Below are 57,671 nucleotides of genomic sequence, written 5' to 3' on the forward strand. Positions count from 1 at the left end.
TCTAAGCTTACGATGCTTAGAGATTTTTTTATAACTATATTGTCAGCTTTTCCCTGGCAAAAAGGAGGTAGCTTCACTAAATGAAACAGATATCAGGTAATAAGCTGCTGGTAAAAGCACTGAAAGAAGAAGGTGTGGAGTACGTTTTCGGTTATCCCGGAGCATGTACCATTGATATCAGCGATGAATTATACAAACAGGACGACATCACCGTAATCCTTCCCCGCCACGAGCAGGCACTGGTCCACGCAGCCGATGCTTATGCACGTACCACAGGCAAGGTTGGCGTATGTCTTGTTACAAGCGGTCCTGGTGCCACTAACCTGGTCACAGGTCTTGCCACAGCCAACTACGACAGTGTTCCCCTTGTATGTTTTACCGGACAGGTAGCACGTCATCTCATTGGAAATGATGCCTTCCAGGAGGTTGATATTGTAGGGATCACCCGCAGCATCACCAAATATGGCGTCACCGTACGCAACCGCGAGGAGCTTGGACGTATTATTAAAGAAGCCTTCTATATCGCACGCACCGGCCGCCCAGGTCCGGTTCTGATTGACCTGCCCAAAGACGTTATGGCAGAGTTTGGAAGCCCGGAATATCCGAAGAGCGTAAACATCCGCGGCTATAAGCCGAACACCAGCGTCCATATTGGTCAGCTGAAACGCGCCATCAAAACACTTTCCAAGGCAAAGAAACCTCTTTTTCTTGCCGGCGGCGGAATCAATATTTCCCGTGCCAATAAGTTTTTCCAGGAAGTAGTAGAAAAGACCGGAGTTCCGGTAGTAACTACTATTATGGGACGTGGCGCAATTCCCACCAACCATCCTCTTTTTATCGGCAACCTTGGTATGCATGGCGCTTACGCAGCAAATATGGCGGTAAGCAACTGTGATGTACTTTTCTCTATCGGTACCCGTTTTAATGACCGCATCACAGGTAAGCTTCATGAGTTCGCCCCACATGCCCAGATCATCCACATTGACATTGATACTGCTTCCATTTCCCGAAATATCCAGGTGGATATTCCCATTGTTGCAGATGCGAAAGAAGCACTCACGAAAATGTCCGAATATGTATCTGACTACACCAATAAAAAATGGATCAATGAAATCAATGGCTGGAAGCAGGAGCATCCTCTTGCGATGCGTCCTAATGACCGATTAAGCCCTGTTGACATCATCAATGAGATCAATCACCAGTTTGACGAAGCGATTATTGTCACAGACGTTGGCCAGCACCAGATGCTGGTTTCCCAGTACGCTGAGATCACCCCTGGCAAACAGCTTGTCATGTCCGGCGGACTTGGCACTATGGGATACGGTTTTCCTGGCGGTGTGGGTGCCAGGATTGGCAACCCGGACAAGCCGGTTATCGTGATCTCCGGTGACGGCGGCATGCAGATGAACATCCAGGAATTTGCTACAGCGGTTCTGGAAGAGCTGCCTCTGATCCTTTGCGTATTTAACAACGAATATCTTGGCATGGTGCGCCAGTGGCAGAAGCTTTTCTACGGCAAACGCTACAGCATGACCAATCTTCGCTCCGGTGCCCTTTCCCGCCGTACAAATGGGGAAGAATATCCGAAATATACACCAGATTTCGTAAAACTGGCAGAAAGCTACGGTGCCAAGGGAATCCGCGTCTTCAATAAAGACCAGGTTGCAGCAGCATTTGAAGAAGCCAAAAAAAATACCAAGGTTCCTACTCTGATCGAGTTTATCATCGATCCGGAGGAAATGGTGTATCCTATGGTAAAACCAGGCGGAACACTGGAAGATTTAATTATGGATTGTTAATTAACAGGAGGTTTATCCCATGGCAGATAAAGGCATGAAAAAAAGATGGATTTCCCTCTATGTAGAGAACCAGGTAGGTGTTCTGTCCAAGATTTCCGGACTTTTTTCCGGCAAAAGCTATAACCTGGACAGCCTTACCGTAGGTACCACAGAGGATCCTACCGTTTCCCGAATGACCATCGGTACTGTAAGCGACGATGAGACTTTCGAACAGATCAAGAAACAGCTGAACCGCATGGTGGAAGTGATCAAGGTCATCGATTTCACCAACAGGTTTGTTCGTATGAAAGAAATTCTTTACATCAAAGTATTTAACTGCTCTTCCGAAGATAAAGTGGAGCTGTTCCAGATTGCAGAGACATTTAAGGCCAGAGTCATTGATTATGGCAAAGACAGCCTGCTTCTGGAGTTCGTCCAGACTGCAACCAAGAACGACGCAGTAGTCAAACTGATCAAAGAAGAATTCGGCCGCATCGAGGTGGTCCGTGGCGGAAGTGTAGGAATTGAATCCATCAGTATGATGGAACGCTAATTCAGACAACGATGTCCCTCCTGTTAAAGGAGGGCATTTTTGTAAATTTTATGAGGGGATACTTTATTATGAAAAAACAACAGATACCACTGAAAAATTCGCTGATCCTGCTTTTGACCGCAACTATCTGGGGAATCGCCTTTGTCGCCCAAAGCGAAGGCGGCGACGCAGTTGGACCGTTCACCTTCAACGCTACCAGGAATATCATTGGCTCCCTGGTGCTGATCCCGGTTATTTTTCTGCTGAATAAAATCAATCCGCAGAATAGCTCCGCAGCTCCCGCAGCATCCTCCCGTTCAAATGCATCATCCCAAGCTCAAAACTCTGCGGGCAAAAATGCCGCAGCTGTTCCTTCCGGGAATATCTTCACCCGCAACAAAACCTTAATTCTCGGCGGCATCGCCTGCGGCATCTGCCTCTGCCTTGCCTCCAACTTCCAGCAGCTGGGCATCCAGTACACCTCCGTTGGCAAAGCCGGATTTCTCACCGCCTGCTACATCATCATTGTCCCAATCCTTGGGCTTTTTATGAAAAAAAGATGCAGCCCCTTTATCTGGGTTGCCGTTGTGATGGCGCTGATCGGTCTCTACCTGCTTTGCATCACCGACGGCTTCTCCATCGGCAAAGGAGACATTCTGGTCCTGATCTGTGCATTCCTGTTTTCCCTGCATATTCTGGTCATTGACCACTTTTCTCCTAAAGTAGATGGAGTAAAAATGTCCTGCATCCAGTTCCTGGTCTGCGGCATCCTCACCGCCATCCCAGCAATCGTCCTGGAACACCCTCAGCTTTCCGCCTTTCACGGTGCCCTGGGTGCCATCCTCTACGCAGGTATCATGTCCTGCGGCGTGGCCTACACTCTTCAAATCATAGGACAGAAAAACATGAACCCAACTGTAGCCTCCCTAATTCTCAGCCTGGAGTCCTGCATCTCTGTCCTCGCAGGCTGGATCATCCTTGGCCAGAAACTAAGCCACCGCGAGATCATCGGCTGCGTAATAATGTTCGGAGCCATCATCCTCGCACAATTACCGCAAAAAGAAGCAGCCTGACTAGCTACGTCAACTGAGTTCGGGTGAAATATACCGCAAAGTGGAGCTTGCAGTTTGCAGGAATGACTTTTCAAACAGGCTCTGGCTCTGAAGCTATAACCAGCCCACACTATTGGGAAACCAAAACAAAAAGAAAGAGGTAAAGTTGAACTTCCTCCAACTTTACCTCTTTCTTTTTGTGTTACGCCTATCATCCATTATACAGCTGATAATATTTTCCCTTCTGCGCAATCAACTCATCATGAGAACCTCTCTCAATCACTCGTCCCTGCTCCAGAACCATAATACAATCACTGTTTCTAACCGTAGAAAGCCGATGTGCAATGGCAAATGTAGTTCTGCCCTCCATCAGCTTATCCATACCGTCCTGAACCAGCTTCTCAGTACGGGTATCAATGGAACTGGTTGCCTCATCCAGGATCAGTACCGGCGGATCTGCCACCGCAGCCCTTGCAATGGCCAGCAGCTGTCTTTGCCCCTGACTCAGATTGGCACCATTGTTGCGGAGCATGGTATTATACCCATTTGGTAGTCTTCGGATAAAACCATCCGCATTCGCCAGCTTCGCAGCTGCGATCACTTCTTCATCTGTGGCATCCAGCTTTCCATAACGGATATTTTCCATAACCGTAGTGGTAAACAAATTGGTATCCTGAAGTACGATCCCCATAGAACGCCTCAGATCGCCCTTCTTAATCTTATTCACATTGATTCCATCATAACGGATCTTGCCGTCCTGAATGTCATAAAAACGATTCAGAAGGTTGGTAATGGTAGTCTTACCAGCACCAGTAGAACCAACAAACGCGATCTTCTGTCCTGGCTTTGCATACATCTTCACATCGTGAAGCACGATCTTGTCATCCCGATAGCCGAAGTCAACTCCATCCAGAACAATATCGCCTTTCAGAGGAGTATAATCCGTCTCACCAGTCGCCTTGTGGAAATGCTTCCATGCCCAATGCCCGGTACGCTTCTGTGACTCCACCAGCTCCCCATTCTCTTCCTTCACATTTACCAGTGTTACGTAGCCCTCATCCACCTCGGGCTTCTCATCCAGAAGCTCGAAGATTCGCTTCGCACCGGCAAGTGCCATAACAATACTGTTAAACTGCTGACTCACCTGGTTGATTGGCTGGCTGAAGCTTTTATTAAAGGTAAGAAAGCTTGCCAGGCCGCCAAGAGTAAATCCACCCACGCTGTTTACAGCTAGTACACCGCCTACAATGGCACACAGCACATAACTGATATTTCCAATCTGTGCACAGGTAGGCATCAGCACGTTTGCAAATTTATTGGCATTATTCGCGCTCTCAAACAGCTGGTCATTCAGCTCATTAAATTTCTCAAGGCTTTCTTCCTCATGACAGAATACCTTTACAACCTTCTGGCCTTCCATCATTTCCTCGATGTAACCATTTACAATACCAAGATTCTTCTGCTGCTCCATGAAATACTTACCGCTGAGACCAGCAAGATTCTTGCTTGCAAAAAGCATAACCCCTACCATGAACAGAGTTACAAGAGTAAGAGGGATATTCAGAATGATCATACTTACCAGAACACTGACAATGGTGATCACACTGGAAATCAGCTGAGGGATACTCTGACTGATCATCTGACGCAGGGTATCAATGTCATTGGTATAAATGGACATGATATCTCCATGCGCATGTGTATCAAAATATTTGACAGGCAAAGTCTCCATGCGCTCAAACATCTCATTTCGAAGGTTGCGCAGGGTTCCCTGACTCACGTAAATCATCAGACGATTGTAGGTATAGGTACATGCCACACCTATGGCATAAAAACAGGCTACCCTGAGAATTGCCATTGCCAGAGGATGGAAATCCGGAGTTTCTGCTTTCAGAAGAGGCATGATATACTGATCAATAAGCGTCTTCATAAACATGGTTCCCTGCACATTCGCAAGAACACTGACTACAATTCCGATCACAACTACAATAATGTGGATCCTGTAATTTTTATAAATATATCCCATCAGTCTTCCAAGCATTTTACCCGGATTCTCAACCATTGGGCCTGTACGAAAAGCAGCACCGCCACGCCCCGGACCTTTTATGGGTTTGTTGTTACTCATACCTGATCACCTCCTCTGTTCTCATCGAAATCTCCTCCACCCTTTATCTGGGAATTATAAACATCCTGATAAATCGTATTGGTCCGCATCAGTTCCTCATGTGTTCCAAATCCGCTGATCCGGCCTTCATCCATAACAATAATACGGTCAGCGCTCTGAATACTGGAAATACGCTGTGCAATGATCAGTTTGGTAGTCTCCGGGATTTCCTCTGCAAATGCCTTGCGGATACGGGCATCCGTGGCAGTATCTACTGCACTTGTGGAATCATCCAGAATCAGCACCTTTGGCTTCTTAAGAAGAGCTCTTGCAATACAGAGACGCTGTTTCTGACCGCCCGAAACATTGGTTCCCCCCTGTTCAATATATGTATTATATTTATCCGGCATTTTTTCAATAAAGTCATCTGCACAGGCAAGCTTACATGCTCGACGGCACTCTTCCTCTGATGCTTCTTTATTTCCCCAGCGCAGATTCTCCAGAATGGTACCGGAAAACAGCACATTTTTCTGAAGAACAACTGCCACCTGATTTCGCAGACTTTCCATATGATACTCACGAACGTCCACACCGCCAACCTTTACTGAACCACTGCTCACATCATAAAGACGGCTGATCAGATTTACCAGACTGGATTTTGCACTTCCGGTTCCACCGATAATGCCGATTGTCTCTCCGGCACGAATAGAAAGATCAATATCCTTCAGCACCGGTTCCTTGCTGTCCTTCTTATAGCTGAAATCAACATGGTCAAATACAATACTTCCATCCGCAACTTCCATTACCGGATTCTGCGGATCGCAAAGATCTGCTGTCTCACTGATAACCTCAGCTACACGCTCTGCACTGGCGGCACTCATGGTAATCATGACAAATACCATTGAGAGCATCATAAGGCTCATGAGAATATTCATACAATATGTAAGAAGACTCATCAGCTCACCGGTAGTCAGACTTCCGCCAACGATCATATTAGCGCCCAGCCAGCTGATTCCAAGAATACATGCATAGACTGTAAACTGCATGACCGGCATGTTCATAACAACCAGCTTCTCAGCTCTTACAAACATTTCGTAAACCTTATTGCAGGCCTTCTGAAACTTCGTAGTCTCGTATTCTTCACGTACATAAGCCTTCACAACACGAACTGCATTGATATTTTCCTGTACACTGGCATTTAAGTCATCATATTTTTTAAATACCTCCTGGAAATATCTGGTAGCCTTCTTCATAATAAATACCAGAAAAGCTCCAAGGAAAATAACAGCAATAAGATAAATACTCGCAACCCTTGCATTGATCATAAACGCCATCGCCATGGCACAAATCAGACTGGCCGGGGCACGGGTACACATACGCAGGATCATCTGGTATGCATTCTGCAGGTTGGTCACGTCTGTAGTCAGACGTGTGATCAGACTTGCAGTACTGAACTTGTCAATGTTTGAAAATGAAAATGTCTGAATGTTAGTATACATTGCTTTACGAAGATTACGGGCAAAACCGGAGGATGCGTATGCTCCGTATTTTCCTCCAAGAATACCGGTAACAAGTCCTGCAACAGCAAGAAGCGCCATAATGGCACCTTTTCTGTAAAGATAACTGATATTACCGGCTTCCACACCGTTGTCGATCATATCTGCCATTACAAGAGGAATCATTGTCTCCACCACAACCTCCAGTATCATAAATACCGGTGTGAGGAAGGAGGCCTTCTTAAACTCCTTTACCTGGGCAAGTAATGTCTTTATCATCAGGTTCTCCCCTTTCTTTTTTTGTTAGTTTTCATCCCGCAGACAGCACTCTCTTTGGGCATTTTCCCGGATTATGTCCAGAACTTCCATAAAGCATTCCAGTTTTTCCTGGGGAATATCAGACTTTAACACATTCTGGATCCTGCCAAAATTCTCCATAATTTCCATCTGAAATTCCATCCCCTTTTCCGTAAGCACCAGACGCTTCAGTCTGGCATCTCTTGGAATAGATTCTCTGGTAATAAGCCCTTTCTTCTCCATTGCCTGAAGGATTCCTGACGCAGTAGAACGCGCCATCTGAAATTCTGCTTCCAGGTCTTTCTGGAAAACAGCTTCTTCTGAATGCCGGTACAGATAACCAATGATCCACCCCTGCATGCGGTTAATTCCGGCTTTCTCATCCACCTTGGACTGATATGAATTCACCAGACGTCCAATTACCTGATTGAGAGTACGAACCTCATACCCTATATGCCGTTCCGCCCGGCAGCGCTCATCAGGACCCATTTTTCTCTTTTTTTCCATATTTCCCTTCTTTCATATACTTCCAGGCAAAAATAGTTCGCCTATGAACAGTTCGGGTTCGAACTGTTCGTGTGCGAACTAATTATAAAAGCCAATACTGTAATTGTCAATCCTATTTTTTAATATCTGATTTGCTATTTGCTCACAAAGCGGACAAGTCCGCTTCAAGCTCCCTAAATTTCTCAATCTTTGAGGGACTTGTTGCGCTTTGTGCGCCAGATGCCGTCTGCTTTAGCAGACATATTCCTCATTACTCCTGGCATTCCCTTTCATTTCGAATAAAAGCTCCACTCACTTTCATCCACAGGCAAGTCTTCCATCTGATAATTCTCAATCTGGATGAAACTTCCCATCTCGATTTCCTGAATCATGCGCTCAATTCCGGAAAGCTCTCCCTGGACTTCCATTTCTACTCTGCCATCCCACAGATTGTCCACCCAACCGGTAAGGTTATTGGCTCTCGCCGCATTTTTTGCACGGTAACGAAATCCAACGCCCTGCACCTGACCGGAAAAATATATGTGTTTTCTTACTATCGCCATCCTTTGTCACTCCTTATGTTCCTTATGATATACGTCAATGCCGGCAGATGCAAGAATTTTTATTATTTTCCCTCAAAGATCTGAGCAATCGGGGAATCAGATGACAAAATAACGGTCTTGTTTTCTCCTTGCATAGAAGTTTTCAGGGCTTCAAGGCTTCTTACGAAGGAATAAAATTCTCTTCTCTCATCTTCCCCATAAGCCTGGGAAAGAATTTTCATATATTCCTGTTCCCCTTCTGCCTTCAAAATCTCAGCCTGCTTCTTCGCATCTGAGATCTGAATAGTCACTTCCTTATCTGTTTTGTTCTGGATTACCTTTGCTTCTGAATCACCTTCTGCTTTATATGTAGCAGCAATATTATCACGCTCTGAGATCATTCTCTCATACACAGCTGCCTTATTATCGTCCGGCAGATCCAGTTGCTTTGTTTCAAATTTCATCAGCTCTATTCCATATTGTTCCATATTATCTCCAATGGCTTCCATTACCATATCCGATAATTCTCCGTCCCGGCTTGTGATCACTTTGTCCTGTGAAAGACTGCTGATCACATTTTTTGTGGCATTATATACGGCCGTATTAATTCGGCTCTCGCTGTTTTCCAAAGAAGAGTTCAGGGTCTGCGCAAATTTAAGAGGATCTGTAATCTTCCACAAAACATAGCTGTCGCTGATCATGGTTTTCTTGTCCTTGGTAATCACATCAGATGCTTCCAAATCATATAGCAACGTTTCCTTCGGTAAAGACTGTGTCCTTTCTATCAATGGAATTTTAAAGCTGATTCCCGGTTCGCAGATTACTCTGTCAACTTTACCAAACTGACGGATCAGCTTGTATTCATTTTGCTGGGTTATGGTTATGGAAGAGCCGATTATTACTGCTCCGAGAATGCCTGTTATAAGTGCAGCTTTTTTCATTTTCATATTTTTTTATCCTTTCTATCAGATACTTATCTTAACTTCACTTAGTTTCTTCATTTGTATCTTCTGCCGTTTTCCAGTCTCCGGCAAAAGAATCCAGCGGCAATATCTTTTCCACGCCGCTTCCGTTGTCGATCACAATCTTCATACCAGGCAGCACATCTTCCATGGTTTCATAGAACATTCGCATTTTTGTAGTCTCAGGATTCTTCACATATTCCTCATACATTGCATTAAATCTTGCCACCTCAGCTTCTGCCTCATTGATCCTCACCTGTTTTTGTGCCTCCGCATCCTGAATAATCTGGTCTGCCTGGGCCTGCGCTTCTGGAAGCTTTTCGTTCCTGTATTTATTGGCATTGTTAAGCGCCGTTTCCTTTCCCTGTTTCGCAGTTTCCACCTCTTTAAATGCTTTCATCACTTCTTCAGTAGGCGGCTCAGAATCCTGTATTGTTATGTTAACCAATTGAATTCCCAGATCCTGTTCCTCCATCTGATTCAAAATCATCTCTTTGATCCTGCTCTGGATTTCTCCTTTTCCGGTGGTCAGAACCTCATCCACATTATAGCTTGCTATCACAGTTCGGATACAGCTTTGCGCAATATTTTTCAAAATCTCTTCCGGCTGCTCAGATGTGTAAAGATATTTTACAGGTTCTGAAATTCGATATTCTACAAAGAAATCCACATCAATAAAATTGTAATCCGAAGTGATCATGATTCCTTCATTTTCCACTACCGCATTATTTCCCATACTGTATCCGATTGGAAATCCCTGGATCGTGGTATTTACCTTCTGCACCTGCTGTACAAAAGGGACTTTGAAATGTAAGCCCGTTTCAGTCACTGCCTTTGGCACTCCAAAGGTTGTGAGTACTGCCTGTTCCTGCTCCTGAATCTGGTAAGTTGCATCCAGCGCTAATCCCCCTGCTACTATAAGCCCGGCAGCACCGATTGCCAGATATTTCATTTTTCCATTTCGCTTACTCATTTTTCTCCTCCATCTCTTTTACCAACAATAGTTTTCAAAAAGGGAGAATAAAAAAAGACTTTTATCCCAGGCACTGTCATAATGCCTGAAATAAAAGTCTCGCTGATTATCTCATAATGCGGGTAGTTTCATCTACCGTTCTGACGCATTTATGCACCATTCAGAAAAAATGGAATTCCATTTATCTCTTCATGGCCGCTACTCCCTTTTCTTTGAGCAGTATCATATCATAAGTATTCATGAAAATCAAGATGCTTTTTACTTATAAAAACTTCCACGCTTCCACATCAAAAACACCTCTCGGTGTAATTCGGATCTGAGGAATAACCGGCAAAGCCATAAAGGACAGCGTAATAAACGGATCATGACCGTCTTTTACACCCATTTCATGAGCTTTATGGATCATTCGCCCAAGAGTTTCATTGTCTTTCTCAAAACCATTGTCGCTCATCAGTCCCATTACAGGAAGGGCAAGGGTGTCAAATACTTTATGATTCTCTACGATCGTGTAGCCTCCCTGAGTACGCATCAGCTCCCGCACAGCAAGCTCCATGTCCTCATCATTATCTCCGATCACAATAATATTGTGGGAATCATGGGATACACTGGACGCAATTGCTCCATCGCGGATACCAAAACCTCCGATCACGCCGCAGCCGATTTTCCCCGTCATCTTATGACGTTCTACAACTGCAATCTTCTGATAATCGTCATCGGACTGGAATTTGCAGGGACCATCCCCTGCTTTCAGAGTTCCCTTTCTGGTAGTAATCTGCCCTTCTTCCGCCAGAATCACCGGAAAGATTCCATCTGCAGACTCCAGCTGAAATGCCGCTCTGGAAAATTCAGCCACATGCACTGTATTTTTCAGTTCAGGGGCACACGGTTTTATAACAATTTTTGCATTTTTATCCACTAATTGCCCTTTAAAGTACACATCTTCTATAGCTACACTGACAAGATCCGAAAGGATCAGCAAATCTGCCTGTCTGCCGGGTGCCACTGCTCCCTTGTCTTTCAGTCCATAACAGTCAGCTGCATTGATGGTTGCCATCTTAATAGCGGAAACCGGATTCATGCCAAGACGGATAGCTTTTCGCACGTTATGGTCAATATGCCCTTCACGCTGGATATCCTCAATATGCTTGTCATCTGTGCAGAAGCAGAATCCGTCACCATTCATATGTCTCTGCACCAGACCGCCAACAAGCGCCTCCAGATTTCGGGCAGCGCTGCCTTCCCTTACAAGAATGGTAAGACCGTTCCGCCGTTCTCGCATGGCATAATCAAAGAAGCTGCACTCATGGTCTGTAGCAATCCCTGCCATGGCATATGCCTGAAGATCTCCCTCTTCCAGAAACGGAGCGTGACCATCACGGATTCTGCCCTCAAACAGCTCCAGCTTGTCATGCATGGTCTTATCTCCCTGTACCACAGAAATGCTGTCCATTACTTCTCCAAGTCCAAGAATCCGGCTGTTATGAAGGTAAGGAGCCATATCTTCAGCAGAAAGAGTACATCCATTATCATCAATGGAAGTAGCCGGAACACAGGAAGGCATCATTACATATACATTTGCTTTCACATCTTCGGTTTGATCCAGAATATAATCAATTCCTGCCAGACCGGACACATTGGCTGATTCATGGGGATCCACAATAAAAGTGGTAGTTCCATGTCTGGAAGCAACTGTTACCAGTTCTGCTGGTGTCACCAGTGTAGATTCCAGATGAAGATGGCTGTCAATAAATCCCGGACATACATATTTGCCAGCCAGATCACGTTCTTCTTTTCCATGGAAGCTTCCAATTCCTGCTATAATCCCATCCTGTATGGCAATGTCTCCGCGGATGATCTCTTCTGTAAAAACATTCACAATCCTCGCATCCTTCAATACCAGGTCTGCCTTTTCCAAACCTCTTGCAATTCTGGAATACTGCTGATATTTTTCCAAATCCATATATATCCTCCTTTCATTTGTCAAATAATATTTATTATTCGCAAAAATATTTTGATTATTATTTATGATAGTAACACTTGTACAGTGAAATTTCAATGTAAATTTCAAAACATCCGGAAAAGTAAAAAACACCAGAGATGATTTTACTTTTAAATCACCTCTGGTGTTTCCATCAATTCTACAGCATTCTTTTCATTTCCGATAGAATAGCCTTATCTCCATAATTTTCCCGGGATTTCACTTGCCATAATTATTTATCATCTCCTGTAAGACGCAGAATATCCCGAATCTCATCCACATTCATATCGAGAATAACCGCCAGCTCATCAATGGTAAAGCGGTTCTCCCCATCATCATCTGTCAGATCCTTTACAGCTGATTCCAGCTTCTCTACCTTGGCTACCAGGCAGTCATCCTGGAATTTCTGCTGTGTCTGATCCTCAATTGCTGCAATGATTCCCTTGCGCAGCTGAAGACGCAGCCAGGCGTCATCCTTGTGCTCTGTCTCCGGGTCAGAAAGAGCTGTGAGAAGCACCACGTTTGCCTCCTGGATCAGGTCTGCAAGATGAATCTCTGCGCAGTTCATATCTGCCGCCATATTAGCTGCTACCGGCAGATAAATGCTGGTAAGAGCTGCCTCTGCAATGGCATCCCCGTCAGCCAGATTTTCAAACAGCGTATTGATCATCTCCTGGCTTAGTTCCTTACCATTACTTACCTCTGCCAGGTAATCCTTCAGATATGCTTCTTCCTCTGGAGTAAGCGGTGTGCTGGTTCCATTGGACTGGGGCTCTGCCTCTTTCTCTTCCTTTGCTTCTGCCTGCGCCGCAGCATCTTCTCCTTCTATCACGATTCCCTGCAGCTTCAGATACTGCAGTACCTTTATCATCTGGCTTGTCTCAAGGTCTGTATCCGCAAAATGCTCCCGGATCTGCTCATGTGTCAGCATATTCCCATTCTGCTTTCCAAGGTCACAAATCTCTCTTAATTTCTCCTGAAACTGAACAACGTCCATATTTTTCCTCCATATTTCTTCATTGTGTAAACTATATCAAATCCGCTTTGCAAAATCAAGGTGTTACTGTCCACGGTCCCGCCAGCAACCTCAAGACATATTTCCATTATAAAAAAATGATCCAAATCTGATTCTCCTTGCGAAAATCCAATCCAGATCATTTCTCATCTCCTGCGGATGACAGGACTTGAACCTGCACGTCATAAACACCAGAACCTAAATCTGGCGCGTCTGCCAATTCCGCCACATCCGCATATATATTATTTAAAAAACCGGAATGCCCTAATCATAAGGCTTCCGGTTATCATTTACAAGTGAAGCATCGGGGATTCGAACCCCGGACAACTTGATTAAAAGTCAAGTGCTCTACCAACTGAGCTAATGCTCCATATAGGACTGGGCTAGCTGGATTCGAACCAGCGAATGCAGCAGTCAAAGTGCTGTGCCTTACCGCTTGGCGATAGCCCAAAGGCAAAGGGTGGATACAGGGATTCGAACCCTGGGCCTCCAGAGCCACAATCTGGCGCGCTAACCAACTGCGCTATATCCACCACAGCGTGTCAGAAGGGATTCGAACCCCCGACCCACGGCTTAGAAGGCCGTTGCTCTATCCAGCTGAGCTACTGACACATATTTCTCTTCATCAGAGAAGCGGGTGATGGGAATCGAACCCACGTATCTAGCTTGGAAGGCTAGTGTTCTACCATTGAACTACACCCGCATTTACGCTGAAACGGTAATGTTGTTACAGCAGTCGGGGTGACAAGATTCGAACTTGCGGCCTCCTGGTCCCAAACCAGGCGCTCTAGCCAAACTGAGCCACACCCCGATGTCTTACAACATCATTTCTATGAAGTTGTCGTTCCTTGTTCTCTCAAGAATTTCTTTTCTCTCGCTCAAGGCAAGTGTTATTATATTATATGGCCTACTATTTGTCAACACCTTTTTTCATATTTTTTTATATTTTTTTCAAAAAAAGATACAATTCCCGAAAACCCGCTAAAAATGCGGGTTTCCGGTATCTTAGTCACTCCTGTTCTGGGCTTTTTTAATTATTTTTTTCAAAATTCCCATAAAAATTTTTTTCTTTTTTCAATGCACAAAGATCATAAATATTCAATTTCCGCCATCGGCTCTTCCCCTTTTTCCAAATCCATGACCACATAGCTTGGTCTGCGGCCTTCCTGCCTTGGGAAAGAAAGGCTTCCCGGATTGATCACCAGCACACCGTTTTTCTTCTCGATTACCGGCTTATGTGTATGACCGAAAAATACGATTTCACAGCCTCTGGCGGCTGCCTCCTCTGAAACGCCGTAAAGATCCATGGACACCCCATAATTATGACCATGTGTCACCATGATCTTATGCCCTTCCAGCACAATTTCCTCTTCTCTTGGCAGATCACTGAAGAAATCATTGTTTCCAGCCACAATGGTGCAGGGACATTCTGCAAGAGCTTCAATAAAGAACTCCCGTCCTTCCACATCCCCACAATGGATCAGATAATCAAATGGCTGTTCCTGCTCCACAATGATTTCCAGCCTCTCGTCTCTTCCGTGGGTATCACTGACTACCAGAATTTTCATCTTAGTTCTTCCTTTATCATCTGCAGCGCTTTTCCTCTGTGGCTGATCTTATTTTTCTCTTCCATGGACAGTTCAGCTGAGGTGCAGCCGTATTCTGGCAGGAAAAAGATAGGATCATAGCCAAAGCCATTGGCTCCTTTTTCCCCGTAACCAATTCGCCCTTCCATAGTTCCGCGCACAGTTTCCACCTTTCCATCTGGGAAAACAGCTGCAATGGCACATACAAAACGGGCAGTACGTTTCTCATCCGGCACCCCCTCCAGCCTCTGGATCAGATTGCCGTTCTTGGTATGATAATCAGTGTGTTCCCCCATATAGCGTGCGGAATAAACGCCTGGCTCTTTGTTCAGATAATCGATTTCAAGTCCGGAATCGTCTGCAAGAACGATTTCTCCATTCTTTGTCAGCTTGCTAATGGCAGTTGCCTTAATCACTGCATTTTCTTCAAATGTTTTGCCATCTTCCACAATATCTGACTGGATTCCGGCTTCCTTCATGGACAGCACTTCAGCGTCCAGGTCAGCCAGGATTTCCCGAATTTCTTTCATCTTGTCCGCATTTCCTGTTGCAAAAATAATCTTCTTCATTATTTTATGTCCTCTTTCTTTTCCTGTGCCAGACCTCTTCTTGGCGGTTTCGGTCCCAGGAACTGGTAGAAATATGTTTTCAGCATTCCATTATAGATCTTACGGTTCTTATCTGCCTTACGGCCAATGTCATTCTCCGCTTTGTCATAGGAAGTGATCAGATACATAGACCACTTATCAAGCCCACGGTAGCTTTCCCCGATCTCACGGTAAAGCTGCGGCAGGGCTGCTTTCTCATCCAGACGCTCACCGTATGGCGGATTTGTGATGATAAAACCATATGGCTTTGGATGGTGAAGCTCTTTCACCGGACGCTGCTGGAAATGAATCAGGCTGTCCACCCCTGCCATCTTTGCATTTGCCCGGGCCGCCTTCAGCGCCTCAGCGTCAATATCATAGCCCTGGATGTCTGTCTCGATTTTCAGGTTTACCCGGTCCTGAGCCTCTTCTACAGCCTCATACCAGCATCTTCTTGGCACTACATGCTTCCAGTCTTCTGCCAGGAAGGAACGGTTCATTCCTGGTGCAATATCCGCAGCCATCATAGCTGCCTCGATTGGAAAAGTACCACTTCCGCAGAATGGATCTACAAGGCTTCGGTCTTTTTTCCAAGGGGTTAACATAATCAGTGCGCTGGCAAGTGTCTCGGTAATAGGCGCCTTTACTGTCATCTGGCGATACCCTCTCTTATGAAGAGAAACACCGGAAGTATCGATTCCAATAGTTGCCACATCCTTCATAAACGCCACACGGATAGGAAAATCTGCGCCGTCTTCTGGGAACCAGGACACGTTGTACACGCCCTTCAGACGCTCTACAATGGCTTTTTTCATAATGGATTGGATATCTGACGGGCTGAACAGCTTACTCTTTACAGAATTGGCTTTTGCCACCCAGAATTTGCCGTCTGCCGGAATGTAGCGCTCCCATGGCAGGGCCTTGGTTGCTTCAAAAAGCTCGTCAAAGGTTTCCGCCTTTACCTCTGCTACCTTCAGAAGAATACGCTCTGTAGTGCGAAGGAAAACGTTGGCGTCTGCAATTCCCTGGGCATCAGCCAGGAAGGTAACCTTTCCGTCTTCCACCTTGCTGATCTCATATCCCAGATCCAGGATCTCTCTTTTTAAAACCGCTTCCAGACCAAAATGGCAGGGTGCGATCAGTTCAAATCTTTCTGTACTCATTCCTTTTTCCCTTCTTATAATGCTATGCTTTTTACAACGTTTCCGTCAAAATCCCGGATGGAAAAAACACCGTCTTCCAGCACTGCGTATGTAGGTGGATTTCCTTCCTTCGGGATGGATACGGAGCCAGGGTTCAGAAGGATGTAACCGTCCATCTGCTCGGCTTTCAGCACATGGGTATGTCCATGGATCAGGATATCTCCTTCACATAACGGTGGCAGATTGTTCTGATTATAAACATGTCCATGGGTTGCATAAAAGGTTTTGCCGTCAATGGCAAGGATGCAGTAGTCTGCCATCACTGGAAACTCCAGAACCATCTGGTCTACCTCTGCCTCGCAGTTTCCACGTACCGCATAGATTTTATCCTTCATGGCATTCAGCATAGGGATCACCTGCTTGGGTGCGTATTCCTTTGGCAGATCGTTTCTCGGGCCATGATAAAGCAGATCGCCCAGCAGAACCAGGCGCTCTGCCCCTTCTTTTTCAAAGACATCCAGCATTTTTCTGCAGTAGTAGGCAGAACCGTGGATGTCAGAAGCAAACATATATTTCATAAACTTAGTTTCTCCTCTGTTTTTAGTGTTCGAATTGTCTCTCTCCTTTTCGGTTTACATAACCTCATGAAAAGGACATTTTTTTCTTCTTTACATTATCATGCCTTGATGGAAATTACAAGATAGTACTCTTTTGAAATTTTCTCATATATCGCATATCAGATTTCTCCCTCTGTACTCCTTCATTCCCCCGATCACCGTTTTTGTCTTATATCCATTTCGCGCCAGAATCCTGGCTGCCTGAAGACTTGCCCCGCCTCTGTCGCAATACAACACCAGTATTTTACCTGTAGGAAAATCATATCTCTCCATTTCTTCAAACTTCTCATATGGCACATTTACCGCTCCCTTTATATGTCCGTTATGATACTCTTTTGCATCTCTTAAATCTATGATAAAGGAATCCTTCCGTCCAACATAATAATCCAGCATTTTTCCGGAAATCGGCTCTACAGGAAACATGGAAAATCCCCTTTTTTATCAGTATATCCACAAATACAAAAAAGGTGCCAAAATGCACCTTTTTTAATCAGCTATGAAACAAAATCAGAAATCCGTTGTACATCTGCGGACTATCTCGCACGGAATACACACATTCTTTTCAATTTGTATTTCTCTCTCAAGAAGGTCAATCATCCGTTCCACTGTCTTTTTGCACATTACGCCCAGCTTACTGTCCACCGACGTAAGCTCAGGATCACTGCTGATTGCAAGAATTGAGTTATTATATCCGGCAACAGCCAGTTCCTCAGGAATCGCCAGTCCCTTAATCTTTGCATACTTTACTGCTCCGATTGCAATTCCATCCTCTGTTGCAAGAACGCTGTCAAAATCAAGGGTCCGGTTGTATTCAAGCAGCATATCCCGCGTATATTCAATGTCATTTCTGGTTTTGAATTTCAGATGTCCACAAATTGGATATCCGGCGTCCTGCAATGCAGCTTCGTATCCCGCCATTTTCTGTCTGGCACTGTAGGATTCTGAATCATACATGAAAAGAATTTTCTCTTTTCCTCTCCGGATAAAGGCTTTCGTCACTTCATAAGTAGCCTGAAAATCATCCGCATAGGTGCAGTAAATATTATCGCCTGAAACCTTTGCGTTAATCATAAATACGGAAACCTGTTCCGCTGCCTCCCGAATATAATCTGTGTCAGATTCATCTTTACCATTTCCTGCATATGTAGAACCAACCAGTATCAGCGTGTCTATTTTCTTAGACAAAAGGAGTCTGACATAATCCTCCTTTTCTTCCTGTTTAAATCCACTGCAGCCAAGAATACAGTCATATCCATGAGCATGAAGATTTCGTTCCAGATAGGATACTGCTTTGGCCATATAGATATCGTCAATGTTTGGACAGATGATTCCTACTGTTTTCATCGATCCAAGACCGAGGCCTCTGGCAAACGCATTCGGCGTGTATTCATTTTCTTTCATAACCGCAAGAACCTTTTCTTTTGTCTTCGGGCTGACTTTCGGACTGTTATTAACCACTCTGGATACTGTTGCGATAGAAACATTTGCCAGCTTTGCAATATCATATATATTCACTATAGTTCTCCTGTTCGTTCTGATAATAATATAAAATAAGCATTCACTTTATCCGTTCTATACTGAAAAAGCATATCAGACAGCTTCATATCTGATATGCTTTTATCAAGCAGCTTATTTATTTTAACATCAATAATTTTACAGGTCAAACCCAAAATAGTCTACTGCATTATTGTACGAAATTCCGCACACAATTTCCTTTAAAGTCTTATAATCAGCTGGATATTCCCCATTTTCCACCCAGCCGCCAATAAGCTCGCAAAGAATTCTGCGGAAATACTCATGTCTGGTATAGGACAAAAAGCTTCTTGAATCAGTAAGCATGCCAACAAAGTTTGCAAGCAGTCCCAGATTTGCAAGTGATGTCATCTGTGCGATCATACCTGTTTTGTGATCGTTGAACCACCATGCACTTCCCTGCTGAATTTTGCCTGCTGCCTCTGTTCCCTGGAAGCAGCCAAGGATTGTTCCGATTGCTTCATTGTCATTGGGATTCAGGGAGTACAGGATTGTCTTTGGAAGTTCATTTGATGCGATCAGAGAATTCAAAAAATCTGCTGTCTGAGCACTTGGTGCATAGTTATTGATGCAGTCATATCCTGTATCCGGTCCGAGCTGCTCATACATAAATGCATTGTTGTCTCTCTTGCATCCATAATGGATCTGCATTACCCAGTTCTTTTTATGATATTCTTTTCCAACAAACTGCATAAAAGCTGTCTTGAAGATCATTTCTTCTTCTCTTGAGATGCTTTCGCCATTCAGTCTCTTTTTAAAGATTTCATTTACTTTTTCTTCTGCTGCAGGCGCATACATAACATATTCCAGTGCATGGTCAGATACACTGCATCCCATCTGGGCAAAGAATTCCATTCTCTTAAGAAGGGCTTCTTTCAGATCTGCAAATTCTGCAATTCTAATTCCACTTACTTCAGAAAGCTTTTTCATGTATTCCGGATATTCCGATTTTTCCAGATTCATTGCCTTGTCCGGACGCCATGCAGGAAGCACTTTTACCTCAAAGCTTTCATCCTCTGCAAGAACCTTGTGCCATTTCAGATCATCTACCGGATCATCTGTTGTGCAGATTAATTTTACATTGGACTTGCGGATAATGTTTCTTACAGACATATCATCTTCCTGAAGCTTTTTGTTGCAGAGATTCCATACTTTTTCTGCTGTATCTCCGTTCAGATACCCTGTATATCCAAAATATCTCTGCAATTCCAGATGACTCCAGTGATAAAGAGGATTTCCAATCGCTTTGCCAAGAGTTTCTGCCCATTTCTGGAATTTTTCACGGTCACTGGCGCCACCAGTAATGTAGTACTCATCTACTCCATTTGATCTCATCTGACGCCATTTATAATGATCACCGCCAAGCCACACCTGGGTAATATTCTCAAACTTACGGTCCTCTGCAATTTCCTGGGGATTGATATGGCAATGGTAATCTACAATTGGCATTGTCTCTGCATATTCATGAAATAACTTTTTTGATGTTTCTGTTGAAAGTAAAAAATCTTTGTCCATAAATGCTTTCATAAAATAATTCTCCTCTTCCTTCTATCCGTTCCAGCAAAAAATGTAAGGTCTTACACTCCAATCACAGTATACGATAAATAAGTGTCATTTTCAATTCATACAGCATTTGAAGAACAGCCAAATTTACGCATGACATATTGTGTATTTTTACCATTTTTAGCTTTTTTCCCATTTTCTATTGACGTTCCTGTTTTGTTGATGTAATTTGGATGTAAGCTCTTACATATATTATTTTCACATAAAGGAGGTTGTTGATTTCTTGAAATCTTTTATTAAAATTAATCCTTCAGATAATGTAGCCGTTGCGCTTCAGCCTCTGGCGAAAGGCACTGTGATCGAACTTGATAGCTCCACACTCACTCTTACAGAAAACATCATGCAGGGACACAAGTTTGCATTAAAAAATCTCAAGCCTGGTGATTCCATTATTAAATATGGTAATCCCATTGGACGTGCAACCACAGAAATTTCTGCAGGTTCCTGGATTCATACTCACAATTTAAAAACAGGGCTGGGAGATCTTCTTACTTATACATATAACAAAAATATCACAGAGCTTCCACACCGGGAGCCAAAATTCTTCCAGGGCTATCGCAGAAAAAACGGTGGTGTTGGCGTACGTAATGAAATCTGGATCATTCCTACAGTAGGCTGCGTTAACAATGTCGCATCTGCTATTGAGCGGGCCTCGCAGAAGTACATGACAGACCAGATTGATGGTGTCTGTGCATTTCCACATCCTTACGGATGTTCCCAGATGGGTGATGATCAGAATAACACACGTCAGATCCTTGCTGATTTAGTGAACCATCCTAATGCAGGCGGTGTTCTGGTTCTTGGACTTGGCTGCGAAAACAGCAGCATCGATGAATTAAAGAAATTTATCGGGGACTATGATCCTGAGCGTGTACGTTTTCTCGTTGCCCAGGAATGCGAAGATGAGATCAGTGATGGTGTTGAAGCCGTCAAAGAACTGATTTCCTATGCATCCTCATTTAAACGTGAACCAATCAGTGCATCTGAACTGACAATCGGTATGAAATGCGGCGGCTCTGACGGTTTGTCTGGAATCACGGCAAACCCTACTGTTGGTGCATTTTCTGATAAACTGATTTCTATGGGCGGATCTACAATTCTTACAGAAGTTCCTGAAATGTTCGGCGCTGAAGAATCACTTATGAACCGCTGCGAGACAGAATATCTGTTCAACCAGACAGTTGCCCTTGTCAACGATTTCAAGAATTATTTTAAAAGTCACAACCAGACCATTTATGAAAATCCTTCTCCAGGAAACAAAAAAGGCGGTATTTCCAGTCTGGAAGACAAATCTCTCGGATGTACGCAGAAATCCGGAAGTGCACCTGTTATGGGAGTTCTTTCTTATGGAGAACCTGTAAAGGAAAAAGGATTAAACCTGCTGAGCGCACCTGGCAATGATCTGGTTGCCTCTACTGCTCTTGCAGCATCCGGGGCACACATTGTACTTTTTACTACCGGACGAGGAACACCTTTTGCAAGTCCTGTACCTACAGTTAAAATCTCCACAAACAACCAGCTTGCCCAAAAGAAACAAAACTGGATCGATTTCAACTGTGGAGTCATGGTAAATGATACTCCTCTTGATGAACTTTCAGAAAATCTTCTGGACTTTGTCCTTGAAATTGCTTCCGGAAAGAAATCAAAATCTGAAGAAGCCGGTTTCCATGATATGGCTATTTTCAAACAGGGAGTTACTTTATAAATCGAATTATATATGAAAGGAAAATACAGAAATGAAAAAATTATCTTATGCTACTTTAAAAGAACAGTGTTATGATGGATACCTTCTTGAATCAGCACCGGAACGTGTACTTCAGTTTGGTGAAGGAAACTTTCTCCGTGCCTTTGTAGATTATTTTATAGATGAGTTAAATGAAAAAGCAGGATTCAACTCCAAGGTTGTTCTGTGTCAGCCAATCGCTCCAGGTCTTGCTGACATAATCAACGAGCAGGAGGGTCTTTATACCTTATTTCTCCGTGGATTCCAGGATGGCAAAAAAGTAAACAAAAAACGTGTTATCTCCTGTGTAAGCCGTTGTCTCAATCCATATAAGGATTTTGAAGCAGTTCTTGCATGTGCAGATAACCCGGACCTCCGTTTTATCGCATGTAATACAACTGAAGCCGGAATTACTTATGATTCTTCCTGTCAGTTTACTGATGTTCCGGCTAACAGCTATCCTGGAAAACTTACTCAGTTTATGTATCGTCGTTTCCAGAAATTCGGTCAGGAAGCCGGCAAAGGATTTATCATTCTCTCCTGTGAGCTGATCGATGATAATGGAAAAGAACTTGAAAAATGTGTATTAAAATATGCAAAGCAGTGGAATCTCGGCGAAGACTTTATCAACTGGATCAAAGCTGAAAACATCTTCTGTTCTACACTTGTAGACCGTATTGTAACAGGATATCCTAGAAATGAAGCTGCTGCAATCTGCAACGAGCTTGGTTATGAAGACAACCTGATCGACACAGGTGAAATCTTCGGATTCTGGGTAATCGAAGGACCTCAGTCAATCAAAGACGAATTCCCAGTTGACAAAGCGAACCTTCCAATCCTGATCACTGACAACCACAAACCATACAAGCAGAGAAAAGTACGTATCTTAAACGGCGCGCATACCTCCTTTGTACTTGGTGCATATCTTGCAGGACAGGACATTGTAAGAGACTGTATGAACGATGATGTGATCTGTGGATTTATGAACAAAACTATTTATGACGAGATCATCCCTACTCTGGATCTTCCCAAAGCTGAGCTCGAAGATTTTGCCGCAGCTGTTACAGAACGTTTCAAAAACCCATTTATCGATCACGCTCTTCTTTCCATTTCTCTGAATTCAACTTCCAAATGGAAAGCACGTGTTATGCCTTCCCTCAAAAAATATGTTGAACGCAAAGGTACTCTTCCTGCATGCATCACAGCTTCTTTCGCCTTCTACATTGCATTCTATAACGGATATACTCTGAGCGAAGACGGACTTACAGCAAAAAGAGCAGCCAATGAATACACTGTAAAAGATGACAAGGCAGTTCTCGAATTCTACCTTGCACATAAAGATGATTCCGCAGCAGATCTTGTTCATGCAGTATGCACCAATACTTCCTTCTGGGGTGAAGATCTGACACAGATTTCCGGATTTGAAGCAGCTGTATGCAATTACTTAACCCAGATCCGTGAGAACGGCACATATGAAGTAATGAAAACACTGATCTAATACTTTTATCATGACAGCACATAATCTGTGTGTGCTGTCTGCTCAGAAAGAGGAGATTTTATATTATGAATACAACCTTAGAAAAACTTGGTAGATTTGGTGTTGTCCCTGTTGTTGTGTTAGATGATGCCAATGATGCTGCACCTCTTGCAAAGGCACTCTGCGATGGTGATCTTGCCTGTGCCGAAGTAACATTTCGTACAGACGCCGCAGAAGAATCCATCCGCATTATGACATCCCAGTATCCTGAGATGATCGTGGGAGCCGGCACAGTTCTCACAAAAGAACAGGTTGACCGCGCAGTAGCTGCCGGAGCACGTTTTATTGTTACTCCTGGTCTTGATCCGGAAATTGTCCGCTACTGCATGGAAAAAGGTGTTCCAGTAACTCCTGGAGTTGTAACCCCAAGTGAACTTGCCCAGGCCTATGTGCTGGGACTTCGCCTTGTGAAGTTTTTCCCGGCAGAACCTTCCGGCGGCCTTCCGATGATCAAAGCTCTGGCTGCTCCGTATAATATGATGCAGTTTATGCCTACAGGCGGCATCAGTGCAGCAACTCTCTGTGATTATCTCCGCTATGAAAAAATCTTTGCATGCGGTGGAAGCTGGATGGTCAAAGGCAGCCTCATTAAATCCGGAGATTTTGACAAGATCACAGCACTTACCAAAGAAGCTGTCGAACTTGTCCATACTGTCAGGGAGGTATAAGAATGGCTAAAGTTGTAACTTTAGGCGAGATCATGCTGCGACTCTCGCCTCCTGGATATCAGCGTTTTGCCCAGGCCCGCAATTTTGAGATCAACTATGGTGGCGCAGAAGCCAACGTTGCTGCATCTTTGGCAGAATTTGGTCATCATTCTGTTTTTCTTTCCAAAATACCGGAAAATGCCATTGGCGATGCTGCGATCAGCACACTTCGAAGTTTAAATGTTGACTGTGACTACATTGCCCGAGGCGACAAACGTCTTGGAATCTATTTCCTTGAAAACGGTGCCTCCGTTCGTCCTTCCAGTGTTGTTTATGACCGTGCAGATTCCTCAATCACCAAAGCAGTTCCTGATGAATTTGATTTCGACGAAATCTTTAAAGATGCTGATCTTTTTCATGTATCCGGCATCACTCCGGTATTAAGTGCAGACGCAAAAGAACTTACTTTTGCTGCACTAAAAAAGGCCAGAGAACACCATGTAACTGTTTCTTTTGACCTGAATTACCGTTCCAAATTATGGACATCTGACATAGAAGGCAAACAGAAAATGCTCTCTGAGATGATGGAATATGTAGATATCTGCTTCGGAAATGCCCGTGATGCTGCAAAATGTCTTGGCTATACAGAAGATGGCATTGATTTTATTAATGGTGAATATAATATCTGCGTGGACGAAAAACACATGCGCAATGTATTAGATCACTATCATTTCACACACCTGGTCACTACCCTCCGCAGCAGCATCAGTGCGTCCGACAATGGCTGGTCCGGAGCTGTCTGCACAGCAGGTGACTACTACAAAGGTCGTGATTATATGCTTCATATTGTTGATCGGGTTGGTGGCGGCGATTCCTTTGCTTCTGGCTTTCTTCATGGTATTCTGGCCAATATGGGAAACAGAAAAGCCCTTGAATTTGGTCTTGCAGCTGCCGCGGTCAAACACACGATTCCAGGTGACTTAAATTATATTACAGAATCAGAAGTTCTTTCCATGATTGAAAGCGACGGCGCAGGACGCGTACAGCGTTAGAGCGTGTCTGAAAAATCATTCCTCATTGCTCAGCAATAACCTCCGGCATACATTAAACCTCCCAACAAGGGCGCAGAGTCAACAGACCCTGCGCCCTTTCTTAAAATATTTTAATATCTGGAAGTAGTATCTTCCCCTGATCCGTAAGAATTGCGGCTCTTGTTTTTGCTGCTGTTTTTTGTGTAAGAGTTCTTGCAATCCTGAGAATTCATCTCATTTTCATAAGATCTGTTTGTAGAATTTTTACTGTTTTTGTTTTCAGACTCATAATTTTTTGCCATTTGCGTATTCCTCCTGTTGAATGCCGCTGTCCACGTTCTGTTCCGCATCCAGCAGCTGTTTTCAGATTACTTTGTGTATTGTAACCAATTGCAGAAGGAATATTCATCAAAATGATATTGCTTTTTTTTTCAGTTTATATTATAATTTGTCTTGTAAAAGAATTTACCCTTCAAAAATTTTTTTACATAACCCCTTATTTAATTATTTATACTCCCCTCGAAACACCCGGTAGCTCCCCTACCGGGTGTTTCTCTTTGGATTTATAAGGGTTTGCCCTCATCCTTATAGGATTTGCAGACTTTACGCCCGGAACAATTTCTCTCTGCACAAGCCATCTTAAAACAATCTGTGCCACTGATTTGTGATGCTTCCGTGCCATTTCACATAATATTTCATTATTGAAAGTAACCAAAGAAGAGAATATCACAAGAGCTGCTGAGAGCCTGCATATCTTGCAGCCTTATCTTTCAAAGCAACTCATGGAGCTGGAAAATGAATTTGGGAAACAACTGCTTATTCGTGGAAAGCGTAAAATCATATTGACAGAAGATGAAATTATACTCAGAAAACGTGCAGAGGAAATCCTGTCATTAGTGAAAAAAACAGAATCTGATCTAAATTCTAATAATCCACAAATCAGCGGAGAAATTGCTATTAGCGGTAATCCAACTATGACCGTGTTAAATGCAGCATCTCATCTTCGCATACATTATCCGGATTAATCGAATTCTCTGTGTTGTTTCCATCTGATCCCCCTATTTATATTTCTGCTTTTTTGTTGAAATTGTCACTATAACAAATTTATTTTTCATAATACACATCCATCATGAAGAATTGCACCTTTATATTTCTCGAATTATGAGAATCCTCTCTTTATTCAACAAAGATAAAAAAATGGATTTTATGCAGTTTCTGCTTATCTCAGCTCCTGCATAAAATCCAGAAATTTTTTACATATTGTATGTAGAACACATTATATTTTTTAAAAACTCATAATCTGCTCTTCGTCAAGTCTTTTAAGAATTTCGCATGCCAACTTAACCGCATTATCAAAATCAGCATAAGCTGAAATTCCATAATGTGTGTGCGCATAGCGAACCGGAACACCAATAACGATGACCGGAACTGCTTTTTCAGTCAGATGTATAACTGCACCATTGGTTGAACCAGCACTGCGGACTGCATCCTGAACCGGGATGCCAAGCTTTTCTGCCAGATCAAGTGCATATCTCTGGTAACGCGGATTGGTGATCATGCGTGAATCAATATGACGAAGCATCGGACCACGCTTAATAGCCGTCTGAACCATATACTGCTCAACGCACGTATCATCTGCCGGACAGCCTTCAAAAACAATTGCGATATCTGGCTTAATTACCTCTGCTGTCACAGTGGCACCACGTACACCAACTTCTTCCTGTGCTGCACAAGCGCCAACAATATCCACATTCAAATCCTGACCAGCCAGGGTATGCATGGTCTTAAGAATTGCTGCACATCCCAGGCGACAGTCAAAGCTCTTGCCCACCATCAGATCTGTAGTTGCTGAATATGTAAATGTCACATCCGGCACTATCGGTTCACCGATACGAATGCCGAACTTTTCAACCGCCTCTTCTTTAGAAACAGCGCCAACATCTACCGTGATATCTTTCATATCCAGAGGTGCTTTACGCTCTTGCTCTGTCATGAAATGCGGAGGCTTGCTGGTAGTAAGACCCGGAATATATTCTCCGAATCGGTTGCGGACCAAGACTTTATGAGCCGGAATATTGTGGTTAACCCAACCTCCGATCTGAATGATGCGGAGAGTTCCGTTCGGGCAGATAGCCTGCACCATAAAACCAACCTCATCACTATGTGCATCAAGCTGAACAACCGGACGTTTGCCGTTATTTTCTTTACGGCGGATATATAGGTTGCGCATGCGATCTTCTGTAACTTCTCCGAGTCCTTCTGCATAAGGACGAATCGCTGCAACCACTTCATCTTCAAAGCCTGATGTACCGTTTGCATTTGAAATTGCTGCAATCATTTCCAACGTTGTTTTTTTATCCATTCTGACACCTCTTTATGAAAGTTTTGCTTTCTTGAACTCTTCTATGAAATCAACAATATAGTTTGCTGTTGTCTCAAGTATCTCCTTGCGCCACTCTTCTGTAGCGGTACTCAGATGATCCGGTCCAATCCAGCTGCTGCCTGTTACATGTGGAGTATTGCGTATAATATCAACGTTAACTCCCTTGAACTCAGCATCTACTTATATGCTTTTTAAACCAAGTATAGTCTAGGCCAATATGATTGTCAACAATTCCAACTCGATGTGATAAATTTCGTGAACTTCTTATAGAGTAAAGAATGCCATGTAAAAATCAATAACACCGAATAGGATTTATTATAATCCTGTATCGGCGTTATTGATCGTAATTATCTTATTATTCTTTTACTCAAGCTGACCGATTATCATCACGGGAATTTGACACATTGAAATCACGAGCAGGGATTCATGTCCAATTCTTCTCCACTCATATTCTCTATCCGCCGCGGCCTTGCCAACGGCAAGACAAAATCCTTCGCTTGCAGCGCGCAAAAAGAGGACAGCATCCACACTGCCCTCTCTCGTTCTCAATTAGTAAAATACAGAAAATCCCCACAAGGTCTCTCATAATTATTGATCAGCCGATTCATGACCTTTCCATTATAGTACATGGTTACGGAGCCGCCGCCATCCAGGTTGTAGGCGTACTGGCAGCCGTAGCTGTTAAAGATGTTTACCAGGTCCCAATGATTCAGGCCGGAATAGGTGCCGGTGTCGGTGACAAGAAGTACATACTTGCCGGGCTTTACCATTCCTACAGCAGTCCTTGGATAATACTTGGCTGTTTCTGCCCAGGCCGGCTGTGCCTTACCGTTCTTAATAAGAACTGGTCCGAAATTGTAGGTATCCTTTACTCCCGCTTTCAAAAGTACATCTCCCAGAAGCCCCATCTTCGGAGTATAAATGGTGCCGTCATTTTTCACAGCCATTACACTGTAGCTGGTATGATAGTTTCCGTAGATCACACCATTTTTGATGCACATACCAAGAGGTGACGGTTTCCCAGTCTGATAACTAAATGCACTTCCATTTATGCCGATAACGCCTCCATTGCTGGAGATGGCACTGGAAGTAGTCTGTCTGGCTCCTCCATATGTACCATATGACAAAGCCGATTTTAACTGACTGGCATTTGCAGTCTGTACCACAGCTACCCAGTAGGGAATGCCATGGATAGATTTTCTTTTCAGGTCTATATTCAGAGTGCTGCTTTTATATGTATAATGGGAATCGTTCACCTTCACGTCTGGTCTCCGGCTTCCTGTTCTCTGCCCTTTTTTGTTGACATAATATCGGCCCACCCACATATTTTTCGCCAAAGCACCTGTTTTCTTATTGAAATAATAACGATATTTACCAATCTTCTGCCAGCCGGTTGCCATTCTGGAATTTGCCAGGAAGTAATAACGCTTTCCGCCATAAGTCAGCCAGCTGCTGGCAATTGCCACACCAGATTTGTTAAAATAATACTTATACTTGGTCCCGGTTGCCCATCTGTTACGTAACATAATACCGTTTTTCCGGTTGTAATAATAAAGCTTTCCGCCAGATTTCAGCCAGCCGGTAAAACGCTTTCCATCTTTAGTACTGTAATAGTAATTTCCTTTGTACTTGATTTTTCCACACAGCAGCTTCCCTTTAGAATTATAATAATAGTAGTCTTTGCCTTTTTTCACCCATCCATGTTTCTTAGATGTGATGTTCACTTTGGTATTAGACGCCTTCACATAAGAAGAGGCCGATACCGGCAGCGCACACATGGTGCAAAGCAGCACAATCAACCAAATAACTCCACAACTTCTTTTCCTCAAATCATTCCCCCTAAAAATAAACAAAAGACAATCTCAAACACGCTCTACGAATTCGATTCATTAAGTAAGCGGGGCAGACAAATTACTTCGTCTGCCCCACTGTATTTGCCCCACTGTAGGTCGTTCCTATTACCGATTAAGCTGCAGGTGTCTCACTGTCGTCCAATGTATCTCCTGCCATATCTGTCTGCTCTTCAGACTCAGCAACACCATCTGTCTCTGTGCTTTCGATTGCGCTGTCGCCTGTAGCAGCCAGCACATCGTCCAGCCAGCCCTCCGGCATGCCTGCGCTGGTAAGATTCTCTGTAAGCGCATCCATATTCATAGAAGCAGTATAAGCCTCTATATCGTCATCATTACTGAAATCATAAACATCTGTCAGGGAAGCAAAATCAACTGCTGCAAGAGCCTCACCGCCATTGCCACCTGCCAGTGAAATAGAACCAAGAGTTGTTCCGCTTGCTGCAAGAGCAAGATTCCACTCCATGCTGTCTTTATCTGCACCGTCAGCTGTAAAGATCAGCTGCATACCGCCGAAGGAATCATAGGAATTGCCATCCTCATCCTCTACAGGTGCACCGGAAATGGTGTAAGTACCTTTCCAGATTCCATCTGCCATAGCTTTGGTATCATAACCAACAACATCGATCACAGCAGCCTCTGTTCCGCCGGAAGAAAGTGTATAGCTTCCGTTTAACAGGTCGCCGCTCATCTCGCCGCTGCCTTCCAATGCAAAGGTATCATCTCCAGAACCAAACTGGAAGGAAAGTCCCTTCTTCTCTCCATCTGTTGTGCACAGATATCCCAAAAGTTCCTCTTCCTGCTGTCCATCATTTGCAAGGAACTGGCGTCCAACTACTTCGCCGTCAGCATCCACCCATGCTCTTAAAACAAATCCGGACTGGTCTGTCTCATCAGCCTCTACATCCAGTTCCTCCTCCATATCATCAATTGCTTCCAGGAAGGTCTCATAGGTGTAGTCCGGATCATTAGCCGCTGCTGTCCAGGTCTCGATCAGCCCCTTCAGCTCCTCATCTGTCTTCGCAGTGTCAAGGATCTGCTGTAACATTGGAAGTGCCTCTGACTGTGTAACCTGTCCCTCAAGAACAGTCAGCTCCTGGCTTACATCACCAGCAACCGCTTCCTGTGTTCCCGGATTCTCAGCATCTGCAACATTGTCAAAAATAATGTCTGTATACCTGGTCAGAATGGAAGTAAGCACATCTGCTTCCGGCAGATTCTCCAAAGTGGAGAAATAGCTGTTCATGGCATCTGCCATATCCATGCTGGCACTGAAGGAAGAATCCATTTCCTGATCCGCTTCTTCCACAGCTTCCTGTGTCATCTGATCCATATTCATCTTGATATAGCCATCGCTCAGCTCTGGAATCTTCATATAAATTTCGGAATTCTCCATATCCATGTAATATTCGATGGTACAGATCTTTGTTCCGTTCACGTTCAGATCCATAGCTTCTGTCATAACCTTGTCTGTAAGACCAACATCCGCACTGATAGATGCATCCGACAGCCAGGAGATATCCACAGGAGAAAGCATTCCAAGAATTGCTTTTCCACCATCATCCAGACTGATCTTCATTTCAGCGTTTCCCTTCACCTCTTCGGTATTCATCTGGGAAAGACTTTCTGCGTAATCAGCGCCAAATTCCTGAATCGCCTTGGCCACTGCTGCTTTTTCAGTTTCCTTATAGGAGTCTGCTGCCCACGCGGTAGCTGGCATTGTGCTGATTCCCATGAAAGATGCTAACAAAATTGCGGTGATCTTTTTTCTCTTCATAATATCCTCCTTTGGAATATCCTTGCATTTTCTGTGATCTGTCAAGTATCTGTCAGCGCCGGTTCATCGTGCTATAACAAACAATTTTGACAAAACAAGTTAGTATCAGAATATCATTTGCCGTACTTATTGTCAATGTAAGAATTTTGTTCTGAATATTTAGAAATTTAATAAAAATTCTCAATAATTTAACAATTCCATTTGGAGTGCAGTGAACGGATTGAACAGCCCCTTTGGAACCACTACGGCTTTCTTATTATACCATTTATCCTTCCTCAGCCTGTATAATGTAACTATCCAGATTCTCCATATACCGCTGGTCCCGCTCCACTGTGATCAGGATCACATCATTCGGCATATATTTCTCCAGAAGCTCCTGCTTGAAATCGTCGATCCGCACAAATACAGTCTTCTGATAACGGTACGGCATATATTTCTCCAAACGGAGCCGGAACGAATCTCCGATCACCATCAGTGTCTTCTCATTTGACGAGTTGGACTTAAACACCTTCAGGATTTCCTCGCCACCTTCGCTCTTCTCTTTTCTCACCTTATAGCGCACACCGTCATGAAAATGGTCCAGCCCATACTCCCGGTCATCATCTAGTTCCTTGTATCGTCCGATCATTCTGGACAGATCTCCTCTGCAGGGATTGGTTCCCATCATCACCTGAATGGCTCCAATGGGAAGGCACTCCCCAGTCAGATCCTCCACGATTTTTTCATTTGTGATATAGCCGCCCAGATTATTCATATGGGTATCATATTTTCGGAAAAGCTGGTATTTTTCAGAATATTTTTCCAGATAATCCGCCAGGAAATCAAACTCCACATCTGAGTTCTCCTTCATGTATCTGGCAAAGGTTTCCATTCTGGAATCCCCCATCCCAATCACTTCCGGCTTATCTGGCATATATTCAGAATAAATAGTCTCTTTGCTTGGCGCTACATAATAATGAAACTGCTCCACGCCCTTATCCAGGAACCAATCCCGCACCTTCTCAATTTTCGCCGCGGTCTCAGCGCTCTGTTCCAGGCTGTACACATTGGTCTTCTGGTAATCTGCCATGGCGTTTTCCCCATCTTTAGAGGGCAGATAGAATAGCCAGTTATCTTCCCCAATCACAACATCTCCGATTTTCGTTGTCTGGAAAAACTCTGTGTCAATTAAATTATAAAAATTCACCAAAGCATTTTTAAAAGGTACATGATCCTTATAAAAGGCTTCAAACTGGGATGGAAAGTCCCCAAGAGAGGCCAGGCTTACCTGGGGAAAAGAAGCCAGTTCCCTGTTTTCATTATTTTCTGTATTAAAATAGCCGGAAAAGCCCGCCCATATCAGGTTCGGAAGAACCAGGCTTCCCACAAACAATGTGATCAATACTTTTTGTTTTTTCATATTCTGTCCGTTAAAATCTAAAATAAATAAATGGATTATAGCTGTTATTTACAAGCATGGTTACACAGATCCAGAAGATTGCCGCACAAGCAAGTATTCTTGGCACTGTTACCACACCTGCTTCCGGGATTTTCCCGGGAAAACAACTTCTGCATTTTTCATATAATTTCTGCAGAATTCCGGCAAGCAAAACTCCCAACACCATCAGAAGGAGCATTTTTCCATCAAGATAAGCCGACAGCAGGATGATTCCTCCATGGGATACAAACAGGTTTCTTACATAGGCAAAAAACAAGGAAAGATCCTCTGCCCGGAACAGGATCCAGCCAAAGAATACCACCACCATGGTATACCCCCAACCAACTGCCTTTGGCAGCTTTTCCAGCTTTTTTCCAAGTCCTGCCCGCTCCAGGATCAGAAACAGTCCATAATAAAGTCCCCACAGAAGAAACGCCATTCCTGCCCCATGCCACATTCCCGTAAGGAAAAATACGATCAACAGATTTCGGTAGGTACACACAGTTCCCTCTCTGTTTCCCCCAAGAGGAATGTACACATAATCCCGGAACCAGGAGGACAGGGAAATGTGCCATCTGCGCCAGAATTCCTGTACCGAGCGTGCCACATAAGGGTAACGGAAGTTCTCCTGAAACTCAAACCCAAACATTTTTCCAAGACCGATGGCCATATCAGAATAGCCGGAAAAATCATAATAAATCTGCAGCATATAAAGGATTGCCCCCAACCAGAGTGCTTTTCGCGATACTGCATAAGGACCATATTTGAAAATATCATCCACCACTTTTGCAAAAGAGTTGGCAAGGATCACCTTTTTCCCCAGTCCCCAGCAAAAACGCATAACACCTGAGGCAAACTTCTGAACCGTTTCCTTCCGGCCTGTAATCTGTGCTGCAATATCCTTGTACTTCACAATCGGGCCTGCGATCAGCTGTGGAAAAAAGGAAATATAAAGAAGCATGTGCCAGAAATTGTGCTGAGCCTTCGTCTCTCCCCGGTACACGTCAATCACGTAGGACATCGCCTGAAAGGTATAAAAAGAAATTCCAATGGGCAGCGCCACCTGGAAAACAGTGCCAACGTCTCCGTCAGAAGCAAAAATCCCGCTTATGGCTTCCACCAGAGTACTGAAATATTTAAAATAGCCTAGCAGAGCCAGATTGATGCAAACGGTCCCTATCAGGATTTTCTTCTTTTTCCCAGGATTCTTTTCGATCAGGATTCCTCCTGCAAAATTCACCCCAACCGAAAACAGCATAAGAAAAATATAAACAGGCTCTCCCCATGCATAAAAAAGCAGGCTGAAAAATACCAGGATCCCATTTCGGATTTTTCTGGGACTTATATAGTATGCTGCCAGTACAAGCGGCAGAAAAATCCAGAGAAAGAGCATTGAACTGAAAACCATGTGTGTGTCTCCTTTCGCCAATGGTGCAAGCACGTTGGCTCATTGGTTCCCATTATAACATAAAAGGCCTCCCACACACCAGAATCCTGTAAAATTTCACATTCTGAAATGTAGGAGGCCATTACTATTTCTTTATTCACTGCAATGTACTTCGGAAAACATTACCTAATATTGGTAACCGTTCAGTACCTTCACAGTTACACGCCTTGCAATGCACAGAAATCATGCTTTGCATGATTTCTGTGCCATTATTCTCAGGTTTCCTTTGAAATCAGCTTACCAGATTTTGGAATCCACAGCTGCGCGCTCGATTGGCAGGCCCTTCATGTATCTGTCCATGAACATGTTGAAGCCTTCTACGCCTTCCGGATCCGGATTCAGGGTGCTTCCCTGGTTTCCTGCGAACACCTTGGTATCCAGGAAGTCTTCCAGAGTCTCGTTTCCATCTTTGTTTACCAGATAGGATGCCAGAACCGCAATTCCCCATGCACCACCCTCACCGGCAGTCTCCATAACAGAAACAGGAGCGTTTACAGCATCCGCAAGGATCTGCTGTCCAACCCCTTTTGTCTTAAACAGTCCGCCATGTCCAAGAAGACGGTCAACCTTTACGCCCTCTTTCTTAAACAGAATGTCAAGGCCAACCCGCATTGCGCCAAGGCAGGTGTAAAGATTGGTTCGCATAAAGTTTGCCAGGTTGAATTTGCTTTCAGGAGAACGTGCAAACAGTGGTCTTCCTTCTGTAAATCCAGTCATATGCTCGCCTGAGAAATAGCAGTAGGACAAAAGTCCGCCGCAGTCCACATCACCTTCCATAGCCTTGTTATATAAGGTTCCAAAAAGCTTGTTCATATCTACTTCCATGCCCATTGCCTCAGCAAACTCACGGAAAATATTTACCCATGCATTCAGATCAGAGGTACAGTTATTGGAATGTGCCATTGCAACCGGATGTCCGGATGGAGTTGCCACCATATCAATCTCAGAATATGGTGCTGATAACTCTTTTTCCAGAACAATAGATGCAAATACGGAAGTACCTGCGGATACATTTCCAGTACGCTTTGCAACACTGTTGGTAGCTACCATTCCGGTACCAGCATCGCCCTCTGGCGGACACATTGGGATTCCGGCTTTCAGCTTGCCCGTTACGTCAAGAAGCTTTACGCCTTCTTCTGTCAAACACCCTGCATCCTGTCCTGCAACAAGTGATTTTGGCAAAATGTCACGGAGCTTCCATGGGAATCCATAGGAAGCAACCAGCTCATCAAACTGCTGAACCATTTTCTCATTGTAATCCTTGGTGGTGCTGTCAACCGGGAACATTCCGGCAACGTCACCGATTCCAAGGACTCTCTGGCCGGTTAGTTTCCAATGTACATAGGCTTCCAGAGTTGCAATATAGTCAATGTCTTTTACATGTGGCTCACCGTTTAAGATTGCCTGATACAGATGTGCAATGCTCCATCTCTGTGGGATATTGTACTGGAAAAGCTCGGACAGCTTTCTGCTTGCCTCTCCTGTAATATTGTTTCTCCAGGTTCTGAATGGAACCAGAAGGTTTCCTGCTTTGTCAAATGGCATATAGCCATGCATCATGGCGCTGATTCCAATAGCGCCTACGCTTGTAAGCTCTACTCCGTATTTCTCCTGGACGTCCTTTGCCATCTGCTGATAGCAGTCCTGGATTCCGGACCAGATGTCCTCCAGACTGTAGGTCCAGACACCGTTCTCATAGCGGTTCTCCCACTCGTGTCCGCCAGATGCGATCGGTGCGTTATTTCCATCTACCAGAACCGCTTTGATCCTTGTAGAACCAAACTCGATTCCAAGTGCGGTCTTATTGTCCAGAATTGCCTGTTTTGCTTCTGTAGCTCCCATGTGTAAAATCCTCCCATTGTCTTTTATAATGCGCAATGTAACTGTTCAGTACCTTCGCCGTTACGCGCTCCGCCATGCACAGAAATCATGCTATGCATGTTTTCGCGCCTAGGGTCTCATTTTTTGTGAACTACATTCACAAAAAACACCTCGCGGAATGCTACCTTATTTCAGCAAAGTTCATTCTTGATTCCTGCCTGTACTGCTACATGACGTTTGAATTCTTCCGGATTTTTTCCTTCCAGAATAATATCATATTTATTATAATATTCTTCCACAAGAGCGTCAATATCTCCCTTGGAAATGGCTGGATCAGACGGTTACTGTTCACTCCATTCACAGCAACACGCTTCGCGATGCACAGAAATCATGCATTCGCATGATTTCGCGCCGCAATTCTCGGGCTTTTTGTGAATTTTGTTCACAAAAAGCACCTCGCGGAACATTACCAGTGAACAATAACATCAGACGTTCTACCTCACTGTCTTCTTCGGACACACCGTTAGTTTTTTCCAGAATCAGCGGGGGCTGCCATCTCGCCCAGCTTTTCCTGGGGATGGGTGATGGTGGTAATGCCGGTGGCGCGCTGGGCGTAGAGGGGTTTCCGCTTATTTCATTACAATATCCCGATCAGCGCGTCAATATCTTCCATCTTCGTTGCCCAGCTTGTTGCAAAGCGGACTACGGTATGGTTGTCATCATATTTTTCCCAGAAACTAAACTTCACCTTCTCGCCCAGTTCCTCCATCTTCTTATTTTCCAGAATGACAAAGATCTGGTTGGTAGGGGAATTGATGAAAAACTCATATTCTTTTTCTTTAAGGGCAGCTTTCAGCTTCGCCGCAGTTTTGATGGCATTTTTGCTGATTTCCAGATATAAGTCGTCTGTAAAAAGAGTATCGAACTGGATTCCAAGAAGTCTGCCTTTTGCCAGAAGTGCCCCCTGCTGTTTGATCATGGTGAAGAAATGCCTGGGTGCCTTTTTCGGGAAAACAACGGCCTCGCCGCACAGGGCTCCTACCTTGGTTCCGCCAATATAAAATACATCGGTGTATTTCGCAATCTCTTTCAATGTCACATCTGTCTCTGCCACCAGTCCATAGCCAAGTCTGGCGCCATCTAAGAACAACGGGATCTGGTACTCCCGACACACGCTGGAAATATCAGCCAGCTCCTGTCTGGTATAGAGAGTGCCATATTCGGTAGGATGAGAAATATAAACCATTCCCGGAAAAACCATGTGATCGTAGCTGCCATCTGCATAATAGGTTCCGAGGTAATCTTTCAGATCTGCGGCAGAAATCTTACCATCCTTCTGGGGAAGCGGAAGGACCTTGTGTCCGGTAAATTCAATGGCACCGGCTTCATGGGCGTTTACATGTCCCGTAACTGCAGAAACCACGCCCTCATAACGGTTCAGCATAGATGCGATCACAACTGCATTTGTCTGGGTTCCGCCTACCAGGAAATACACTTCTCCATCCGGGCAGCCGCAGGCTGTTTTAATTTTCTCCTTCGCCTGGTCGCAGTAAGGATCCAGACCATATCCTGGAACCTTCTCCATATTGGTTTCCATTAATCTTTTTAAAATTGCTTTGTGAGCACCTTCACAGTAATCATTTTCAAAATACAGCATGTTGTAACTCCTTTTATTTTTTTGCTTGTATGCACAAATGTTAATTCTATAGTTAAGTTTTATCATATACCTATACGGAACTTTTTACAAGCAGATACCATTCGGAATCATAGCTTCCCTCTGTCCTTTCCCTATATTTTCAATTGCCTAAATAGAAAGAATAGTCCATTTCATGGTTCCCGTTCACTGGCAGCCTTTCATGTGCATTTGCCAAAAAACTTTTTATAGTTCAGGGTTGACATCCCCACTTCTGCCGAATTATAATAACATCAACAAAATATAGCTTATAGGCACACTTCAATAAAAGGGAGTAGCTGGCATATCAGATACGCTGTTTTTAAGGACACAGCATTTTCTGAATATGGATTTTCATGCGTCAGAACGGCAGACAGCTTTCATATGCTGTCACCCGCAGAGAATTGAAATGGCAAGACTTTTATTACAATAGCTGCATATTTTTGGTATGCATTGTTGTAATAAAAGTCTTTTTTTTATATATATAAACTCAAAAGGAGGAAAACAAAATGGAATTTTTAACAGATGGAATCTTAGCACTGACCTGGCAGCAAATCGTAATGTTCGCGGTGGGAATCGCCCTGATCTGGCTGGCGATCAAAAAGGGCTTCGAACCAGCCCTGCTTCTGCCAATGGGCTTTGGCGCAATCCTTGTGAACCTGCCCTTCTCCGGAGTTCTGAACCAGACTCTGGCAGGTGGAATCCAGGCGAACGGCGTGATCGAATGGCTGTTTCATGTAGGAATTGAAGCATCCGAAGTAATGCCCATTTTACTCTTTATCGGAATCGGCGCCATGATCGACTTCGGGCCGCTGCTTTCCAAGCCTTCCCTGTTCCTGTTTGGAGCAGGTGCCCAGTTCGGGATCTTCGCTGCAATTTTGTTGGCCACAGTCCTTGGTTTTGACTTAAAGGATGCGGCTTCTATCGGAATTATCGGCGCAGCAGATGGGCCAACCTCCATTCTGGTATCCCAGATCCTGAATTCCAGATACATCGGTGCCATCGCCGTGGCCGCCTATTCCTACATGGCGCTTGTTCCCATTGTGCAGCCTTTCGCCATCCGGCTTGTAACTACGAAGAAAGAACGCTGCATCCATATGGAATACAATCCAAAATCCGTTTCCAAAACCATGCGGATTGCCTTTCCCATTGTAGTAACTGTCATCGTTGGCCTGGTGGCTCCACAATCTGTTGCCCTGGTGGGATTTCTCATGTTCGGCAACCTGATCCGTGAATGCGGTGTCCTTGGCACCATGTCTGACACTGCCCAGAATATTCTGGCGAACCTGATCACCCTGCTTCTCGGGATCACCATCTCCTTCAGCATGCGGGCAGATCAGTTCGTAACAAAAGAAACCTTACTGATCCTGGTGATTGGACTTTTCGCCTTTGTAATGGACACCATTGGTGGTGTTCTGCTGGCAAAATTCCTAAACCTTTTCCTAAAAAAGAAGATTAATCCAATGATCGGCGGTGCCGGAATTTCTGCATTTCCAATGTCCTCGCGTGTAGTTCAGAAAATGGCCATGGAGGAAGATCCTACAAACGTGATTCTCATGCAGGCCGCCGGCGCCAACGTGTCCGGGCAGATTGCCTCTGTGATCGCAGGTGGCATGGTTATTAACCTGGTGACGAAATTTTTATAAGGATTTCCACAACCCTGATCAGTATTTCACACATTATATAAACAGGAGGCTCTTATCTATGAATACATCCAATATTATTATCGCTCTGGAAATCATGGCAAAAGGGATGGCTGGAATCTTCATTGCCATTCTCATCATAATACTCTGTGTATGGATTCTGGGAAAAATAGGATAACCACAATGAGCCAAGGTCTTCTGTAACACACAGACCCTGGCTCATCTTTCTCTTTATTACTTACCGCTCACATCCTGGCCAATAACCTTTATTCTTCCGTGGAATCCGCAGGACTTTCCTTTTTTTCTGGAAAAGCGCTCTCCTCCCGGTCATAATTTTCCAGGAAGGAATGTCTCACTCCATACTGCTTATATCCCACAACAGTATCAATATTTACATTCTCCACACTCTTGAAAATATTTCCCTCCACAAACGGGTTTACCTTTTTCAGGTCACGGATCAATTCCTTGATTTCCACACGTTTGGAGCGGTTCTCATTGTTACAGGTGGTGCAGGTGTCTGTAAACTTACATGCACACTGTATAAAATGCAGATCATTATAATCACGCCATGCCTTAATATCGTCCTCACGAACCAGATACAGCGGGCGGATCAGCTCCATCCCTTCAAAGTTAGTGCTGTGAAGCTTTGGCATCATAGTCTGCACCTGGGCGCCGTAAAGCATTCCCATAAGAATGGTCTCGATCACATCATCATAATGATGTCCCAGGGCAATCTTGTTGCAGCCCATTTCCTTTGCAAACGCATAGAGATGGCCGCGGCGCATTCTTGCACAAAGATAACAAGGTGACTTCTCTACATTAAATACGGACTCAAAAATATCAGACTCAAAAATTTGGATGGGAATATTCAGCCTTCTGGCATTTTCCTCGATCACCTGACGGTTGGCCGGACTATACCCTGGATCCATAACCAGAAACTTCACTTCGAAATCAAACTTATTGTGAAGCTTCAATTCCTGAAAGCACTTTGCCATCAGCATGGAATCCTTACCGCCTGAAATACAGACTGCAATCCTGTCTCCAGGCTTCACAAGCTCATAGGTATTGATCGCCTTGGTGAACTTGGACCAGATTTTTTTCTTAAATTTCTTTCGAAGGCTGATCTCCACATTTTTCGCAAAATCTTCGTCCTGGGAACTCTTCATGGCATCCATAAGCCAGGCAATATAGCCCTTCTCCAGGCTTACTGCGTCAAGTCCCTCTTCTTCAAGATTTTCCGCAATTTCTTTACTGTTGATTCCCCTGCTGCAGCAGATCACCAGCTTCTTCGTCTTATCTACTTCCGGGTTCTCTTTTATCTCCTCGGGTTTGCAGGCTACTGCGCCTTTGATGGCACCGTGGGAAATCTCAATCTCATCGCGGACATCAATGATCTGATAGGAATCCGCTGGTAACTTCTTTAGTTCTTCTATTGTTATACTACTCATTTAAAAACCTTTCCTAGCGCGTATCTGAAAAAGACTTTCTGCAAGATGTGCGTCACAATTTGTGGGAATGATTTTTCAGACACTCTCTAAAATGTATTCTATAATGTCCACGCTCCAGAGCGTATCCAATCTTTTTTCTTAGCTTTAATTCCGATTCTTGATCAGTGACACAACAAACAGGATCACTGCAAGTACCGCAAAAAACGGAATCACTGCCACCAGGATATGAAACAGCAAAAATACCACGATCAGCAGGAGCACCACGCCCAGCAGCTTACTGTACCAGGTATCAAAACGCCATACGTGCACATGCTCCTTTCCCATACCCTGGGCGTTCTGGGAATCATCTGAATACGTGCTGTACTCTTCATAATCCAACTGTCCATTATCCACATCTGTATCCAGCAAAGTCCTGGCAATCAGCCTGGGATCTCCAAGCTCCGCAAGAACCTGCTGCTCGTCCCGTCCACTGCGCACCTGTGACTGGATATAATCTTCATAGTAACGCACATGCGCTGCCACTTTGCCCTCATGCATCTGTCCGGACAACTGGTTTCTCAATGTATCCAGAAATTCTGTTCTGTTCATTCAATTATTCAACCTTTCTTATATAAGCCCAAGAATTATTATCTGTTTCAAAATATTTTATCTAAGCATGCAGCTATTCAGTACCATCACAGTTACACGCTTCACGGAATACCGCCTTCTGAATAGTTACCTAAGCATTTTCTATTCTAACAACACTTTCACCCTTACGCAACTATCCAAGTCATAAAATTTTTATGAATCCTTCCTTAAGAGAGTCTAAAAGAAAGGATCGTTTTTTACCATTCAGACAGATTTTCTTTGTGCCAAAAGCATTTGTTAATTTTCACAAATAATCAATGATTTTTTTGACAATAATTCCGTCTGTTAATTTATTGACATAATGTTTTTTTAATGATACAATAAGCACATCAATTGAAAAGCTTCTGAATACTGACGGATCGTGGAGTTAACCACAGGGACTTCGGAAGCAGATCAAGATCGTTGCTGGTGGCTAAATCCACAGCAACTCAGGAGCCGACCGTCTGGGCAGTATTTGAATCATCAGATACTGCCCTTTTTTTACCGGAAGGTTTGGAAGCCATTTAATCTTACACAACGAAAGGAGCTTTTATTATGGGGTTTAAAAGTGACATCGAAATCGCACAGGAATGCGAAATGAAACCAATTACTGAGATTGCGGCGAAAGCAGGTATTGATGACAAATACCTTGAGCAGTACGGTAAATATAAAGCAAAAATTGACTATAATCTGTTAAAAGAGACAGACAAAGAAGATGGCAAACTGATTCTGGTTACCGCTATCAACCCGACTCCAGCCGGAGAAGGAAAAACAACGACTACTGTTGGTCTTGCAGATGCTATGCAGCAGATGGGCAAGAACGTTATGGTAGCTCTTCGTGAGCCATCCCTTGGACCGGTATTTGGTGTTAAGGGCGGCGCAGCAGGCGGCGGATATGCACAGGTTGTTCCAATGGAAGACATCAACCTTCACTTCACCGGTGACTTCCACGCAATCGGCGCAGCCAACAACCTTCTTGCAGCTATGATCGACAACCATATTTTCCAGGGCAACGCACTGAACATCGACCCACGTAAGATTACATGGAGAAGATGCGTAGATATGAATGACCGTCAGCTTCGTAACGTAGTAGATGGTCTTGGCGGAAGAACAAACGGTATGCCTCGTGAAGATGGATATGACATCACCGTTGCTTCTGAAATCATGGCAGTTCTCTGTCTTGCAAGTGACATCACAGACCTGAAGAAGAGACTTTCCAGAATGATCATTGGTTATACATATGGCAAGCCTTCAGAGCAGAAGCCAGTTACCGCTGGTGACCTCCACGCAGAAGGTGCTATGACAGCCCTTCTGAAAGATGCTCTGAAACCGAATCTGGTTCAGACCCTGGAGCATGTACCTGCAATCGTTCACGGCGGACCATTCGCAAACATCGCTCACGGATGCAACTCCGTAACTGCTACTAAGATGGCTTTGAAGCTTGCTGATTATACCATCACAGAGGCTGGATTCGGTGCAGACCTTGGTGCTGAAAAATTCCTTGATATCAAGTGCCGTATGGCTGGCCTGAAACCAAACGCAGTTGTTATCGTTGCTACCGTCCGTGCACTGAAATACAATGGCGGCGTTGCCAAAGCAGATCTGAACAATGAGAACCTTGAGGCTCTTGAGAAGGGTCTTCCGAACCTGCTGAAGCATGTAAGCAACATCAAGAACGTTTACAAGCTTCCATGTGTGGTTGCCATCAACGCATTCCCAACCGATACCAAGGCAGAGCTTGACCTGGTTGAAGCGAAATGTAAAGAACTTGGCGTTAACGTTGCTCTTTCTGAAGTATGGGCAAAAGGCGGCGAAGGCGGCAAGAAGTTAGCGGAAGAAGTGATCCGTCTTGTAGAAGAGCCAAATGACTTCACCTATTCCTATGAGCTTGAGGGCTCCATTGAAGATAAACTGAACCAGATCGTTCAGAAGATTTACGGTGGTAAGAGAGTCGTTCTCACAGCCAATGCCCAGAAGCAGGCCAAACAGCTTGAAGCTCTTGGATTTGGCAATTGCCCGATCTGTGTTGCAAAAACACAGTACAGCTTAACCGATGACCAGACCAAGCTTGGTGCTCCGACAGACTTCGAAGTAACCGTTCGTAACCTGAAGATTTCCGCAGGTGCAGGCTTCATCGTAGCTCTCACCGGCGAGATCATGACCATGCCAGGTCTCCCGAAAGTTCCGGCAGCTGAGAAGATCGACGTAGACGAAACTGGTAAGATCACAGGACTGTTCTAATTTTCACCGCAGTCACCAAGTTTTCGTGCGATCATGAATTTTGGTTTGTTGCTCATGAAAATCAATGCCCGGGAGTTTTTAACTCCCGGGCATTTTTACGCAACAAACAACTGCCAGGGACAGATTCCCTGGCAGTGTTATGTATATTCCTTATTTCAGCTTCTCTCCGGTAAGCATCTCATATGCCTGGAGATATTTATCAATGGTCTTGTCCACGATTTCCTGTGGAAGTGTCCAGTTGTTGTCCGGATTGGCTTTCAGCCAGTCGCGGGCGAACTGCTTGTCAAAGGATGGCTGGCCATGTCCTGGCTCATAGCCATCTGCCGGCCAGAATCTGGAGCTGTCCGGTGTGAGCATCTCATCACCAAGCACAATATTTCCATTCTCATCCAGACCAAACTCAAACTTGGTATCTGCAATAATAATACCCTTGCTCAGTGCATATTCTGCACACTTTTTATATAATGCGATGGTGTAATCACGGATCTTCCCGGCATATTCCTGACCATGTCCCGGATAGTATTTCTCAAGATGGGCAACGCTCTGCTCAAAAGAAATATTCTCATCATGATCACCGATCTCAGCCTTGGTAGAAGGTGTGTAAATAGGTTCCGGCAGCTTATCAGACTCTTTCAGTCCTTCTGGAAGAGTAATTCCGCAGACAGTACCATTCTTCTGGTAGCTAGCCCAGCCACTTCCTGTAATGTATCCTCGAACGATACACTCTACCGGAATCATGTCCAGCTTGCGGCACATCATGCTGTTTCCGTCGAATTTGTCCTGCTGGAAAAACTCTGGCATATCTTTTACATCAACAGAAATCATGTGGTTCGGCAGGATGTCCTGGGTCATATCGAACCAGAACTTGGACATCTGTGTAAGGACAGTGCCCTTCTTAGTCACTTCGTTGTTCAGGATCACGTCAAAACAGCTGATACGGTCTGTAGCAACCATGATCAGGCTGTCTCCATTGTCGTAAATCTCGCGTACTTTGCCTTCTTTAACTGGCTTCATTTCCTGCATAGCTTTACACCTCGTCATTTTTCTATTTTTCGTTTATGTCAATGGAAAATCAACTTATCCGGGCGTTTCTTCTGCCCGGGATTTCCATTTACAGCACCCCATCATTTTATCATTTTACAGACCAAAAAACAATTCTCCTAATTGCTGAAATCAAAGCATCTTTTCCCGAAATCCATGTGAATCTTCACAGAAGCAGACAATGGCCGCCGCATAATCCATGCTATGCAGCAGCCACATATAACCATTCAACAAAAAACAGCAGGCTATTCCAGCACATACTGGTTCTTACCGCCATTCTTTGCCTTATACAGATTTTTGTCCGCACTATGGATAAAATCAGTCAGGCTATAATCTTTTTCCACAACCTTGTTTACCACACCCATGGAAATGGTCACGGTATCAGACTCCTGGTGTCTTAAAAACGGCATCTTAGCTCTGTTTATCTCCTGGAACAATTTTTCCACAAACTTTTGCAGTTCCTCATCTGACTTGTCAATTCCAAGGATCACGAATTCATCACCACCGTAGCGGCTTGCAAAATATTCTGTTCCAGCTATATCCTGAAGGATCCCGGAAATCCTTTTCAGACAGTCATCACCTTTCAGATGACCATACTCATCATTATAAATCTTAAACTCGTCAATATCAAAAAGGCACAGACAGATCCGGGCTTTCTGGAAGCAGGCAATTTCACACAGCTTCGTAAAGCGCTTTTTTAAACCATAACGATTGCTGATCCCGGTAAGCTCATCAATCTCACTGGTATTCATCAGCTTCCTGGTATTCGCAGAGAGCTGCTCATTGGTCATGCGCTCATATTCCAGCTTATAGCGGTTATCTATAGCTCGCACGATCAGCGTATTCTCTTCTTTTTGAGATTTCTTTTTCAACTCATAATACTGCTGATAATATTTCTTAAGCTTCTCTTTTTCTCCAGTTGCCTTATAGTATTCAATCCAGGATTCGCAAAGTCTGAAGCTTCTTTTTACGACCTCACTTTTCCCATAAACACGCTGAAGCTCGGTCAAAATATGCTCCGCTCCTACATAGTATTCCAGGCTTAGAAGTTCGTGTATCAAACCAATAAAATGATTAAAAGCCTCCACTTCTTCATAGCATTCCCCGGAAAGTGACAAAATTTTATTCGCTTCTTCAATGGCTTTTTCCCGTTCTCCTGTTTCAGCATAGACACTCACAGAATCTACGAGCCTGTTAATCTCTACTGCGGAAAAATATGTGCTTGGTTCACTGTCGTACTCAGCTTCTGCCAGTTCAAGATATTTTCTGGCCTGATCATATTTCTTTTCTCCCTGACAGCCAATAGCAAGATTCACAAAATACTGCTTCTTATTGTACATCTTTTTCTGTTCTTTCTTTCCTTGCTTCTGGGAAATTTCGTATCCCTTGCTGCAATAATAAGCAGCGTCTCCATAATCCCCGACACGGTGAAGGAGTACTCCAATGTTGTTGTAAATCATCCCTTGCATAACTGCATCCTTACATTTCCGCGCAAGCTTTAAAGCCTTAAAATAATAATCCAATCCCAGCAATCCGTCTCCCTGGTTTACATAAATAATACCAGTAATGTTATAATTCTTCTCTAAAAGGTTTTCGTATCCATTCTTCTTCTGAATTTTCTCGGCTATCATCATATTGTCAATGGCTTCTTTAAATTTTCCAAGAGTAAACAACGTGTCTCCCATGTAGAGCCGGGCATACGCAATCTGATAGCTATCCTCTGTTTTCAGTCCATTTTCCAGAATTTCGCAACAGATATCGTAAGCCCGCTGGGGATCTGAAAAACGGTATTTCATTACTTTTTTGCATTTTTTCTCAAAATCTATACTCATTTTTCATCTCCCTGCACAGATTCGTTGATCGCAAAGCCATTTTTGGAACTTTTTTTCAAACTGTAAAGCATCCTGTCTGCTGCTTCAATATAACAGGGAAAATCCATCTTTTCCTCTGGAACAGAATTCACACCGCCAATGGTAACAGTTACCTCGTCTGAAACTGCCGAATTCTTATTGGGTATAGCAACCTTCGTCAGCGACTTCTTAATTTCCATTGCCACTTCCATTATAGAAATAGTTTGTATGCCAGTAATGGTCAGTAAAAATTCATCTCCACCATATCGCCCTGCCATTCCTTTATCCGCCACTGCATGCTTCAAAATATGGGCAATTTTTTTCAGACACTCATCTCCTGCCACATGTCCGTAAGTGTCATTAAACTCTTTGAAAAAGTCCACGTCCACAAACAAAACCGCAAATTTCTGTTTCTGCTCCCTTGCAGCTGCAAAAGCTTTGTTCATGTATTTACGGATTCCCCGGCGATTCAGCACTCCGGTAAGTTCATCATATTCGTTTCTTTTAAATAGTACGTTCTGCCACTCTTCCATGCTGGTCCGTCTGTCTGCTTCTTTCTGAAGCTCGATTCTCTTTTTCAATCTTTTCACAGCAGACTGTTTGGAAATTTCTTTAAATTTCATATCATACTGGAAAAACAGCTCATAAGCACGTTCCAGCGGTTCTTCTTCCCCTAACTCTGTGTAAATCTGAATCTCGTACTCCATCAGTCTGGTCCATTTCCCGGCACATTCCATTCCGACAAGCAATCTCTCTGTTTTCGCCGTAAATCTTGCTGCATCCTCATATTTTTTTAACGCCATCAGTATATCCAGAATATCAAAATAGTGAGAAAGTCTTTCAAACCGGTTCTGAATATCCTCAACCTGCTCCCAGATTTTCCCCAGTCCTGCCATAGCTTCCTCTTTCATGCCTTTCTGCGCATAACAGGATGCATAGAGAAGCGGAACATTAAGGTGATCTTCTTTCAGCTTATCCAGGGACCCCAGATATTCAAGGGCTTTGTCCGGCTTCCCTTTTTCCAATTCCAGACCTGCCCGGAACATGTTGTAAAATTCCTCACCGAATGCTACATTGGACTCATTTTCACTGGCATTCTGCGCCATCTCAAATGCCCGTTTCAAGGTTGCCTCTGATTTCCCATAAGCGCCAGCTTTCCGGTATACGTACGCAATATTGGCAATAGCAGCCGAACACATCATATAGTCTTCCATTTGCTCCGCAATCTCAATTTCCTTAAAAAAGCAATCCAGGGCACCCTGCTCATCATCCTGACCAATATAAATAACCCCTGCCAGATTATATAAAGTCAAGAACAGCTTGTCGTATTCTTTTTTCCCCATCAGGTCCATAGCTGCATGGTATTCATCCATGGCCTTGTCAAGCATTCCCATAGAATGAAAAGCATCTGCCAGATATGTATGTGCAAATGCTCTTGCGTATTCTGTTTCATTCATTTCCAGCAGTTTCAGACACAGATCCCGCTCTTTCTCCGGAGACTGATGCCTCACCTCCAGGATCTGGTTCATATATCGGTTCTCTTCGCTCATGTGGTTCACCTTTTTTCAGATTAATTCTTTTTTTAGCAGTATAAACAATAAGATACTCGGATTATCCTTATTCGTCAACATTCCGGGCTAAAAATCTTTGCACAAAAAACAGTTCAAATTACTGTTCACAAAGTGAACAGTAACCAGTTCAAAATGATTGATTGAGGCGCTGTATTTAGCTTATAATACAATAAAATAAAACAAGACAGCTAATTTACCATACCCAACTTTCTATATTTCAGGGAGGCATTATGAATTACAAATTCGCAGCCGCCGATATGGACGGCACTTTATTAAATGATGAAAATGAAATTACGCCATACACGGTAGAAATTATCCGGCGCGCAGTTTCACAGGGATTGATTTTCTCCATCTGCACAGGGCGCCCTATTCAGGGAGTGGAGCGTTATCAGAAACAGCTGGGGATCCAGGGACCAGTGATCACCTATAACGGGGCTATGATCCTGGATTCTGCTGACGGACGTGTTCTGTATAAACAGGAGCTGGAAGCTGACGATGCCCGTCTAATCCTGGAAGCAGGACTGAACTATGATACTACCATGTGTATCTGGTCGGATAATAAATTATATGGGAACAAGCTCAACGACCGTATTCAGGAATACAGCCAGCCAACCAAGGTAACGCCTCTTCTCATGCCATCTACAGGCCAGCTTCTGGCGCAGGGAATTACGAAAATTCTATGGTATGACGATACCTTAAAAATTCAGCAAATAGAAAAAGAGCTGCAAAATACAGCTCCTTTTCACAATGTCACCTTCTGTACCTCCAAGCCCTTTTATCTGGAATTCTTCAACAGCCAAGTGTCAAAAGCCGCTGCTATTGACCGGATCGGGGAACTCTACGGCTTCACCCCCGATCAAACCATCGCTATCGGCGACGGCTTCAACGACCTGTCCATGATCCAGCATGCAGCACTTGGCGCTGCCATGGCGAATGCGCCGGAGGGAGTGAAAGAATGCGCAGATTATATTACTGCACGCACCAATAATGAGGATGGGGTTGCAGAAGTTCTGGGGAAATATATTTTAAATATCTAAAATATATAAAAATGGTGATTATGTTATTTTTTTCACAACTAACACAATCACCATTTTATTAATTCCTCACTAAAAACACTTCTTATAAATTCTTAAATAATGGCTTCATAACCGGATACAGTTCTTTGAATTTCTGGTATCTCTCCTCATATTTCGCAGCCAGCTCCGGTGTAGGCTCTACCGTATCCACTACCTTGGCAAGCTTCCTGCCAGCAGTCTCAACATCCGGATAAACGCCACATCCAACAGCAGCCAGCATAGCACCGCCAAGTGATGGTCCCTCTTCCACTTCCAGAACGTCAACTTTAATGTTCATAACATTTGCAATGATCTGCTTCCACAGTGGGCTCTTAGCACCGCCGCCGCAGATCTTGGTACGCTCGATCTTAATTCCAAGGCTCTTGGCAACCTCCAGGGAATCACGAAGAGCAAAAGCAACACCTTCCAGGACAGCCTGAGTCATATCTGCTCTTGAAGTGTCCATGGACATGCCGAAGAATACGCCTCTTGCATCTGGATCATTGTGTGGGGAACGCTCGCCCATCAGGTATGGCAGGAAAAATACGTGATTCTCACCAAGCTTCTGGATTGGAGCCTGCTCTGCTGCAAAATCTTTTGTTCCAAGGATTTCCTCAGCCCACCATTTATTACAGGAAGCAGCGCTGAGCATACATCCCATCAGATGATAGCTTCCATCTGCATGACAGAAAGAATGAAGGGCATTGTGCTCATCTACGCCAAAATTCTTGCTGGAAATGAACACAGTTCCAGAAGTACCCAGGGAAATATTGCACTGTCCGTCACCAACAGTTCCAGTACCAACAGCTGCTGCCGCATTGTCTCCAGCACCAGCGATAACCTTTACATTCTCAGAGAAGCCAAGCTCTTTAGCAACCTCTGGCTTCAGTGTTCCAACAACCTCCCAGCTCTCATAAACCTTCGGAAGCTGCTCTTCTTTCACCCCGCAGATCTCCATCATTTCTTTAGACCAGCAGCGATTTTTTACATCCAGAAGAAGCATACCGGAAGCGTCAGATACATCTGTGCAGAAGGAACCGCTTAAACGATAAGCCAGGTAATCCTTGGGAAGCATGATCTTCACAACTTTTGCAAATTTCTCCGGCTCATTTTTCTTCATCCACAGGATCTTCGGAGCAGTAAAGCCGGCAAATGCAATGTTTGCAGTATACTGGGAAAGTTTGTCTTTGCCGATCACATTGTTCAGATAATCAGTCTCCTCAGAAGTACGCCCATCGTTCCAAAGGATTGCAGGACGGATTACCTGATCCTGATCGTCTAAGGTTACCAGACCATGCATCTGTCCGCCAAAGCTGATTCCCGCAACCTGGGAGCGGTCAATACCCTCTGTCAGTTCTTTCATTCCAGCCATACTCTGGGTGTACCAGTCTTCCGGATTCTGCTCAGACCAGCCCGGATGCGGAAAAAATAATGGATATTCTTTTGATACGATATTACAGATTTTTCCGGATTCTTCCATAAGAAGAAGTTTTACTGCGGAAGTACCAAGATCAACACCGATAAAATACATTTTTATCCTCCTTAACGTCATATGTGCGGCGCTCTGCGATAGCAAAAATTCTGTAAGAGTTTGCAGCTATCTAAAAACAGCCGTACCGCATAAAGTGGTACGGCCGTTTCTATATACGCCTATAAATTTCTATTCAAGTCATTTCATCCTGCGAGCAGCCCGTGGGCCATGCCCAGGTATCAGCCCCATGGATTCTCTGTAGGATATCTTACACCAGCTGGCTGGTTGTAACCGATCTTCTTAACATCAAGTCCAAGGAATTTCACTACTTCATAGAATGCTTTTCCATAATGTCCAAACATAACTGCGCCGTGATGCGGGAAGTTGCCCTCGATCAGTACGTGACGGTAGAATCTTCCCATCTCTTTGATTGCGAAGATACCGATACCACCGAAGGATCTTGTAGGTACATCAAGAACTTCACCTTCTGCAACATAGGAAACAAGCTCTCCCTCGGAGTTGCACTGCAGACGATAGAATGTAATATCAGAAGCAGCGATATCTCCCTCAAGAGTTCCTCTTGTGAAGTCTGGCTCAGATCCTGCTGGCTCAAGAAGTCTGTGCTGGATCAGCTGATATTTAACAGCTCTGGAATCGCACATCTTGCAAGCCGGAGTATTTCCACAATGGAAGCCCATGAATGTATCTGTAAGCTTGTAATCATATTTGCCCTTGATGTCCTCATCGTAAATGTACTGCGGAACAGAGTTGTTGATGTCAAGCAGTGTAACAGCGTCATTGGAAATGCAAAGTCCGATGTACTCGCTGAGTGCTCCGTAGATATCAACCTCACAGGATACCGGGATTCCTCTGGAAGCAAGACGGCTGTTTACATAGCATGGCTCAAATCCAAACTGTGACGGGAATGCCGGCCAGCATTTATCAGCAAATGCAACGTATTTTCTAGCACCCTTGTGAGCCTCTGCCCAGTCAAGAAGAGTAAGCTCGAACTGTGCCATTCTCTCGCTAAGGTCAGCATAATATCTGCCCTCGCCCATTTCTTTCGCCATATCTGCGCAAACCTCTGGGATACGAGGATCGTTCTCATGCTCTTTGTAAGCAACCAGAAGGTCAAGCTCAGAGTTCTCTTCGATCTCAACGCCCAGCTCATAGAGTCCTTTGATCGGGGCATTACAAGCGAAGAAGTCCTGTGGACGCGGTCCAAAGGTAATGATCTTCAGGTTACGAACACCGATAACGGCACGTGCAACTGGTACGAAGTCAGCGATCATCTTTGCGATGTCATCAGCTGTTCCAACCGGATATTCCGGAATATAAGCTTTCAGATGACGCATTTTCAAGTTGTAGGAGCAGTTCAGCATACCGCAGTAAGCATCACCACGTCCGTTGATCATATCGCCATCACCCTCTGCTGCGGATACATACATGCATGGTCCGTCAAATCTCTCAGCGATCAGAGTCTCTGGAGTCTCTGGTCCGAAGTTTCCAAGGAAAACAACAAGTGCATTACACTCAGCTTTGTTTACATCCTCGAGTGCCTTCTCCATGTCTTTCTCATTCTCAACAGTTACTGGACATTCATAAAGCTCACCTTTATAAGCGTCCATGATAGCTGCACGTCTCTTCTCGGAAAGCTGAATCGGGAAACAGTCACGGCTTACTGCGATTAATCCAAGTTTTACTACTGGTATATTATTCATAATATGTATTCCTCCATATTTTAATATTCTAATTATTGAATCATGCAACCCACAGATTGTGAAAATCTGTTGTGTATCAGTCGATTGTAATATTCTCACCCTTCAGGCCATTGAATGCGCCTTCGATCTTCGCATCCTCATGTGCGATCAGCCATTTATTCTTAGCTGTCATCAGGCTGTCCTCTCCAGTCTTCCCAGTCTGGAAGGTAAGGTCTGTGTTGGTTCCCTTAGGAAGTACAACAACACACTGGAAACCGCCCTCATTTACATGGCATGGTGCATAGTGAAGTGTGGTAGCATAAACCTCGATTCCGGTTCCAGCCGGTACAAGGAATGCCTCGATTCTGGATGTGTCATAGGTATGATCCGGCTCAATGTCCTGCTGATGTCCAATAAGAAGGACAAGGTCTGTAACCGCTACATTGATCTCGGAGTTACGGTGATACTCCACTGCATTCAGCTTCTTGTTATGACCATTGCAGTATCCGATCTGAACCGGCAGTCCGCCGTATCCCTTGTTCTGCAGGTCTTTCATAACATCCAGTGCCTCCAGTTCCTCCACAGATGGAACGTAGATCACGTCCTCCGGAACCGGCGTATGCTTCATCTCTTTGATAAGGCCTGTAAAGTCGTATCCCTCCAGCACTTGTCCGTATTTGCGGAATGCCGGATCTGTTACTTTCTGAATCTTCACGATTAACCTCCTTTTGCGCATGTTCTGCACAATTCTTTTTGCATGAAAAAAGCATACCATATTCTGGTATGCTTTACGACGGTTTTCTTGTCTTATCTATAGCACTTTTTTGACATTTTCCTCTTTTTGTGCTGTGTTAAATTTTTGTCTCACTTCGCTTGGAAGTCTGCCATATTTCTTCTGAAACTCTCTAGAAAAGGCTCTGCTGCTGGCAAAACCGTTATCCAAAGCAATCTGGCTCACTGTTTTTTCCGTGTTTGTCAATTCCCGGCAGGCATAGGACATGCGAATTTCCTGTAAATAAGCCTTAAAATTGATTTTTGCATACTTTTTGAACATTCGCGACAAATAAGCGTCTGAATAGCCAAATAAATTTGCCATCTCAGAAAGTTTTAGTTCTTCTGTATAATGTTCACGCATGTAAGTGGTAATTTTTGACAAAGCATCCAGGCGGCGGCTGTCCTGGATTTCCTCCTGGGCTGCCTCTGTCTCGCGGTAATCTCTTACCATCAGGTACAAAATGTTGTAATACAGTGCCATAGTCCTGTACTCCCAGCCTTCCTCACGGGCACGGTACACCTCGTAAAGCTCTTCTATGAAAAAAGCAAGCTTCCGGTTATCTGGAGCTTTGGACTTTTTGTCCCTTGCCACTCGGGCCGCGCTGGTAAAGCGGATAAAGCGCTGAGCGGTAAAATATTTCTCGAACTGTTTCAGCGGGATCTGCAGAACCACGGTCTCATTTTTCCCCGGGGCGTGAATGGAGTGGATCTCATTGGAATTAATAATGATCAGTCCGCCTGCCTCCAGGGGGTACTCTTCTTCATTGAGGTAAAAGGTCAGTCTGCCTTTTAGCACTGCAAAAATCTCGATTGAGGTATGCCAGTGCTTCTCTCTTTCGTAATTGCCGTGTCCGCCTTCGAATAAAAATATTTTGAAGGGAAGCCCTTCATTTGGTATGATCAATTCGTGCTGAAATTCCAAGATTTCACCTCCAGCAGATATATTTCTGTAAAGTCGCGCCATTTTCTTTCAGACCCGGACCAGCTAATCAGTCTCTTGTTGTAAGAATATCATTTTCCCCTATATTTGGCAATCCTGTTTCTTGGATTCTCTAAGCGCTCTGTTACCCTGCGGTACTGCTTGCGCCCTGTCCATTAACGCCCACGTGGTTCGTAGAAGGTATGCTTTTCTTTTTGAGTTTCGTATTTTCTTAAATACAAGTTTTTTCTTATCTTGTATTTACATGCCCAAACGCTTATAATTGAAATTAATTTTCAATATGTTATTTTTATTTTCGGGAGGTTTATCATGAAATTTATATATCCTGCAGTTTTTAAGAAAACAGAAGACGGTCGTTATAGGGGAACTTTCCCTGATCTGGAAGGCTGCTTCGGCGAGGGCGACACCTTAGACGAGGCCATTGAAAACGCTAACGCCGCCGCATTGGACTGGATCTCCGTAGAGCTCTCTGAAGAAGTCCCAGAGCTCCCTCCCATCACAGATCCGGACGATATGGACTTAGAAGATGAAGATGTAGTCAGAAATATCCAGGTTAACATCCGATTGTATGATGGGTGGGATGAATGAAGTTTACCGTGAAAGCCCCGGAAAATTCCGAGGCTTTCACTATATTTATAACGCTTTATTTACTTTCTTCGTACTGGTTCGATTTCCAGATCACACTCACAGGTCTTGCAATACAAGCCTTTAAATCCTCCAGCTTCAAGGTTCCCTCTGCCAGCTCTTTTTTCATATTGTCATGATCACCGAAGCAGCCTGGCATTACCAGGTCATTTCCAGCGCGCATGCAGCCAAAAGCAGTACAGCTGTCATCGCGTTCGGTGGTGGTCCAGTCGGTCATGATCATGCCTTTAAATCCCCACTCATTTCTTGCTACATCTGTACAAAGATCATGGTTATTGGCTGCATGGACACCATCTATCAGATTGTAGCTGGTCATAATGGACAGTGGCTGGGATTCCTTTACTGCAATCTCAAAGCCTTTCAGATAAAGCTCACGGATGGTTCTCTCAGAAACAATACTGTCAGAACCCATACGGTTGTCTTCCTGGTTGTTGCAGGCAAAATGCTTGATGGTGGTTCCACAGCCGTAGTTAGACTGCACGCCCCCTGTCATGGCAGCCGCAATGGTTCCTGCCACATATGGATCCTCGGAATAGTACTCGAAGTTCATTCCGCAAAGAGGATTTCTATGGATGTTCATTCCTGGAATTTCCAAATCACGCCAAAGATGATCATAACAATACGGAAACCAAGTAAAATGATACAAGGTATACTCAGCTTATCTATAGGAAACTTTATCGATAATACCTAGAGGATTGTATTATGAAATTAACCAGAAGCGAATTTCAGAATTACATACATTCTTACGAGACAGACGAGATTTTTTACCGGGATCTGTATTTTGCAGAAAAAGAACACCCGGAAACGTTTATGGAATACTGCCAGGGGCTGGACCGGGAACTGATCACCAGTCACAGGCTGTATGTGCCTGCCCTTCGCAAGGAGGCCTGGTTTCCATACCTGGAAGAAAGCGACTTGTTCCGGGATTTTAATGGAAATATTATGCTGTGCAAGCATTACCGTTATTCTCCGGTCTATGTACACGAGCATGAGTTCTTTGAGATCCTTTGTGTTTATGATGGAACTACGCACACGGAGATTCAGGGGATTTCCCATACTTTGCATACGGGAGATATCTGTATTATTCCGCCTCACACCAAACATAGTGTGAGCATTTTATGCGGACGTTTAAGAAGGCGTATGGGATGACACCTGGGGAATATCGGAAGAGACATTCTTAATGTAAAATATACATAACGAGACAAAATACGCACTGCAGTTCGCTGCATCAATGGCAATTACCAACAGAAGTGCCATCAATCCGTCCGCAGGATCGGCGTAGTCGATTACGCAGGTGTCACCCCAGTGGAGAAGTTCTTTGGGATTCGTTAATAGAAGCACACTTCAAAGAATGTGAGTAACTATCTCGCCTGCTTCTTCACAGCCACCGCAATAGACAAACCTGGATTATAATACGGGATCAGTGTCGCCTGCAGCGCATGGTAAATGTCAGATTTGCCAGGCCATACAGTTTCCAGAAGGTTGTTCTCCCGATCCAGCTGATGGAACCAGGAACCGTTTACATGATCCAGAACCTTCTCATCCAGATATTCCATAAACTCTGCATAATCTGCTGCGTATTTCTCATTGTCCGTTACATGGGACAGTACAGCGGAGGTATTGATCGCTTCTGCAAGAGTCCAGTGCATTCTATCGTGAACCACCGGCTTGCCATTCCAGTCTGTAGTGTAGCAGATTCCAGGAGCACCGTCTGCGTTCCATGCGTCGGAAACAGCACGATTGTACAGGTTCTCAGCTGCTTCCATATACGGTGCTGCACCAGTCTTGTCTTCTTTATAAGTAGAAAGCGCCCACTGTGTGATCAGTCTTGCCCATTCAATTCCATGTCCAGGAGTTGCTCCATATGGCTTAAACTGGTCGTCCGGACGGTCTTTGTTGCACTCCAGATCCGGTACCCAGTCACTGGAAAAATGCTCTGGAATACGCCAGTTATTATCCTTCGCCCATACCAGGACATGGTCGATAATTCTGCCTGCGCGTACACGGTATTTCTCCTCCCCTGTCACATCCGCAGCTGCCAGAAATGCCTCAACCGTGTGCATATTGGCATTCAGTCCACGGTAAGGATCAAGCATCGTAAATTCTGTATTCCAGGTATCGCAGGAAAGTCCCTCTTCCTCATTCCAGAAGCGCAGATCATAGAGTGCAAGGGCATCTTTCAACAGCTCTTCTGCCCCTTCCCTGCCAGCCAGCACGCCGGAAGAAGCCGCCAAAATTACAAAGGCATGGGCATAGCACTGCTTGGTTGGAACGATCTCATTGTCCTTAGTAAGGCCAGCATACCAGCCGCCATTCTTGTCATCGTGAAGCTCAACCCGAAGTCCCTTCAAAGCTGCATCTGCCAACGCCTCGCTGCCTTCATGTCCCAGCATGGAACCAATGCTGTACACATGTGTCATACGGCTTGTGATCCAGGTCTCACGGTTGCGGTCCTTCCATGGAGTACCGTCATCTCCAAGATAATAGGAGCTTCCTCCTGGTGACGGAAACTGATGTCCGAAGCTTAATAACCCATCTCTTACGCCCTGCAGGAATTCCTGGTTCTCAGCTGTTCCAAGCTGATATTTTTTCTCTGTAACTGCCATTTCTTTTTTCTCCTTTACCCGATATTTTTAGCGTGTGCCCACAAAAGACAAACTGTAAAATATGTATACAGATTGCGGGAATAATTTCTGGAGCACGCTCTGGATAATCTCCCACTTTGCTATCTTCATCTTACCTTATCTGAAAGTCTTTGAACAGAGGGGGGAAATTTGGCTTTTACGGGGATTTTTACTGTCTTAATTCTCTGGCACAATTATACTCCCTGACAAAATTCCGGTCAATTTATTTAGTAAATCCGGTTATTCAAAATATCGCTCCAACAGTACAATTCCATTCTTCCAATTCAAATATATCAAAAAACAGCCGCTATCAGTACGTTTATTCGCACCAATATCGGCTGTAAATATCATTATTGTTATAATACCCTTTATTCCGTTTTTTCAAAAAACAGTTGATCAGCAAATAGCCTTTCCAAGCTCGATGCAGGCTGTCTGAGCCTCATCATCTGGCTCTTCGTTGCAGATTACGCTGTCAGCCGCAAGCGCTACGCCGTCGTTCTGGCATTTCTCTTCCCAA

Annotated in this window: 50 protein-coding genes, 7 tRNA genes and 2 pseudogenes (1 of these 59 cut by a window edge); 15 read left to right on the top strand and 44 right to left on the bottom strand. The window is 44.2% G+C overall.

Annotated features, from left to right (window positions below):
- Positions 1–80: 80 nt before the first annotated feature.
- From ilvB to LIQ05_RS20570, 4 genes are all read left to right on the top strand, one after another.
- A complete protein-coding gene (ilvB, locus tag LIQ05_RS07180; protein WP_226819672.1) occupies positions 81–1,799 on the top strand; it encodes a biosynthetic-type acetolactate synthase large subunit in 1,719 nt (572 codons plus the stop codon).
- A gap of 19 nt (positions 1,800–1,818) precedes the next feature.
- Positions 1,819–2,331 (top strand): acetolactate synthase small subunit, encoded by a 513-nt coding sequence (gene ilvN, locus LIQ05_RS07185; RefSeq protein WP_226819673.1) that lies wholly within the window; start codon positions 1,819–1,821, stop codon positions 2,329–2,331.
- Between the two features lie 83 nt (positions 2,332–2,414).
- Positions 2,415–3,383 (top strand): DMT family transporter, encoded by a 969-nt coding sequence (locus LIQ05_RS07190; protein ID WP_226819747.1) that lies wholly within the window; start codon positions 2,415–2,417, stop codon positions 3,381–3,383.
- Between the two features lie 23 nt (positions 3,384–3,406).
- Positions 3,407–3,526 carry a DUF6783 domain-containing protein gene (locus tag LIQ05_RS20570; protein WP_416385980.1) on the top strand — a complete coding sequence of 40 codons (120 nt, stop codon included), beginning with the start codon at positions 3,407–3,409 and terminating at the stop codon, positions 3,524–3,526.
- Between the two features lie 47 nt (positions 3,527–3,573).
- Here LIQ05_RS20570 and LIQ05_RS07195 read toward each other — a convergent pair whose 3' ends face one another.
- The 23 genes from LIQ05_RS07195 to uxaC form a co-directional block, all read right to left on the bottom strand.
- A complete protein-coding gene (locus LIQ05_RS07195) occupies positions 3,574–5,484 on the bottom strand; it encodes an ABC transporter ATP-binding protein (RefSeq protein ID WP_226819674.1) in 1,911 nt (636 codons plus the stop codon).
- Positions 5,481–7,238, bottom strand: coding sequence for an ABC transporter ATP-binding protein (locus tag LIQ05_RS07200; RefSeq protein ID WP_226819675.1), 1,758 nt, complete (start codon positions 7,236–7,238; stop codon positions 5,481–5,483). Before LIQ05_RS07200 ends, LIQ05_RS07195 begins: the two co-directional genes overlap by 4 nt.
- A 24-nt stretch (positions 7,239–7,262) precedes the next feature.
- Positions 7,263–7,763 carry a MarR family winged helix-turn-helix transcriptional regulator gene (locus LIQ05_RS07205; RefSeq protein WP_226819676.1) on the bottom strand — a complete coding sequence of 167 codons (501 nt, stop codon included), beginning with the start codon at positions 7,761–7,763 and terminating at the stop codon, positions 7,263–7,265.
- A gap of 269 nt (positions 7,764–8,032) precedes the next feature.
- The gene (locus tag LIQ05_RS07210) at positions 8,033–8,305 is read right to left on the bottom strand and encodes an acylphosphatase (protein ID WP_226819677.1); all 273 of its coding nucleotides are present in this window, start codon (positions 8,303–8,305) and stop codon (positions 8,033–8,035) included.
- Between the two features lie 62 nt (positions 8,306–8,367).
- Complete coding sequence (gene hflC / locus LIQ05_RS07215; protein WP_416385983.1) at positions 8,368–9,225, bottom strand: protease modulator HflC; 858 nt, start codon at positions 9,223–9,225, stop codon at positions 8,368–8,370.
- Between the two features lie 43 nt (positions 9,226–9,268).
- Positions 9,269–10,219 carry an FtsH protease activity modulator HflK gene (hflK, locus tag LIQ05_RS07220; protein ID WP_226819679.1) on the bottom strand — a complete coding sequence of 317 codons (951 nt, stop codon included), beginning with the start codon at positions 10,217–10,219 and terminating at the stop codon, positions 9,269–9,271.
- A 262-nt stretch (positions 10,220–10,481) separates the two neighbouring features.
- Positions 10,482–12,179 carry an adenine deaminase gene (gene ade / locus LIQ05_RS07225; protein WP_226819680.1) on the bottom strand — a complete coding sequence of 566 codons (1,698 nt, stop codon included), beginning with the start codon at positions 12,177–12,179 and terminating at the stop codon, positions 10,482–10,484.
- A gap of 250 nt (positions 12,180–12,429) precedes the next feature.
- Entirely contained in the window at positions 12,430–13,194 is a 765-nt protein-coding gene (locus LIQ05_RS07230) for an RNA polymerase sigma factor region1.1 domain-containing protein (RefSeq protein WP_226819681.1), read from the bottom strand.
- Positions 13,164–13,355, bottom strand: coding sequence for a hypothetical protein (locus LIQ05_RS07235; protein ID WP_226819682.1), 192 nt, complete (start codon positions 13,353–13,355; stop codon positions 13,164–13,166). Before LIQ05_RS07235 ends, LIQ05_RS07230 begins: the two co-directional genes overlap by 31 nt.
- Positions 13,356–13,366: 11 nt before the next feature.
- Positions 13,367–13,447: transfer RNA gene (locus LIQ05_RS07240), tRNA-Leu, on the bottom strand.
- Positions 13,448–13,509: 62 nt separating this feature from the next.
- Positions 13,510–13,582, bottom strand: a tRNA-Lys gene (locus tag LIQ05_RS07245).
- Positions 13,583–13,590: 8 nt separating this feature from the next.
- Positions 13,591–13,662, bottom strand: a tRNA-Gln gene (locus tag LIQ05_RS07250).
- Positions 13,663–13,671: 9 nt separating this feature from the next.
- A tRNA-His gene (locus LIQ05_RS07255) sits at positions 13,672–13,745 on the bottom strand.
- A gap of 5 nt (positions 13,746–13,750) precedes the next feature.
- A tRNA-Arg gene (locus LIQ05_RS07260) sits at positions 13,751–13,824 on the bottom strand.
- A gap of 20 nt (positions 13,825–13,844) precedes the next feature.
- Positions 13,845–13,915 (bottom strand) — tRNA-Gly (locus LIQ05_RS07265).
- 33 nt (positions 13,916–13,948) lie between these two features.
- A tRNA-Pro gene (locus LIQ05_RS07270) sits at positions 13,949–14,023 on the bottom strand.
- 277 nt (positions 14,024–14,300) lie between these two features.
- Positions 14,301–14,780, bottom strand: a complete 480-nt coding sequence (locus LIQ05_RS07275) for a metallophosphoesterase family protein (RefSeq protein ID WP_226819683.1) — start codon at positions 14,778–14,780, stop codon at positions 14,301–14,303.
- Complete coding sequence (locus tag LIQ05_RS07280) at positions 14,777–15,367, bottom strand: XTP/dITP diphosphatase (protein ID WP_226819684.1); 591 nt, start codon at positions 15,365–15,367, stop codon at positions 14,777–14,779. Before LIQ05_RS07280 ends, LIQ05_RS07275 begins: the two co-directional genes overlap by 4 nt.
- Positions 15,367–16,548 (bottom strand): THUMP domain-containing class I SAM-dependent RNA methyltransferase, encoded by a 1,182-nt coding sequence (locus tag LIQ05_RS07285; RefSeq protein WP_226819685.1) that lies wholly within the window; start codon positions 16,546–16,548, stop codon positions 15,367–15,369. Before LIQ05_RS07285 ends, LIQ05_RS07280 begins: the two co-directional genes overlap by 1 nt.
- Before the next feature lie 14 nt (positions 16,549–16,562).
- Positions 16,563–17,105, bottom strand: coding sequence for a phosphodiesterase (gene yfcE / locus LIQ05_RS07290; RefSeq protein ID WP_226819686.1), 543 nt, complete (start codon positions 17,103–17,105; stop codon positions 16,563–16,565).
- Between the two features lie 144 nt (positions 17,106–17,249).
- Positions 17,250–17,567 (bottom strand): rhodanese-like domain-containing protein, encoded by a 318-nt coding sequence (locus LIQ05_RS07295; RefSeq protein ID WP_226819687.1) that lies wholly within the window; start codon positions 17,565–17,567, stop codon positions 17,250–17,252.
- 84 nt (positions 17,568–17,651) lie between these two features.
- Positions 17,652–18,659, bottom strand: a complete 1,008-nt coding sequence (locus tag LIQ05_RS07300; protein ID WP_226819688.1) for a LacI family DNA-binding transcriptional regulator — start codon at positions 18,657–18,659, stop codon at positions 17,652–17,654.
- Positions 18,660–18,797: 138 nt separating this feature from the next.
- Positions 18,798–20,204 (bottom strand): glucuronate isomerase, encoded by a 1,407-nt coding sequence (gene uxaC, locus LIQ05_RS07305; protein WP_226819689.1) that lies wholly within the window; start codon positions 20,202–20,204, stop codon positions 18,798–18,800.
- A gap of 259 nt (positions 20,205–20,463) precedes the next feature.
- On the opposite strand from uxaC, the gene LIQ05_RS07310 reads away from it, so the two are divergent.
- The 4 genes from LIQ05_RS07310 to LIQ05_RS07325 all read left to right on the top strand — a co-directional run bounded on the left by LIQ05_RS07310 (position 20,464) and on the right by LIQ05_RS07325 (position 25,199).
- Positions 20,464–21,945, top strand: a complete 1,482-nt coding sequence (locus LIQ05_RS07310; RefSeq protein ID WP_226819690.1) for a UxaA family hydrolase — start codon at positions 20,464–20,466, stop codon at positions 21,943–21,945.
- 31 nt (positions 21,946–21,976) lie between these two features.
- Positions 21,977–23,461, top strand: coding sequence for a tagaturonate reductase (locus LIQ05_RS07315; protein WP_226819691.1), 1,485 nt, complete (start codon positions 21,977–21,979; stop codon positions 23,459–23,461).
- 65 nt (positions 23,462–23,526) lie between these two features.
- A complete protein-coding gene (locus LIQ05_RS07320; RefSeq protein WP_226819692.1) occupies positions 23,527–24,168 on the top strand; it encodes a bifunctional 4-hydroxy-2-oxoglutarate aldolase/2-dehydro-3-deoxy-phosphogluconate aldolase in 642 nt (213 codons plus the stop codon).
- Positions 24,169–24,170: 2 nt separating this feature from the next.
- Positions 24,171–25,199: a sugar kinase gene (locus tag LIQ05_RS07325; protein WP_226819693.1), complete on the top strand. Its 1,029-nt coding sequence runs from the start codon at positions 24,171–24,173 to the stop codon at positions 25,197–25,199.
- A 110-nt stretch (positions 25,200–25,309) separates the two neighbouring features.
- Here LIQ05_RS07325 and LIQ05_RS07330 read toward each other — a convergent pair whose 3' ends face one another.
- The gene (locus LIQ05_RS07330; RefSeq protein WP_226819694.1) at positions 25,310–25,480 is read right to left on the bottom strand and encodes a hypothetical protein; all 171 of its coding nucleotides are present in this window, start codon (positions 25,478–25,480) and stop codon (positions 25,310–25,312) included.
- 399 nt (positions 25,481–25,879) lie between these two features.
- Here LIQ05_RS07330 and LIQ05_RS07335 point away from each other — a divergent pair, with 399 nt between their 5' ends.
- Complete coding sequence (locus LIQ05_RS07335) at positions 25,880–26,203, top strand: LysR family transcriptional regulator (RefSeq protein ID WP_226819695.1); 324 nt, start codon at positions 25,880–25,882, stop codon at positions 26,201–26,203.
- Between the two features lie 260 nt (positions 26,204–26,463).
- Here the strand turns inward: LIQ05_RS07335 and LIQ05_RS07340 are convergent, their stop codons facing one another.
- The 7 genes from LIQ05_RS07340 to LIQ05_RS07370 form a co-directional block, all read right to left on the bottom strand.
- Complete coding sequence (locus LIQ05_RS07340; RefSeq protein WP_226819696.1) at positions 26,464–27,540, bottom strand: M42 family metallopeptidase; 1,077 nt, start codon at positions 27,538–27,540, stop codon at positions 26,464–26,466.
- 566 nt (positions 27,541–28,106) lie between these two features.
- The gene (locus tag LIQ05_RS07345) at positions 28,107–29,390 is read right to left on the bottom strand and encodes a phosphodiester glycosidase family protein (protein ID WP_226819697.1); all 1,284 of its coding nucleotides are present in this window, start codon (positions 29,388–29,390) and stop codon (positions 28,107–28,109) included.
- A 136-nt stretch (positions 29,391–29,526) separates the two neighbouring features.
- Entirely contained in the window at positions 29,527–31,188 is a 1,662-nt protein-coding gene (locus LIQ05_RS07350) for a hypothetical protein (RefSeq protein WP_226819698.1), read from the bottom strand.
- A gap of 265 nt (positions 31,189–31,453) precedes the next feature.
- Positions 31,454–32,587: an alginate O-acetyltransferase AlgX-related protein gene (locus LIQ05_RS07355; protein ID WP_226819699.1), complete on the bottom strand. Its 1,134-nt coding sequence runs from the start codon at positions 32,585–32,587 to the stop codon at positions 31,454–31,456.
- A gap of 10 nt (positions 32,588–32,597) precedes the next feature.
- Positions 32,598–34,013 (bottom strand): MBOAT family O-acyltransferase, encoded by a 1,416-nt coding sequence (locus LIQ05_RS07360; protein ID WP_226819700.1) that lies wholly within the window; start codon positions 34,011–34,013, stop codon positions 32,598–32,600.
- Between the two features lie 276 nt (positions 34,014–34,289).
- Positions 34,290–35,894: a xylulokinase gene (locus tag LIQ05_RS07365; RefSeq protein WP_226819701.1), complete on the bottom strand. Its 1,605-nt coding sequence runs from the start codon at positions 35,892–35,894 to the stop codon at positions 34,290–34,292.
- 616 nt (positions 35,895–36,510) lie between these two features.
- Entirely contained in the window at positions 36,511–37,530 is a 1,020-nt protein-coding gene (locus tag LIQ05_RS07370; RefSeq protein ID WP_226819702.1) for a threonine aldolase family protein, read from the bottom strand.
- 524 nt (positions 37,531–38,054) lie between these two features.
- Here LIQ05_RS07370 and LIQ05_RS07375 point away from each other — a divergent pair.
- Complete coding sequence (locus LIQ05_RS07375; RefSeq protein ID WP_226819703.1) at positions 38,055–39,191, top strand: sodium ion-translocating decarboxylase subunit beta; 1,137 nt, start codon at positions 38,055–38,057, stop codon at positions 39,189–39,191.
- A gap of 263 nt (positions 39,192–39,454) precedes the next feature.
- Here the strand turns inward: LIQ05_RS07375 and LIQ05_RS07380 are convergent, their stop codons facing one another.
- From LIQ05_RS07380 to LIQ05_RS07385, 3 genes are all read right to left on the bottom strand, one after another.
- Complete coding sequence (locus LIQ05_RS07380) at positions 39,455–40,636, bottom strand: ATP-binding protein (protein ID WP_226819704.1); 1,182 nt, start codon at positions 40,634–40,636, stop codon at positions 39,455–39,457.
- A complete protein-coding gene (locus tag LIQ05_RS20575; RefSeq protein WP_416385984.1) occupies positions 40,637–40,708 on the bottom strand; it encodes a DUF6783 domain-containing protein in 72 nt (23 codons plus the stop codon).
- 72 nt (positions 40,709–40,780) lie between these two features.
- Entirely contained in the window at positions 40,781–41,224 is a 444-nt protein-coding gene (locus LIQ05_RS07385) for a DUF1700 domain-containing protein (protein WP_226819705.1), read from the bottom strand.
- Positions 41,225–41,797: 573 nt separating this feature from the next.
- Between LIQ05_RS07385 and LIQ05_RS07390 the strand changes: the two genes are divergently transcribed.
- A complete protein-coding gene (locus LIQ05_RS07390) occupies positions 41,798–43,483 on the top strand; it encodes a formate--tetrahydrofolate ligase (RefSeq protein WP_226819706.1) in 1,686 nt (561 codons plus the stop codon).
- A 150-nt stretch (positions 43,484–43,633) separates the two neighbouring features.
- On the opposite strand, the gene LIQ05_RS07395 is transcribed toward LIQ05_RS07390, so the two are convergent.
- The 3 genes from LIQ05_RS07395 to LIQ05_RS07405 all read right to left on the bottom strand — a co-directional run bounded on the left by LIQ05_RS07395 (position 43,634) and on the right by LIQ05_RS07405 (position 47,924).
- Complete coding sequence (locus tag LIQ05_RS07395) at positions 43,634–44,506, bottom strand: phosphoribosylaminoimidazolesuccinocarboxamide synthase (protein ID WP_226819707.1); 873 nt, start codon at positions 44,504–44,506, stop codon at positions 43,634–43,636.
- A 263-nt stretch (positions 44,507–44,769) separates the two neighbouring features.
- On the bottom strand, positions 44,770–46,356 hold the full coding sequence (locus tag LIQ05_RS07400) for a GGDEF domain-containing protein (RefSeq protein WP_226819708.1): 1,587 nt from the start codon (positions 46,354–46,356) through the stop codon (positions 44,770–44,772).
- Positions 46,353–47,924 carry a diguanylate cyclase gene (locus LIQ05_RS07405; protein ID WP_226819709.1) on the bottom strand — a complete coding sequence of 524 codons (1,572 nt, stop codon included), beginning with the start codon at positions 47,922–47,924 and terminating at the stop codon, positions 46,353–46,355. The genes LIQ05_RS07400 and LIQ05_RS07405 overlap by 4 nt, the downstream gene beginning before the upstream one ends.
- A 251-nt stretch (positions 47,925–48,175) precedes the next feature.
- Between LIQ05_RS07405 and LIQ05_RS07410 the strand changes: the two genes are divergently transcribed.
- Positions 48,176–48,982 (top strand): Cof-type HAD-IIB family hydrolase, encoded by an 807-nt coding sequence (locus LIQ05_RS07410; RefSeq protein ID WP_226819710.1) that lies wholly within the window; start codon positions 48,176–48,178, stop codon positions 48,980–48,982.
- 82 nt (positions 48,983–49,064) lie between these two features.
- On the opposite strand, the gene xylB is transcribed toward LIQ05_RS07410, so the two are convergent.
- The 4 genes from xylB to LIQ05_RS07430 form a co-directional block, all read right to left on the bottom strand.
- On the bottom strand, positions 49,065–50,531 hold the full coding sequence (gene xylB / locus LIQ05_RS07415) for a xylulokinase (RefSeq protein WP_226819711.1): 1,467 nt from the start codon (positions 50,529–50,531) through the stop codon (positions 49,065–49,067).
- Between the two features lie 179 nt (positions 50,532–50,710).
- Entirely contained in the window at positions 50,711–52,192 is a 1,482-nt protein-coding gene (locus tag LIQ05_RS07420; RefSeq protein WP_226819712.1) for an L-fucose/L-arabinose isomerase family protein, read from the bottom strand.
- Positions 52,193–52,268: 76 nt separating this feature from the next.
- Positions 52,269–52,886 carry a DUF4867 family protein gene (locus LIQ05_RS07425; protein WP_226819713.1) on the bottom strand — a complete coding sequence of 206 codons (618 nt, stop codon included), beginning with the start codon at positions 52,884–52,886 and terminating at the stop codon, positions 52,269–52,271.
- 96 nt (positions 52,887–52,982) lie between these two features.
- Complete coding sequence (locus LIQ05_RS07430) at positions 52,983–53,867, bottom strand: AraC family transcriptional regulator (RefSeq protein WP_226819714.1); 885 nt, start codon at positions 53,865–53,867, stop codon at positions 52,983–52,985.
- A gap of 327 nt (positions 53,868–54,194) precedes the next feature.
- On the opposite strand from LIQ05_RS07430, the gene LIQ05_RS07435 reads away from it, so the two are divergent.
- Complete coding sequence (locus LIQ05_RS07435; RefSeq protein ID WP_226819715.1) at positions 54,195–54,473, top strand: type II toxin-antitoxin system HicB family antitoxin; 279 nt, start codon at positions 54,195–54,197, stop codon at positions 54,471–54,473.
- A 55-nt stretch (positions 54,474–54,528) separates the two neighbouring features.
- On the opposite strand, the pseudogene LIQ05_RS07440 reads toward LIQ05_RS07435, so the two are convergent.
- Positions 54,529–55,116 (bottom strand): annotated as a pseudogene (locus LIQ05_RS07440) (glycoside hydrolase family 3 protein); the annotation flags it as partial.
- 356 nt (positions 55,117–55,472) lie between these two features.
- Between LIQ05_RS07440 and LIQ05_RS20580 the strand changes: the two are divergent.
- Both LIQ05_RS20580 and LIQ05_RS20585 read left to right on the top strand, forming a co-directional pair.
- Positions 55,473–55,628: pseudogene (locus LIQ05_RS20580) on the top strand (AraC family ligand binding domain-containing protein); the annotation flags it as partial.
- Between the two features lie 20 nt (positions 55,629–55,648).
- A complete protein-coding gene (locus LIQ05_RS20585; protein WP_226819748.1) occupies positions 55,649–55,711 on the top strand; it encodes a hypothetical protein in 63 nt (20 codons plus the stop codon).
- A gap of 180 nt (positions 55,712–55,891) precedes the next feature.
- Here LIQ05_RS20585 and LIQ05_RS07455 read toward each other — a convergent pair whose 3' ends face one another.
- Together LIQ05_RS07455 and LIQ05_RS07460 are read right to left on the bottom strand one after the other, a co-directional pair.
- On the bottom strand, positions 55,892–57,136 hold the full coding sequence (locus tag LIQ05_RS07455; RefSeq protein WP_226819716.1) for an AGE family epimerase/isomerase: 1,245 nt from the start codon (positions 57,134–57,136) through the stop codon (positions 55,892–55,894).
- A 414-nt stretch (positions 57,137–57,550) separates the two neighbouring features.
- Positions 57,551–57,671: the end of a flavodoxin gene (locus tag LIQ05_RS07460; RefSeq protein ID WP_226819717.1), read on the bottom strand. The gene runs 302 nt beyond the window's last position; only the last 121 of its 423 coding nucleotides appear in the window; its start codon lies off the right edge, out of view; it ends in the stop codon at positions 57,551–57,553.

Source organism: Blautia glucerasea, from assembly GCF_020537505.1.
Taxonomy (GTDB): domain Bacteria; phylum Bacillota; class Clostridia; order Lachnospirales; family Lachnospiraceae; genus Blautia_A.

Excerpts from the sequence above, each read along its gene's own strand:
- LIQ05_RS07400 (WP_226819708.1), bottom strand. The coding sequence starts at position 46,356 with ATGAGTATAGATTTTGAGAAAAAATGCAAAAAAGTAATGAAATACCGT.
- uxaC (WP_226819689.1), bottom strand. The coding sequence starts at position 20,204 with ATGAAAGCATTTATGGACAAAGATTTTTTACTTTCAACAGAAACATCA.
- hflC (WP_416385983.1), bottom strand. The coding sequence starts at position 9,225 with ATGAAAAAAGCTGCACTTATAACAGGCATTCTCGGAGCAGTAATAATC.
- LIQ05_RS07455 (WP_226819716.1), bottom strand. The coding sequence starts at position 57,136 with ATGGCAGTTACAGAGAAAAAATATCAGCTTGGAACAGCTGAGAACCAG.
- LIQ05_RS07200 (WP_226819675.1), bottom strand. The coding sequence starts at position 7,238 with ATGATAAAGACATTACTTGCCCAGGTAAAGGAGTTTAAGAAGGCCTCC.
- LIQ05_RS07280 (WP_226819684.1), bottom strand. The coding sequence starts at position 15,367 with ATGAAGAAGATTATTTTTGCAACAGGAAATGCGGACAAGATGAAAGAA.
- ilvN (WP_226819673.1), top strand. The coding sequence starts at position 1,819 with ATGGCAGATAAAGGCATGAAAAAAAGATGGATTTCCCTCTATGTAGAG.
- LIQ05_RS07390 (WP_226819706.1), top strand. The coding sequence starts at position 41,798 with ATGGGGTTTAAAAGTGACATCGAAATCGCACAGGAATGCGAAATGAAA.
- LIQ05_RS07210 (WP_226819677.1), bottom strand. The coding sequence starts at position 8,305 with ATGGCGATAGTAAGAAAACACATATATTTTTCCGGTCAGGTGCAGGGC.
- LIQ05_RS07235 (WP_226819682.1), bottom strand. The coding sequence starts at position 13,355 with ATGATCTGGATTGGATTTTCGCAAGGAGAATCAGATTTGGATCATTTT.
- LIQ05_RS07360 (WP_226819700.1), bottom strand. The coding sequence starts at position 34,013 with ATGGTTTTCAGTTCAATGCTCTTTCTCTGGATTTTTCTGCCGCTTGTA.
- hflK (WP_226819679.1), bottom strand. The coding sequence starts at position 10,219 with ATGAGTAAGCGAAATGGAAAAATGAAATATCTGGCAATCGGTGCTGCC.
- LIQ05_RS07330 (WP_226819694.1), bottom strand. The coding sequence starts at position 25,480 with ATGGCAAAAAATTATGAGTCTGAAAACAAAAACAGTAAAAATTCTACA.
- LIQ05_RS07375 (WP_226819703.1), top strand. The coding sequence starts at position 38,055 with ATGGAATTTTTAACAGATGGAATCTTAGCACTGACCTGGCAGCAAATC.
- LIQ05_RS07435 (WP_226819715.1), top strand. The coding sequence starts at position 54,195 with ATGAAATTTATATATCCTGCAGTTTTTAAGAAAACAGAAGACGGTCGT.
- LIQ05_RS07315 (WP_226819691.1), top strand. The coding sequence starts at position 21,977 with ATGAAAAAATTATCTTATGCTACTTTAAAAGAACAGTGTTATGATGGA.
- LIQ05_RS07195 (WP_226819674.1), bottom strand. The coding sequence starts at position 5,484 with ATGAGTAACAACAAACCCATAAAAGGTCCGGGGCGTGGCGGTGCTGCT.
- LIQ05_RS07380 (WP_226819704.1), bottom strand. The coding sequence starts at position 40,636 with ATGAGTAGTATAACAATAGAAGAACTAAAGAAGTTACCAGCGGATTCC.
- LIQ05_RS07285 (WP_226819685.1), bottom strand. The coding sequence starts at position 16,548 with ATGAGTACAGAAAGATTTGAACTGATCGCACCCTGCCATTTTGGTCTG.
- LIQ05_RS07320 (WP_226819692.1), top strand. The coding sequence starts at position 23,527 with ATGAATACAACCTTAGAAAAACTTGGTAGATTTGGTGTTGTCCCTGTT.
- ilvB (WP_226819672.1), top strand. The coding sequence starts at position 81 with ATGAAACAGATATCAGGTAATAAGCTGCTGGTAAAAGCACTGAAAGAA.
- LIQ05_RS07405 (WP_226819709.1), bottom strand. The coding sequence starts at position 47,924 with ATGAGCGAAGAGAACCGATATATGAACCAGATCCTGGAGGTGAGGCAT.
- LIQ05_RS07395 (WP_226819707.1), bottom strand. The coding sequence starts at position 44,506 with ATGCAGGAAATGAAGCCAGTTAAAGAAGGCAAAGTACGCGAGATTTAC.
- LIQ05_RS07325 (WP_226819693.1), top strand. The coding sequence starts at position 24,171 with ATGGCTAAAGTTGTAACTTTAGGCGAGATCATGCTGCGACTCTCGCCT.
- LIQ05_RS07295 (WP_226819687.1), bottom strand. The coding sequence starts at position 17,567 with ATGTTTCCTGTAGAGCCGATTTCCGGAAAAATGCTGGATTATTATGTT.
- LIQ05_RS07385 (WP_226819705.1), bottom strand. The coding sequence starts at position 41,224 with ATGAACAGAACAGAATTTCTGGATACATTGAGAAACCAGTTGTCCGGA.
- LIQ05_RS07340 (WP_226819696.1), bottom strand. The coding sequence starts at position 27,540 with ATGGATAAAAAAACAACGTTGGAAATGATTGCAGCAATTTCAAATGCA.
- LIQ05_RS07275 (WP_226819683.1), bottom strand. The coding sequence starts at position 14,780 with ATGAAAATTCTGGTAGTCAGTGATACCCACGGAAGAGACGAGAGGCTG.
- yfcE (WP_226819686.1), bottom strand. The coding sequence starts at position 17,105 with ATGAAATATATGTTTGCTTCTGACATCCACGGTTCTGCCTACTACTGC.
- LIQ05_RS07410 (WP_226819710.1), top strand. The coding sequence starts at position 48,176 with ATGAATTACAAATTCGCAGCCGCCGATATGGACGGCACTTTATTAAAT.
- xylB (WP_226819711.1), bottom strand. The coding sequence starts at position 50,531 with ATGTATTTTATCGGTGTTGATCTTGGTACTTCCGCAGTAAAACTTCTT.
- LIQ05_RS07420 (WP_226819712.1), bottom strand. The coding sequence starts at position 52,192 with ATGAATAATATACCAGTAGTAAAACTTGGATTAATCGCAGTAAGCCGT.
- LIQ05_RS07365 (WP_226819701.1), bottom strand. The coding sequence starts at position 35,894 with ATGGGAGCTACAGAAGCAAAACAGGCAATTCTGGACAATAAGACCGCA.
- LIQ05_RS07370 (WP_226819702.1), bottom strand. The coding sequence starts at position 37,530 with ATGCTGTATTTTGAAAATGATTACTGTGAAGGTGCTCACAAAGCAATT.
- LIQ05_RS07355 (WP_226819699.1), bottom strand. The coding sequence starts at position 32,587 with ATGAAAAAACAAAAAGTATTGATCACATTGTTTGTGGGAAGCCTGGTT.
- LIQ05_RS07230 (WP_226819681.1), bottom strand. The coding sequence starts at position 13,194 with ATGGACGTTGTTCAGTTTCAGGAGAAATTAAGAGAGATTTGTGACCTT.
- LIQ05_RS07350 (WP_226819698.1), bottom strand. The coding sequence starts at position 31,188 with ATGAAGAGAAAAAAGATCACCGCAATTTTGTTAGCATCTTTCATGGGA.
- ade (WP_226819680.1), bottom strand. The coding sequence starts at position 12,179 with ATGGATTTGGAAAAATATCAGCAGTATTCCAGAATTGCAAGAGGTTTG.
- LIQ05_RS07205 (WP_226819676.1), bottom strand. The coding sequence starts at position 7,763 with ATGGAAAAAAAGAGAAAAATGGGTCCTGATGAGCGCTGCCGGGCGGAA.